Here is a 57,671-nt window from a genome sequence, read left to right on the forward strand (position 1 = left end):
ACGGCACCCGAACTCGACGGCGCGCTGGCCATGGTCGACGGCATCGAAATGCGCCTGCCCTACCAGTCGGATCCGACCTGCCGCAAGCGGATCAATGCCGGCGAGATGGAATACATCGACATCCACCTGTCGCACGTCGCCCAGTTCGTCTGGGGCGGTTTCCTCGGCAAGCTCGACGTCGCCGTCGTCGAAGTCGCCGGCATCTGCGAAGACGGCCGGCTGATCCCGTCGTCGTCGGTCGGCAACAACAAGACCTGGCTGGATCAGGCCGACAAGTTGATCCTCGAGGTCAACAACTGGCAGAACCCGGCGCTCGAAGGGATGCACGACATCTACTACGGCACCGCGCTGCCGCCGCACCGCAAGCCGATTCCGATCGTCAGGGCCGACGACCGCATCGGCGAGCCGTATTACCGGATCGACCCGAACAAGGTGATCGCCGTCGTCGAAACCAACAAGGCCGACCGCAACTCGCCGTTCACGCCGCCGGACGCCAATTCCAAGCTGATCGCCGGCCACATCCTCGATTTCCTGCAGCACGAGGTGAAGATGGGCCGCCTGCCGGCCAACCTGCTGCCGCTGCAATCCGGCGTCGGCAACGTCGCCAACGCCGTGATGGCCGGACTGCAGGACGGTCCGTTCGAGAACCTGACCGCCTACACCGAAGTACTGCAGGACGGCATGCTCGACCTGATCAAGTCCGGCAAGCTGAGTTGCGCCTCGGCCACCTCGTTCTCGCTGTCGCCGGCCGCACTGGCCGAACTGAACGCCGACCTGCCGCGCTTCAAGGATTCGATCATCCTGCGCCCGCAGGAAATCTCGAACCACCCGGAAGTCATCCGCCGCCTCGGCGTCATCGCCATGAACGGGCTGATCGAGGCCGACATCTACGGCAACGTCAATTCGACGCACATCATGGGCACCTCGATCATGAACGGCATCGGCGGCTCCGGCGATTTCGCCCGCAACGCCTTCATCTCGATCTTCATGACGCCGTCGAGCGCCAAGGGCGGCAGCATCTCGTGCATCGTGCCGATGGTTTCGCACGTTGACCACACCGAGCACGATGTCCAGGTCATCGTCACCGAACAGGGGCTGGCCGACCTGCGCGGCCTGGCGCCGAAGCAGCGTGCCAAGGTGATCATCGACAAGTGCGCCCACCCGAATTTCCGGCCGGCACTGCGCGAGTACTACGAGCGCGCGCTGCGCTACTCGCCGGGCCGGCACACGCCGCATCTGCTCGACGAAGCCTACACCTTCCTGCCCAACTGGGTGGCCAACCAGACCGCCCGCGCCGCCTGGCGCGACGACGCGACGGTACAGGCCGACGCCTGGGCGAAGTAAGCTTCTGCCGGTCGCCTGCGGGGCGAGCACCGGAAAGCCGGCGGGCCACAAGCCCGTCGGCTTTTTTACGCCGAATCGGCCCAGCCGAGTTGCAAGGCGATGGCGCGCAGGGCCTCGGCGGCACCGAGTGGCAGATGGAGATCGACGTGCGGGCTGAGTTGCGTCTGCGCCGGATTGATCTCGATCACCGGCACGCCGGAACGCAAGGCCATGACCACCGGCTCGACGATGTAAGGGAAAACCGCCGTGGTGCCGATTACGAACAGCAGATCGAAGCCCTGTTCGAGTTCGTCCTGTAACGCTTCGACGGCATCGATCGGCAAGGCCTCGCCGAACAACACGATAGGCGGCCGGACAACCGACCCGCAAGCGCGGCAACGAGGCGGCTGACCGAGCGCGTCGAGTTCCTCGCCAGGAAAGGCTGCCCCGCAATCCGGGCACAGCAAGGGGGTCAGCGTGCCGTGGATTTCGATCAACCGGCGGCTGCCGGCCTGACGATGCAGGCCGTCGACGTTCTGCGTCAGGACGATGGTCTCGATACCCCGCCGTTCGGCTTCCACGATCACCCGATGCGCCGCGTTCGGCCGGGCATCGCGGCAGTTGTGCTCGATCTGCGCCAGGTATTTCCAGGTGATGTCTGGCCGTTCGGCGAAACACTGGCCGGACAGGGCATCCTCGATAGACAAACCGTCCTCGGTCAGCTCGCCGTTGTACAGGCCGCTGACACCACGGTAGGTCGGCAGGCCGGAATCGGCCGAAATCCCGGCGCCGGTGATGAACAACACGCGGCGGGCGGCGCGCAGCAAGGCGGCGGCGCGGGAGAGCGCCTCAACATGCGCTGTCGTCATGATTCGTCCTCCAGCCAGATCAGGCTCGCCATGCGGCCGGTCGTGCCGTCACGGCGATAGGAAAAATAGCGTTCCGCGTCGTCGACCGTACAACTGCCGCCCCCGTAGATCGCCTCGACGCCGGCCGATCGCAGGCGCTGCCGGGCGAGCCCGTAAAGATCGGCCAGCCATTTGCCGGGGCGACCGGCAACGAACTGCGCGGCGGCTGCCGGATCGTGTTCGACGAACGCCGAACGCACCTCGTCGCCGACTTCGAAATTGGCCGGCCCGATGGCCGGGCCGAGCCAGGCCAGCGTGTCGCCCGGCGCGATCCGCATCGCGGCCAGGGTATTTTCCAGCACGCCGGCCAGTAGACCGCGCCAGCCGGCATGCGCCGCACCGACTGCGCTGGCGCTCCGGTCGCAGAACAGCACCGGCAGGCAGTCGGCCGTCATCACCACACAGACCGCACCCGGCTGCCGGGCGAAGGCGGCGTCGGCCTCGGTGTTTTTTGCCGCCAGCGCGGCGTCGACCGCAAGCGTGCCATGCACTTGTTTCAGCCAGCACGGCTCGGCCGGCAAACGACGACTCAACGCAGCGCGGTTGGCGGCGACGCGGGCCGGTGCATCGCCGACGTGATCGCCGAGGTTGAAGCTGTCCCACGGCGCCGGGCTGCAGCCGCCGGTGCGCAAGGTCTGCAGCGCGCGGACCCGCGGCGGCGCAGGCCATGCCGGGACAAAGCCGTCAGCCATCGCGCAGTTGTGCCAGCAGATCGCGCATGTCGGCCGGCATCGGCACTTCCCAGTGCATCGGTCGCCCGCTGACCGGGTGGATCAGGCCGAGTCGCGTCGCATGCAGGGCCTGCCGGGAAAACGCCGGCAGCCGCGGGTCGTGGCGGCTATACACCGGGTCGCCGACCAGCGCGTGGCCGATCGATGCCATATGGACGCGGATCTGGTGCGTCCGCCCGGTCTCCAGTGCACATTCGAGCAAGGTGCAGTGCGCGAAGACTTCGAGCCGCCGGTACCAGGTCAATGCCGGCTTGCCGCCGCGACTTTCCGGAACCACCGCCATCTTCGTCCGATGCACTGGATGGCGGCCGATCGGCGCGTCAACACCGCTGTCCCGACGCACCACGCCGGCCGCCAGCGCCAGGTACTGGCGCTTGACGGTACGCGCCTGCAACTGACGGATCAGATCGGTCTGCGCTTCCAGCGTCTTGGCGACGACCAGCAGGCCGCTGGTGTCCTTGTCCAGCCGATGGACGATGCCGGCACGCGGCACCGCCTCGATCCCCGGCACATGATGCAGCAGCGCGTTCATCAGCGTGCCGCTCCAGTTGCCGCTGCCGGGATGGACGACCAGTCCGGCCGGCTTGTTGATGACCAGCAGCGCAGCGTCCTCATAGACGATGTCGAGCGGGATGTCCTCCGGTGCTTCCGAAGTGGCCCGCTCGTCCTGCGGAACCGCCACCAGCAGGCGCTCGCCGGCCGAAACCTTGCGCTTCGGTTCGCCGGCGATGTCGCCGTCGATCTCGACGCAGCCGTCCTTGATCCATTGCTGCAGGCGGTTGCGCGAATGCTGCGGCAGCAGTTCGGCCAGCGCCTGATCCAGCCGGCGGCCTGCGCAATTGTCGGGAACCGTCAGGCGCAACGGTTCGCTTGGGCTATAATCGCCCGATTCATCCAATACGTCGTCGTTCATGATGCGAAGTGTAGCCGCAATCCTGTCATTTCCTGCCTGTCGGCGCGTGCTGATCGCCGTCGTAACCACCCTTGCCCTGGCCGGCTGCAGCCTGCTGCCGGAAGAAAAGGACATGACTTCCGGCTGGTCGGCCGGTCGCCTGTACTCGGAAGCCAAGGATGCCCAGAGCGACGGCAACTGGGACAATGCCTCCAAGCTGCTGGAAAAACTTGAGTCGCGCTACCCCTACGGCCGCTACGCGCAACAGGCCCAGCTCGAACTTGGCTACGTTTACTGGAAGGCGGGCGAGGCCGGTTCCGCACTGGCCGCCTGCGACCGCTTCATCAAGCTGCACCCGAACCATCCTGCGGTCGACTACGTGTATTACCTGAAAGGCCTGATCAACTTCAACGAAGACCTCGGCCTGACCGCTTACGTCAGCACGCAGGACCCGACCGAGCGCGACCCCAAGGCTGCCCGCGAATCCTTCGACGCCTTCAAGGAACTGGTCACCCGCTATCCGAACAGCAAATACACGCCGGATGCAGTCAAGCGCATGAACTACCTGGTCAACGCGCTGGCCTCGCTGGAAATCCACGTTGCACGCTACTACTACAAGCGCGGCGCCTACATCGCCGCACTGAACCGTGCGCAGTTCGCCATCAAGACCTATCCGCAGGCGCCGACCATCGAGGAAGCGATGTACATCGTCGTCCAGTCCTACGACCAGCTGGGCATGAAGGACCTGCGCGACGATGCTGCCCGCGTGCTCAAGACCAATTACCCGGAAAGCCGTTATTTCTCGGAAGGCCTGGGCGGCAAGCGCGCCTGGTGGCAGCTCTGGTAAGCCCCGCCAACGATTTCCCGACCGGGCTCGCTGCATGCGGGCCTTGTTTTTTCAGCCGCCCTGCTTGATCGCCAGCACGGCCTGGTTGCGCAAGGTACGCAGCAGCGACAGTTCCTTTTCCGGAATATCGATGTCGTCGGCCTCGTCATGGTCGGCATAGATCAACGCTACCGGATTGCCCTTGATGTTGAGCGGGAACAGCACGAATGCCTTGGCCGGTACCGCCTGGCGATACCACGCCGGAATGCGCGCGGCGATCTTCGGATCGTCGATGTTGCTGATCAGCACGTCGACACCGCGCGAGGTGGCGGCGTGAAAGATGTCCGGCGTGAAGCCGAGCGGAAAATGAAAGGCGGCGGTCACTTCCTGCACCTGCGGCCCGAAACCGAAACGCCCCTGCATGGTATTGCTGCGGGCATCGCGGATGCACAGCACGACGCGCCGGAAGCCCATCGCGCGGTACATCGTTTCGAGAATGATGCGCAGGATGTCGTTCAAGCGGAAACCTTCGACCAGCGTGTTGCTGATCTCCTGGATGCCTGCGGTCAACACCGCCTGGGCATCGATTTTCACGCCACCATCGCCAAGCGGACGACCCAGCACATCGGGCAATAGCTCCTCGCGCAGCAGCGTACCGCTCAGCGAATCCTCGGTTGCCGTTCCGGGTTCGTCGCCGCCCTCGGCATAACGGATCATCTGCCGGCCAAAGACGGTCTGCTGCAGGTTCAGCTTGATGATCCTGGCGAAATCCGAGACTTCCTCGATCGAACGCCGGACGGTCTGCACCACGTCGTTCTCGGCCAGCGCCGACGCCGCTGCGAAACGCTGCACGACCTTGCGGATCGCCCTGTCGCGCTCCTCGGGTTGCATACCGACCGCCAGACAGAGCTCGTTGGCGAACGACGAAAAGACCCGCAGGCGCTCCTCCTGCGTGGCCGGCGCATGCACGGCGCCCTCGCCGAGCTTGCGCATCGAACCGACGATCAGCGGAGGAAAGCCCCATTGCCGGGCAATGGCGACCCCCAGGCTCTCGAAGGAAATCCCCAGCACGCGCTGGGCGGCATGATCCTCGCTGCAGGCCTTCTGCTCCATGAGCCGGCGAATCTCGTCCGACTCTTCGGGAAAGTAGTACTGCGCAAGCAGCCGCCCCAGGTTCTGGAACAGCGCGCAGATGAAGGCCTGTTCCAGATCGCGTAGTTGCGCCGCAGCGCACAGGTCCTTGGCCAGGATACCGGCCAGGTTGGCGTGCAGGAACGCCTCTTTCAGCTGTTCGGCATTGGCCTTGTTCTGCAGATGCTCGAAGAGCAGCACGGTGATCGCGATGTTGCGCACCGTCTCGAAGCCGAGCACGATCACCGCCCGCGACACGGTGCTGATGCTGCCGCCGCCGGCCGGCCGGAAATAGGCCGAATTGACCAGGCGCAGCAGCTTGTTGGTCAGCGCGAAATCCTTGAGGATCAGGTTCGACAGCTTGTGCACGCTTTCCGACTCGCTGTTGGCGATCTTGTTGATCGCCCCGACCGATTCCGACAAGGCCGGAAAATCGCTCTTGTGACGCATCCGGCGCAACAGGAAATCGATCGTCGACTGCCGGCTCAGCGGCGTGCCGTGCGTCTCCTCTTCCGGCGCCAGATAGGCATCCAGGGCATCGACGAACTGCTCGGCGCTCTGATAGCGCAAGGCCGGGTCGCGAGCCAGCGCCTTGTACAAAATGCCGCCCAGACGCTCGTCGACCGCAACATGCTGCGGCAGCTTGAGATCCTCGCCGACAATACGCCGGAACATGCCGGCCAGGTCGTCGCCGTCGATCGCCCGCCGCCCGGCGAGCATTTCGAACAGGATCAGCCCGGCCGCAAAGAGGTCGGTCCGCTCGCTGACCTCGCGTCGCAACACATACTCCGGTGCCATGTAGGCCGGCGTACCGGAGCATTCATCGAGACCGTCGCGCGGCGCATCGATGCGCGTGGCAATGCCGAAATCCATGACCCGTGGCGTACCGTTCTCGTCGAGCAGGATGTTGCTCGGCTTGAGATCGCGATGGATGATGCCGCGCGCGTGCGCCTGGGCGACGGCGTCGAGGACCGGACGCAGCAGGGTCGCCGCCTTGACTGCGGTCAACGCACCGCTTTGCCGCAAAAACTCGCCCAGACTCCGGCCAGGCACGTATTCGAAGACGAGGTAGACATCGCCCCCTTCCTCGCCGGCCTCGAAAATGGGCACCACGTTGGCGTGCCGCAGCTTGCCGACGGCGCGCGCCTCGGCAAGCAGTTGCTGGTTCTGCGCGGGATCGGGGCGTTCGAAATGCAGCGTCTTGATCGCGACCTCGCGCTGCAACTGCGGGTCGTAACCCAGGTAGACGGTGCTCTGCGCGCCCCGCCCCAGCTCGCCCCGGATATCGAAGCGACCGATCTGTCGAATCATTACTTTATGTCTTCTGTCCAGGCCAGACGGGGAATCCCGTCGGTCCCGCCCCACACGATGGCGTCCTGTCCGTAATCTTCCGCCAGCGCGAGCGCATCTTCAAGCGCCAGATCGGGAACGAAGCAGCTTTCTTCCGCCGGCCAGTCCGTCGCGTCGGGGATGTTTTCGGCCGCATAGGGTTCGTAGTTGCCTTCCAGCAGGTCGCATTCGAGTTGCGACTGGCGTTCGGCATTTTCGGCATCGCCCAGGCGACGGGCGCCGGGATTGTGCGCGGTGAGAATGGCGAAAGCTTCGCTGCCGGCGGTTTCCAGCCAGTCGATCAGGGTCTGTTCGGGTTGGCCGATGCGCAATTCGCAAAGGCCGCCGGGCAGGTAAACACGATACGTGGTTGCCGCGTAGGCGGCCTCGAGTTCATTCGTCTTCGCCATCGAAATCCGCCACTCCAATCAATTTGTCCGCTTCGCCGGCCGGCAGGGCCTCGACCTCGCGCAAGCGGCGCGACAGCTGGCGGGTCCGGGTTTCGGCCTTGCCGATGCTGTTGCTCGCTTCGTCCAGCTTCTTGCGGGTGTGCGCCAGCGCCTCGCCGAACTTGCCGAACTCGGTCTTGACGGCACCGAGCACGGCCCAGACCTCGGCCGAGCGCTGCTCGATGGCCAGCGTCCGAAACCCCATCTGCAGGCTGTTGAGCATCGCCGCCAGCGTGGTCGGGCCGGCCAGACTGATCCGGTGATCGCGCTGCAAGGCCTCGGCTAGGCCCGGCCGGCGCAGGGCTTCGGCGTACAGGCCCTCGACCGGCAGGTAGAGTATCGCGAAATCGGTGGTATGCGGCGGCGCGACATATTTCTCGCGAATGCTCCTGGCTTCCTGGCGGAGGCGCGTTTCGATCGCCTTGGCGGCTTCCTCGACGGCGCCCGGATCGCTTGCATCGAGCAGGCGCTGATAGTCCTCGACCGGAAATTTGGCATCGATCGGCAGCCAGACCGTGGCAGCGTCGTCACGACCGGGCAGCCGGATGGCGAAATCGACGCGCTCGGCGCTGCCCGGCCGGGTCGCCACGTTGGCGGCGAACTGCTCCCGGGTCAGCAATTGTTCGAGCAGGCTGGCCAGTTGCACCTCGCCCCAGGTGCCGCGCGTCTTGACGTTGGTCAGCACGCGCTTGAGGTCGCCGACACCGGCGGCCAGATGCTGCATCTCGCCCAGCCCACGATGCACCTGTTCCAGCCGTTCGCTGACCAGCCGGAAGGATTCGCCCAGACGCTGCTCCAGCGTTGCGTGCAGCTTTTCATCGACAGTCCGGCGCATCTCGTCGAGTTTCGCCGCGTTATCCGCCTGCATTGCGGTCAACCGGCCTTCGACGGCAATTTTCAGCCGTTCGAAACGCTCGTCGAGACCCAGCGAAAAGCGGTTCAATTCGCGCGCGAAGGCATCCAGCCGTTCGGCCTGCAGCGCCCCGAACTGGCCGACCTGGGTACTCATCGCCTGGCCCAGCAAGGTCGCCGACTGCGCCCTTTCCTCGCGATCGCGGAAAGCTTCCTCGGCGTCCTCGCGGCGACCGCGCGCCAGTTCCTCGCGCAATTCGCGTTCGAGCCGGACCAGCCCGCGCTCCAGATCGGCGGCCAGCGCGTGCAGCGCCGGCGCATCGTCGTTGCGCCGATTGCCGCGCCAGAGCAGCAACAGTTGCAGCACGACGACGAACGCCAGTGCCACGAGAATCAGCGGCGGCAGTTCGACCATCGCCCGTGTCCTACTTCAGCGAAAACTCGACGCGCGGGCCGCCGGCTTCCTTGCCCCCCTCCTTGTCGGCCGCCAGGAAGATGCGCTCGGCCGGTACCTTGCCCTGCTCGACCAGCCAGCCCTGCACCGCATCGGCGCGCTGCCGGGCGAGTTGCGCCAGGTCGGCATCGGTTGCCGGCAGATTGGTCAGCAGCAGCTTTTCCATTTCGTCGACCGGCAGATCCTTCTGCATGCCGACGAAGTTGCGCGGCTTGGGAAACTTCGCCACCCGGTAGGCACGCTTCAGGTAGGCCGGGTATTCGTCCTTGCCGATCGTCACCGCCTCGGCCGATTCCGGATCCTTGCCGGCTTTCTGCAGGTCGGCGAACTTTTCCTGCTGCATCAGGCGCTCGATGACCACCCGCTTGACGCCCTCGCGGTCGATTTCCGGATCGGCATGGCCGGTGATTTCCAGTTTCAACGCCGACCGCTCGCGCAGCGCCTTGGCCAGCGTGGACAGCTTGCCGGTTGCGGCATCGTCGAGCGTCGTGCGCCCCGGCGCGAAGGCGACCGTGGACAATTCCTGGCCGTCGCCGAACATCGATCCGAGCAAGGCGAACGGCGAAGTCACGGCCTTGACGAAGAGATTGACGATAACCTTGACGATCAGCCCGCCGATCGAAAACTGCGGATCGTCGAGCGAGCCGGAGATCGGCAGGTTGAGGTCGATTTCGCCGCGGTTGTTCTTGAGCAGCGAAATCGCCAGGTTGACCGGCAGCGAAGTGGCATCCGGACTATCGACCTTGTCGCCGAAGGTGAACTGGTCGATGAACAGCTTGTTGTCGGCCGACAGCTTGCGGTCTTCAAGCTTGTAGGCAACGTTCAACGACAACTTGCCCTTCTCGATCGCGTAGCCGGCGTACTTGCCCGAATACGGCGAGAAACCGGTCATGTCCACGTTCTTCACCTCGGCCTGCAGGTCGAGGTAGGACTTGGCGGCCAGCGGATTGAGCTGGCCGGCGATGCGCACCGGCGCGGCGCTGCCGTAGTTGCCGAGCAGTTCGAGATCGGCCACTGTGCCGTCGGTGGACGACAAACCGGTGACGCGTCCGCCGAGCTTGCCGATGTACACACTGTAATTCGGCTTGACAAAGAAATCGGAGAAATTGACCGTGCCATTGTTCAGCGTGACCTTGGCGATGCGGATCGGCGGCGGTGCGCTGGCCAGCGGGGCCGCCGCCTCGATCTGGACGGTTTTTCCCATTGCCGGCGCGTTGACCGCAACCGCCGCATCGGCGGCATTTTCCGCTGCCGGCTGGCGGACGATGTCGGCCACGTTGAGACGACCGGCTTCGCTGAGGATCAGCCGGGCAAAGAAATCGCTGAGCGCGATCTCGCGGACATCGACGGCCAGCGGGTCGAGGCGGAAATCGATACCGGAGAAATACAGCGATTTCCACTTCAGGAATTCCGCCTTGTTCTCGGGATCGAGCAGCAACAGGTTGCCCAGCGTCGCCGATCCCTTGTAGCCGGCTTTCAGCTTGTCCTTGTCGAAACGGGCAACGGCTTCGCCTTCGTTCGAAAACTGCGCACGCTGCAGGGTCGCGTTGAGGTAGCGGTTGGCGTAGCCCTGCAGGCCGTTCAGCGGGATCGCACGGGTATCGATCTTCAGCGCCGCGTCGAACGGATAGATCTGCAGCTTGCCGCCGATCGCCAGTTCCCCCTTGTCGTTGATGCGCGCCTTCAAATCGATGCGCCCCGGCTGGTTGGGCACGTTGCCGAGCTTCTCGCCGTCCAGTTGCAGGCCCTGCACCTGCTGCACCACGGCCGGCTGCACCGAACGGTCCTCGAAGCGGAAATCGAGATCCGCCACCTTCAGCCGCGCCACCTGGCCGACCCACGGGCGCTCGTCCCTCGCCTGCTTGTCGGTCGCGTGTACGGTCTTCAGCACCGGCGAGCTGATCCATTCGATCTGCCCTTGGGCGTTGCGCAACATCACGGCACGGGCACCGCGGTTGTCGACTTCGCCGATATCCACGCGATGCCCGGCAAGATCGATGCTGACCTCGCGAAAGGCCATGCGTTCGACGGTGAAGCGCTCGCCCAGATCGACCCCGTAGGACAGTTCGGGAATCGTCAGCGGCTCGGCCAGCTTGCTGTCGATCTTGCCGACGCGCAGCGTCAGCCCGTCCACCTTGCCGCGCACCGGTGCGGCATTGGACAGATCCTCCCAGTGCAGGACGCCGTTGTCGACAGTCAGCGACATCAGCGTCCAGCTAAGCGGCGGCGCATTTTCCGCCGGCTCGGCGGCCTTTTCCGCCGGTTTTTCCGCCGGTTTTTTACTGCCGGCAAGCTTGTCGGCCAAGGCCAGCATATTCATCCGGCCGTTGCGGTCGACCGCAAGATTGACGTCGATTCTGTCGATCGCCACTTGCTTGACGACGACTTCCCGCTTCAGCAGATCGGCGTGATCGAGATCGAGCGAGAGTTTTTTCCAGTCGACCAGGCGATTGCCGTTGCTTTCCACCAGTTTCAGATCGCTCAGTTGCAGGTCGCCGAGCACCATCAACGCATTCTCGCCGCCGGCCAGTTGCCGGAACACCAGTTTCAGGCGCGTATCCAGCGTCGCCGCCGGCAGGCGCAGCGGCAGGCTGTCCGGCAGATAGCGGTGCAGCGCACCGAGGTCGAAACGGTCGAGATCGAGATTGATCTCGCTTTCCCGGCCATCGGCAAACGGCGTGCTCTTGCCGTCGAGCAGGAAGGGCGCGCCGTCGATGTTCGCCGCAAAGCGCGGCTGGACTTCGACCTCGGCCTGGTAGGGCAGGCTGGAAATGAAGGGAATGGCCAGTTCGATGCCGTCGACCGCATGTACCTTGTCGTAGGGCCGGTCGTCGAAGCGCAGCGAACCGTTGAGGATGCGGATGTTGTTCAGCGAGAAACGCGGCAGGCCGCTATCCGGCTCGTCCTTCGGTTTCAGCCATTCATCGAGCAGATCGGAAATATCGTAACGCCCGTCCTCGAGGCGCGTGACCGCGATGCGCGGCCCGCTCAGGCGGATTTCATCGACCACCGCAGCCAGCTTGAACAACGAGGCCGACGACAGGTTGACGTAAAGCTCGTCGAAGCCCGCCTGCTCACCGCCCTTGCCGTCGCCGACCGAAACCTGGCCCAGCGTCAGCGACAGCGCCAGCGGGTTGAAAGCGATCTCGCCCACGGTGACCGGCCGGTGCAGGGCTTTTTCGGCCTGCTCGAGCGCCAGCGAACGGAGCAGCGGCGGCACGGCCAGAAAGCCAAGGGCGATCAGCAGCAGGAAGCTTCCGCCCAGCCATTTCCCCCATCGGCGGACACGCGGTTGACGGGACAGTTCCAGCAGCCGGGAAACACCGGCGGCGCTCAGTTTCGACGAGTCGGGCATGATAAAATGGGTGTCGTTTTTCCGATCAAATCTAGCACACCGCCAGTGCGCGGGACCGGGCGATACAAAATTTCATGAAGTGGATTATCGACGATATCCGACGCGCCCTGGCGCAATTGACGCGCTGGCAGTTCTGGCTGGTCGTCTCGCTGCTCGGCGTGTTCGCCGGACTGGGCTGGCTGATCAGCCGGTACGCCTTCCGGACCGACAACATCCTGTCCTATCTGCACCTGACGCAAGGTGCCTGCCGGACGATGACCAACGGACCGATCATCGCAATGTTCAGCTGCATGATCTTCTTCCTGCTCACCGCGCTGCTCACCCTCGGCGAAGTCCAGCGCCACATCGAGGCACGCCGCCGTGCCGCCTGGCGGGAAATGCGGCGCAGCCTGATCTGGGCCTGCGTGTGGGGCGTCAGTGCGCTGGCCATCGGGGTCGGCGCCCTGCTCTTCTTCAAGCACAACTGTTACTGAAAGCCGCCGGCCATGCGCAGCAAACGCCACTCCGTCGTCATCGTCGACGACAACGACATGATGCGCACCGTACTGCGCGCCATGTTGCGCAGCGAGCGCTATGACATCGTCGGCGAGGCACGCAACGGCGTTCAGGCGGTGGAAATGGCTGGCCGGCTGAAGCCTGACATTGTCTGCATGGACGTGTTGATGCCGGAAAAGAACGGCATCGAGGCGATGGCCGAGATCAAGGCGGAACGCCCGGAAACCGAGATCATCATGATCACCGGCAGCGCCGACCCGGACACCGTCCAGGAAGCGATCATGAACGGTGCGGCCGGCTTCATCATCAAGCCCTTCAACGCGGCCCGCGTCATCGACACGCTGGCCAAGGTCGCCGCCCGCCTGCGCCACCGCCGCTGACGGCGTTCAGAAACCGTTGCGCCATTCGCGCAGGGCGGCGAAAACCTCGACATTTCCGGCGTCGACCGCAAGACGCCCGGCCAGCGCCGCACGCACGACCGGCTGCGCGCAGCGCAGAAAGGGATTGGTCGCCTTTTCCTCGGCCAGCGTCGATGGCACGCTGGGCCGGCCGTCGGCGCGCAGGGCGCGGACCCTGGCGATGCGCTGCCGGATATCCGGGTTGTCCGGTTCCACGGTCGACGCGAAGCGCAGGTTGATTTCCGTGTATTCGTGGGCGCAATGGATCAGCGTGTCGTCGGGCAAGGCGGCGATACGCGCCAGCGAAGCCGCCATCTGCGCCGGCGTGCCTTCGAACAAGCGCCCGCAACCGGCACCGAACAGCGTGTCGCCGCAGAACAGCGCATTGGCGCAGCGATAGGCCAGATGACCGCGCGTATGGCCGGGCACGGCAAGCACGTCGAGGCTTTCGCCGAGTAGCGTCAAGGTCTCGCCGCCATGCAAGGGGCAGGTCGTGCCTGTGATAGACTCGGCGGCCGGTGCGTAGACGTCCGCCCGGTAGCGCCGGACCAGTTCGCCGACCCCGCCTTGGTGATCCGCATGGTGATGGGTGACCAGGATGGCGGCAAGGTCGAGTCCGAGCGATTCAAGCCGGTCGACGACCGGCGCGGCATCGCCCGGATCGACGACGAGCGCCGAACGCTCGCGCACCAGCAGCCAGATGTAATTGTCCTTGAACGCGGGAATGGGTGATATCTCGAACATGCCGGAACTATCGAACCCGCTCGGCCGGATGTCAATCTCCGGGCTCGCCGCCTGGATCGCCTCGCCGCAGGGGCGTTACATCATCGACTGGGAAGCGGCGTGCATCGACGAGGCAGTCGGCGACATTTTCGGCTTCAACGCCCTGCAGATCGGCCTGCCGCAACAGGACTTCCTGCGTGCCAACCGCATCCCGCTGCGCTGCCGGATCGGCGAAGGCGAACCGGTCAGCCTGCGCTGCGATCCGGCGGCCCTGCCGATCGCCACGCAAAGCGTCGATCTCGTCATCCTGCCGCACGTTCTCGAATTCGCCGACGATCCGCACCAGATCCTGCGCGAGGTCGAACGCGTGCTGATCCCGGAAGGCCAGTTGATCGTCGTCGGTTTCAATCCGCTGTCGCTGTGGGGGCTGCGGAAACAGGCACGGCGCGGCGGCGGCTTCCCGTGGAACGGCAGTTACCTGTCGCCCGGTCGCCTGAAGGATTGGCTGAAATTGCTCGGTTTCGAAGTCGACCGCGGCCAGTACGGTTGCTACGCGCCGCCGTGCGAACAGCAGAAATGGTTGCAGCGCTGGCGCTTTACCGAAAGCGCCGGACGCCGCTGGTGGAAATTCTCGGGCGCGGTGTATCTGATGCGCGCCGTCAAGCGGGTCAACGGCATGCGCCTGATCACCCCGGCCTGGCGCAGGAAACCCCTGCGCGCCAAGGCATTGCGCCCGGTCACGCAAAAGGAAGGTCACAGTGACTGAATCAGTCGACATCTATACCGACGGCGCCTGCCGCGGCAACCCTGGCCCGGGCGGCTGGGGCGTGCTGTTGCGCATGGGAGCGCACGAAAAGGAATTGTGGGGCGGCGAAGCGGCCACCACCAACAACCGCATGGAACTGCTGGCGGTGATCAACGCGCTGGATGCCATGAAGCGCCCGATCAGCGCGCGCGTACACAGCGATTCGCAGTACGTGCTGAAAGGCATCCGCGAATGGATTCACGGCTGGAAACGCAACGGCTGGAAAACCGCCGACAAGAAGCCGGTGAAGAACGCCGACCTGTGGCAGCGCCTGGACGAACTGGCCAGGCAGCACCGGATCGAGTGGATCTGGGTCAAGGGTCATGCCGGCGACCCCGGCAACGAGCGTGCCGACGCGCTGGCCAATCGCGGCATCGACGAATTGCAGGAGCGCGCATGAGACAGATCGTCCTCGATACCGAAACCACCGGCCTCGATCCGCGTCAGGGTCACCGCATCATCGAAGTCGCCTGCATCGAACTGGTCAACCGCCGGCTGACCGGCCACCACCTGCACAAGTACGTCAATCCGGAGCGCGAAATCGACGCCGGCGCCCAGGCGGTGCACGGCATCACCCTCGATTTCCTGGCCGACAAGCCGAAATTCGCCGACGTCGTTGATGAGTTCCTCGACTTCATCAACGGTGCGCAACTGATCATCCACAACGCGCCGTTCGACATCGGCTTCCTCAACGCCGAACTCGAACGCCTCGGCCGGGTACCGGTCACGACCGTCTGCAACGGCGTCATCGACACGCTGAAGGACGCCAAGGAACTGCACCCCGGCAAGCGCAACAGCCTCGATGCGCTGTGCGAACGCTACGAGATCGACAACTCCAGCCGCACGCTGCACGGCGCCCTGCTCGATACCGAATTGCTGGCGGAAGTCTATCTGGCCATGACGCGCGGCCAGAACGCGCTGATGATCGAACCGGACGAAGCGGCGCCGGTGCGCCTCGGTGCCGACGGCAAGGTACGCGAGCGCAAGCCCCTGCTGGTCCGTCGGGCAAGCGCCGAGGAACTGGCCGAGCACGAACGCATGCTGGCCGCGATCGACAAGGAATCCAAGGGCGCCTGCCTGTGGCTGCCCAAACCGGCCGTCGAAGCGGCCTGAGAAAGGACATCATGCGCGAAATCACCGCCGACGCCCGTGAGCAGGCCTGCGACCTGCTCACCTTCATCGACGCCAGTCCCAGCCCCTGGCATGCCGTGGCAAGCTGCAAGCAACGCCTGCTGGCCGCCGGTTTTCAACGGCTGGAAGAGGTCGACCGCTGGCAGCTTGAACCGGGCGGCCGCTATTTCGTCGTCCGCGGCGGCTCGTCGATTGTCGCATTCACACTCGGCGAAACGCCGCTGCTCGACACCGGCCTGACGCTGGTCGGTGCCCACACCGACTCGCCGGGACTGCGCGTCAAGCCGCGACCGGCGGAAGACAGCGCCGGCGTCGTCCGGCTCGGTGTCGAAGTCTATGGCGGACCGATCCTCGCCACCTTCAGCGACCGCGATCTCGGGCTGGCCGGCCGCGTCATGGTACGCACCGGCAGCGGCATCGAAAGCCGTCTGGTGCATCTCGACGAACCGCTGCTGCGCCTGCCCAACCTGGCGATCCACATGAACCGCGAGGTCAACGAAGCCGGCCTCAAGTTCAACAAGCAGACCGAGTTGCCGCTGCTGCTTGGCATCGGCGAGGCCGGACGCAGCGCCGACGAACGCTTCCGCCAGCCGGTCGCGGCGGCCGCCGGCGTTGCACCGGAAGCACTGATGACCTGGGAGCTGGTCGCCTGCGACACGCAAAAAGGGGCTTTCTGGGGCGTCGACCGCGAGTTCGTCGCCAACGGCCAGCTCGACAACCTGGCCTCCTGCCATGCCGCGCTGAGTGCCCTGCTGGCAACGCAACGACCGACGCAGACCTGCATCGTCGCCCTGTTCGATCACGAGGAAGTCGGCTCGGAAAGCGCCGTCGGTGCCGGCGGCAGCCTGGTCGGCGATCTGCTGCAACGGATCGCCTTGCAGGCCGGGCTTGATGTCGAAGACCAGCGTCGCCTGCTGGCCCGCAGCTTCTTCATCAGTGCCGACATGGCGCATGCCTGGCACCCCAACTTTCCCGCGGCCTACGAACCGTGCCACCGCGTGCAGGTCAATGCCGGGCCGGTGATCAAGAGCAACGCCAACCAGCGCTACAGCACCGGCGCCGATACGGCCGCATTGTTCATGGCCATCTGCGAGCAGGCCGGCGTCCCGTGCCAGCAATACGCGCACCGGACCGACCTTGGCTGCGGCAGCACGATCGGACCGATCGTCGCGGCGCGGCTGGGCATTCCGGCCGTCGACGTCGGCTCGCCGATGTGGGCGATGCACAGCGCCCGCGAAAGCGCCGGCGTACTCGATCACCATTACATGATCCGGGCGCTCAGTGCGGCCTTTTCCGCCTGATGACGCAGTTGCTCCCCTTCGTCGCCGGTAGCGCGCTGCTGCTCTGGCTGTCGCGCAAGCCGCTGCGCCAGCCCGGCAGCCACGGCTTCTACCGTTTCTTCGCCTGGGAATGCATTCTCGGGCTGGTCGTCATCAACCGGCCGGTCTGGGGCGATGACCCGTATTCGCCGCACCAGTTCGCCTCGTGGCTGCTGATGCTGAGCAGCATCGGGCTGGTGATCGCCGGCCTCGTCGCACTGCGCCGGCACGGCGGCGCCGACCGTCGCCGCGACGACGGTTCGCTGTACGAATGGGAAAAGACCGGCGACCTCGTCACCAGCGGCATCTATCGCTGGATCCGCCATCCGATGTACGCCTCGCTGCTGGCGCTGACCTGGGGAGCCTTCCTGCAATCGCCGGGGCTGCTCGGTGCCGCGCTGGCCATCGTCGGCAGCCTGTGCCTGCTGGCCACCGCCCGCTCCGACGAACGCGAGTGCCTGACGCATTTCGGCCCGGCCTACGCCGACTACATGCGGCGCAGCAAGCGCTTCCTGCCCTACCTGTTCTGAAGGTCCTGCCGCCAGGCGACGAAGGCTTCGGCCGGCATCGGCTTGCCGAACAGGTAACCCTGCATCACCGCGCAGCCGCGCTCGAGCAGGAAGCGATGCTGGGCATCGTTCTCGACCCCTTCGGCGACCACTTCCATGCCGAGATCGCGGGCCAGCGACAACGTGGCCGAAGCGATCGCCACGTCTTCCGCATCGTCGGGCAGATCGCGCACGAAACTGCGGTCGAGCTTCAGCCGATGGATCGGCAAGCGCTTGAGATAGCTGAGACTGGAGTAGCCGGTGCCGAAGTCGTCGAGCGCCAGCTGGATGCCCAGCTTGCGCAACTCGTTCATGCGCGCCAGCACCTCCGGCGTCGGCTGCATCAGCGCACTTTCGGTCAGTTCCAGCTCCAGCCAGGCCGGATCGGCCCCCGTCTCGCCCAGGATGCGGCGGACCATGGCGACAAACTCCGGATGCTGGAACTGCAGTGCCGAAATGTTCACCGCCATCGTCAGTTCAATGCCCAGGTGGTGCCATTCGACCCACTGCCGACAGGCCTCGGCCAGCACCCATTCGCCGAGCGGCAGGATCAGGCCGCTATCCTCGGCCACGCCGATGAACTGCGCCGGCGGCAACAAACCGAATTCGGGATGCTGCCAGCGAATCAAGGCTTCGCAACCGGACAGGCCGCCGCCCGCCGCCATCTGCGGCTGGAAGAAAAGAACCAGTTCGTTGCGGTCGACCGCACGACGCAGCGCATTTTCCAGCATCAGCCGCTCCAGCGCATGGACGTCCATCTCGGGCTTGAAGTAATGGTAGGTGTTGCGCCCCTGTCCCTTGGCACTGTACATCGCCACGTCGGCATGCTTGAGCAGCGTACTCAGATCCTCGCCATCGCCCGGGAAAAGCGAAATGCCGATACTCACCGAAATGCTCAGTTCGTGGCCGCCGACATCGATCGACGACTGCAGCGAGGCGATCAGCTTGCGCGCGACCAGCGCCGCATCCTCGGGATGACTCAGCCGCGGCAGCAACACGACGAACTCATCGCCCCCCAGCCGGGCCAGGAAATCGTTCTCGCGCAGGCAGGCCGACAGACGGCGGGCAACGGCCGACAACAACTGGTCGCCGACCGGATGGCCAAGCGTGTCATTGATCGCCTTGAAATGATCCAGATCGAGGAACAGCACCGCCAGCGTGTCGCCATGCCGCTCCGCCGAGCGCAGCTCGTTCTGCGCCCGTTCGTTCCACAACGTCCGGTTCGGCAAGCCGGTCAGCACATCGTAATGGGCCAGATAGGCGATATGCGCTTCGGCAGCACGGGCGGCGGTGACGTCCTGCGCCGTGCCGCGCACCCGCAAGCCCTGCTTGTCGAGCCAGCCGCTTTCGATGCGGAAATGCAGCACGCGGGCCAGACCGCCCTCTTCGCCCAGACGGCAGTCGAGCGCCTCCTCGCCGGGTGCTTCGGCAACCCTGGCCAGCGCATGCGCCAGCGCCGCCCGATCCTCGGGATGAATGCAAGCCAGCAGTTCGGCCTGCCCGATCGTTTCGCGCGGCGGAAGCTGCAGCACGCTGCACAGCTCGCCTGAGCAGTACAGCAATTCGCTGCGCGGCAACTGCTCCCAACTGCCCATGCGGGCAATGCGCTGCGCCTGCAGCAATTCTTCCTGACGCACGGCCAGCTGGCGGCTCGCTTCCGCCAGCTGATGCGTGCGCTCGTCGACCAGCATCTCGACGCGCCGCGCCCGGCCGCTGGTCAACAGCAGGAAAGCACCAAGCACCCCGGTGGTCAGCAAGCCGAGCGCCAGCGTCAGCCAGACGCCCCAACTGCGCAAGGACTCCATGTAGGCGGGCGACGCTCCGGCCCGCAGGTACCATTGCCGGCCGGCAAACGACAACGGCGTCTGCCAGCGCAGGCGCCCTTCGGCCCAGTCCAGGGATTCGCAACCGGCAGGACCGAAGAGGCGCGGCCCTTCGCCGGGCGTCCCTTCGACCAGACAGACCTCGACCTGCTCGCGGCCGCTCCCCTCGAGCGCGGCGATCATCGCATCGTCCATCCGGAAAACTGCCGACACCATGCCCAGCTGCCGCTCCGGCTGACCGCCGAAGACCGCCTCATAGACCACGACCCCGCGCTGTTCGCCCCGTTCCTGAACCAGCCGGATCGATTCCGAGGCGATCGGCATCCGGCTGTCGCGCGTACGCTTTGCGGCGACTGCCGTCCGTTCCAGCACCAGCGGATCGAGACCGACCACACTGCGGTTGGAAACCAGCGGCTCGACGAAAAGGATGGGGAGATACTCGGCCTTGCGCTGCGCAATGTAGGTATGCCCCGCCGGATCGCGCCCGAGGATGGCGAAATCGGGTCGTTCGCGCCGAATCGCTGCTTCAAAGGCATCGCGTCCGGCATCCTCGATCAGCGGACTCCAGCCGAAATTCTGGGTGCCGGGATAGCGGGCCAGCAAAGGCATGACGAACTCCCGCCAGACATTCGCATCGAGCGCCGGATGGACGGCCGCCAGCCCCTCCAGGGCGAGCACCTGATCGAGTTGGGCATCCAGCCGGCGCTTGACCAGACTGGCCAGATGCTCGGCATCGCGGTTGAACTGTGTCTGCAGGCGCCGCTCCTCCCAGTCCCGGACCTGCACGAAGGTGAAGGCCAGCAGACCGAGCGCGACGCTCATCGGCACGGTCACCGCCAGCCGGCGCGAACGCCAGGCTGCGGCCGGGCGCGCCAGGAAGACCATCACCAGCGGCAGCATGATCAACACACCCAGCGTATCGCCGGCCCACCAGTTCATCCACGTGAACATCGCATCTGCCGAAGGCACGGCACCGAGGACGACCAGCATGCCGACGCCGATGCTCGGGCTGATCAGACAGCCGAGCGGAGCAACGATGCCGACAAAACGCAGAATGCTCTCCGGCGTATCGAGTGCCGAATCGGGCCCGTTCAGACGACCGGCCAGCCAGTAGCCAACCGTTGCCTGCAGGGATGCGCCGATGGCTGGAAGCCCCAGGGCCAGCCAGTCGGACGACGAAAGTCCGGTCTGCCAGGCGGCGACGAACTGGACGGCAAACGAACCGAGAAAGACACCGGGCAAGCAGCGCGGGCCATAGATGAGCATTGCCGCCAGGGCAATACCGGCCGGCGGGAACAACGGGGCGGCATAACCCGGCGGCACGGCGACCTTCAACGATAGCCAGCCGCTCACGGCGTAGGCCAGACAGAGCAGCAGGTTACGGCGCAAATTGGCTGACATCGGCTGGCGAAACGAGGGGTTGAAATCTGACGGTGGAATTATAGGGGCGGGATGACGCTTTGCTCCGCCCTGCGGAAGAAAATCGGCATTTTGTGATTTTCCGTTTTTTGTCGCGAAACAGGGTCGACCGCGACAAATTGCCGCGCCGGACGCCCTGCCCGGCACCGGCCAAATGTCGGATAATGCCGCCCATGCCGTTCTCCTACCACCCCGCCGGCGCAACCGATCACTGGCTCAACCTGCGTCGCCTGGTTGCCAGCCGCTGGCTGGTGCTGGCGACGACCGCCCTGTTCGTGATGATCGTTCCCGGCGTGCTCGACGTGCCGCTGCCGCAATGGCCGCTGCTCGGCATCATCGCTGCGGGTGCGCTGTTCAATCTTGTCGTCGGCTGGCGCCTGCCTCAATCCTTGACCGCGGACGACGCCGAATTCGCGCGCCAGTTGCTGTTCGACATCGCCCTGCTGTCGGCCTTGCTGTTCTTCAGCGGCGGTGCCACCAATCCGCTGGTCTCCTTGCTGCTGCCGCCGGTCGCCATCGCCGCGCTGGCCCTGCCCGGTCGCTTCGTCGTTCTGGTCGGCTGCGTCGCCATCCTTGCCTATTCGCTGCTGATGGTCGAATACCTGCCGCTGGCCATCGCCGACGCGACACGGGCGACCCGGCTGCACCTGATCGGCATGTGGCTGACCTTTACCGTATCGGCCGCCATGATCGGCTGGCTGATCCTGCGCATGACGCGGTTGATCCGCGAGCGCGATGCCGCCCTCGCCGCGGCGCGCGAACAGGCCCTGCGCGACGAGCGGATCACTGCGATGGGCACGCTCGCCGCCGGTGCCGCGCACGAACTGGGCACGCCGCTGGCGACAATGGCGCTGGTCGCCGGCGAAATGGCGCACGACGCCACGCTGTCGCCGGAAAGCCGGGCCGACGTTGCACTGCTGCGGCAACAGATCGGCATCTGCAAGGACATCGTCGGCAGCCTGGCCCGACGAGCCGATGCCGAACGCCTCGAAAATCCGCCGCAACAGCCCGTCGACCGCTGGCTCGACAGCCTTCGCCAACGCTGGCACGCCGTCCGGCCGCAGGCGGCGAGCCGGCTGGTGCTCGGCAGCGACAGGCCGGCACCGGAAATCGCCGCCGATCCCAGACTCGAACAGGCCCTGCTCAACCTGCTCAACAATGCCGCGAATGCCAGCGCCCAGCCGCTGGAAATCCGTCTCGCCTGGTCGTCGACCGGGATCGACATCGAAATTCGCGACCAGGGCCCGGGTTTTCCGGAACCCGTACTCGCCCTTTCCGGACGCAGCGAACTGCCGCCGCACGAAGCCGGCAGCGGTGTCGGCCTGATGCTGACCCGCTCGGCCATCGAGCAACTGGGCGGCCGGCTGATCCTGCTCAACCCCGACGACGGCGGTGCACTGGCCCGCATCGAACTGCCACGTACGCCACGATGAGGAACGACGACCTGATCCTGGTCATCGACGACGACCCGGTTTTCAACGCCGTACTGGTCCGCACGCTCACCCGCCGCGGCATGACCGCCTGCGGCGCGACCAGCGCCGACGAAGGGCTGGCGGCGATGCGGGCGCGGCGTCCCGGACGCATCGTGCTCGACCTCAATCTCGATGGAGCCTCGGGCCTGGCACTGATCCCCGAGCTGCTGGCCGTCGATGGCGCAGCCCGCATCGTGGTCCTCACCGGTTACGCCAGCATCGCCACCGCCGTCGAGGCGGTCAAGCGAGGAGCCGTCCAATACCTCGCCAAGCCGGTGGAAATCGAGGCCATCCTGGCCGCGTTCGACGATCAGACCGGCGACGAAAACGTGCTGAACGCGCCGGACGAACCGCTGTCGGTCGACCGCCTGGAATGGGAACACATCCAGCGGGTGCTGGCCGAAAACGACGGCAACATTTCGGCGACGGCGCGGGCGCTGAAGATGCACCGTCGGACGCTGCAACGAAAACTGGGCAAACGGCCGGTCGCGCGCTGACCTTTACCGGCGAAAACCTGCTTCAGGTCACCCCAGCGCCCTGAACGCAAAAATCGCCACCATGGTCGGTGGCAATGCGGCAAACAGCAATCCGAGCGGGCTGACCGCGCCGTCGTCGAAACTGGCTTTGAGAATCGATGCACCCGCCGGGTTCGGGGCGTTGGCAATCAGGGTCAGGCCACCACCGGTCACCGCACCGGCCACCACCGCATACTGGAACTCCGGCGACACGCCATCGACCAGCGAGGCGAGATAGGTCAGCGCGGCATTGTCGGTGATCGCCGTCAGCGCGGTGGCCAGGAAGTACAGCACGTCGGGCTCGACGCCGAGCAGCGTTTCCTGCAGCCACCAGCGCTGCAGGCCGCCGAGGACGACCAGGCCGGCCAGGAAGAAGGCAACCAGCAGACCTTCGCGAAGGATCAGCCGATCCTGATGCTGCTTGTAGGCTTCGGTGTAGCCGAGAAAGAACAGGAACAGCCCCATGAAAATGATCGGATGATGGGCGAACAGCACGACCCCAACCAGGAAAGCCAGGTGGATCGAAGCCACCGAAAGCGGCATCCTCGCACTGCCGGCAGCGGCTTCCACCCGTCCCTTGTCGACGATCTCGTGACGGAAGAACCAGCTCACGGCCACGGCATTGGCGACGACGGCAATCGCCGCCTTCCAGCCGAAATGCGAGAACATGAACAAGCTGTCCCATTGCCATTTGGCGGCCACCATCAGCACCGGCGGCGCAGCGAAATGGGTCAGCGTGCCGCCGATCGAAATATTGACGAACAGCACGCCCAGCGTCGCATATTTGAGGCGGTTGGAAATCTCGTACTGGTAATAGCGGTCGCGCAGCATCAGCGCGGCCAGCGTCATCGCCGCCGGTTCGGTGATGAACGAGCCGAGCAGCGGCACCAACGACAGGCAGAGGAAATAGACGGCCAGCGCACGTGGAATCGGAATCGCCATGGCGACCAGCCGGACCAGGTTGATCACCGTAAACAGGATGGGCCGGCTGGCGGCGATGACCATGATCACGAAAACGAAAGCCGGCTCCGTGAAATTGCGCGCTTCCATGTAGTCGACCGCAGCTTCCTTGCCGGTCAGGAAGAACAGCGCGGCGATCAGCACGAAGGCCCAGAAACCGAAGACCACCTCGACTTCGGCCAGCAGATGCCACAGCCCGGCGTGACGCGATTCGCGGTGGGCCAGTTCGGCGAAGAACTTGGTCGAGAAGGTATGGATCAACGCGATCGCGAAGATCACGGTGGCGACGATTTCCGGCGTACTGGCGTTGGCAATCATTGTTCCATCGGGTGATGCGCGTTAAGGATTGCGTAAGTATGCACTATTTACGCGCTGCCGCGCCCCAACCAGTAAAGCACGACGCGGAACAGGTATTCCGGATCGACCGGTTTGCCGATGAAATCGTCCATGCCGGCATCCATGCAGCGCTGCCGGTCCTCGGCGAAGGCGTTGGCGGTCATGGCGACGACCGGCAGGGTTTCGCAGCCGGGCAGGCGGCGCAGGCGGCGGGTGGCCTCGAGGCCGTCGAGCACCGGCATCTGCATGTCCATCAGCACCAGATCGAATTTCCCGTTTTTCAGGCGGTCGACCGCAAGTTCGCCGTTGTCGGCCACCGTGACATCGAGCCCCGCCCCTTCGAGCAACATCACGCCGATTTCCTGATTGACCGGTTCATCCTCGACCAGCAGCACCCGGCGGCCGGCAAAATGCGCCTGTAGCTGCGCCTCCGACTCGCCGTTGTGCAGACGTTCGCCCGACAGCCCTTCTCCACCGCCCTTGGTGAGACGCGCGGAGAACCAGAACGTGCTGCCTTCGCCCGGTCGGCTGTCGGCACCGACCTCGCCGCCCATCAGGCTGGCCAGTTGGCGGGTGATCGCCAGGCCCAGCCCGGTACCGCCATACATCCGCGTCAACGAACGCTCACCCTGCTCGAACGGACGGAACAGGCCGGCCAGGCGCTCGGCTGCGATACCGATGCCGGTATCGACCACTTCGAAGCGCAGCAACACGTCTTTCGGCGTCTCCTCGATCAGCTTCGTACGCAGGGTCACCACACCGTGCTCGGTGAACTTGATGGCGTTCGAGACGTAATTCAGCAGCGCCTGAGTCAGGCGCGTCGGATCGCCCAGCAGGTGCGGCGGCAGCACATCGGTATCGACCTGCAGTCGCAGTTTCTTGGCATTGGCCGTCGCCTTGACCATCGACACGACGTTGCCGGCGAGTTGATCGACGGCAACCGGAATCGCCTCCAGCACCAGCTTGCCGGCCTCGATCTTGGACAGGTCGAGGATGTCGTTGATCACCGTCAGCAGATGCTGGGCAGACAAGGCGATCTTGTCCACATGATCGCTCTGCACCGCAGTCAGCCCGGTGCGCCGGAGGATATGCAGCAGACCGATGACGCCGTTCATCGGCGTCCGGATTTCGTGACTCATGCTGGCCAGGAAGGCCGCCTTGGACTGTGTCGCGGCCTCAGCCTCGCGGCGGGCCAGGTCGAGATGCCGGTTGGCCTCGGTAAGCTCGGCCGTCCGCGCCGCCACCTTCTCTTCCAGGCGGTCCCGGTAGGCCGCCAGCTCCGCTTCGACCTGCTTGCGCTGCGTGATGTCGCGCGCCGAGGCAATCATCATCGACTCGCCCTCGCACTCGAAGGCCCGGATGCTGAGCTCGACGTCGAGCACCGTTCCATCGCTGCGCCGGTGACGGGTCTCGATGATCATCGAGCCCTGCTCGGCCTGCAGCCGGGCCATGCCTTCGAGAATTTCGGTCGCCGACTTGGCCACATCGAAATCGGTGACATGCAGCCGGCCGATCGCCGACTTGTCCAGCCCGAGCATGTCGAGAAAGGCGCGATTGGCATCGACCAGCAGACCGTTGCGGTCGATGACGTGAATGCCGTCGGTCGCCGTATGCACCAGGGCCTGCTGGCGGGCGATGGTCTTCCAGGCATCGCTGGCACGCCGCTGATAGACCCGCAGGCCGGCCAGCGTGATGGCCGCGCCGACCAGGTACAAGCCCGACAACAGGTAGAGCTGCATCCGCCAGTCGGCGAACACCGCATTCAGATCGCGCCCCACCGCCACCACCAGCGGCTGATCGAAATGCGCCTCTCGCGGCTCGACGGTACGTACCGAAACCAGTTGCGGCACGCCCGGCTTGATCACATCGTCGATGACGCTGTCGGCGATGCCACGTTCGCGATGTTGCTGGAAATAGCTGCCGGCACGATTCAGCTCTCGGCCGCCTGCGGCGCTTTCCGCCGGCACCGACAGGATCTGCACCCCGTTGCCATGCGCCAGCGCCGCCCACATGTCGGGCACATAAAGCGTGGATCCGAGCAGACTGCCGATGAAGGGCGTATCCATCGTTGCCATCACGACACCGACGAAGCGGCCGTCACGATCCAGCACCTTGCGCGACAGGGTGAAGGTGTATTCGCCGAACACCGTCTGAAAAGGCGGCGAAAGAATGCACAACGACGCGTCCATGGTGTCGCGGGCGGCCTGGAAATAATGCCGGTGCGAAAAGTTTTGGCCCAGCAGATCCTTGCGATTGGCCGCCTGCACCCGACCTTCGGCATCGAGCAGCATCAGGATCGAGGTACCGTGGCCAACGATGACCAGGCGGTCGATCTGTCGCGACAAGTCGCGCAGTTCATCGCCGGCAGGCAGCCCCTCGGCCAGTTCGCCCTCGACCTGCAGGATCATCGACCGGGTCCCCACCAAGCGACGGCCGATGATATCGGCGGCAACCTGGCTGAGATTGCCCAGGTGGGTTCTTTCGATCCGCTCTACCGCCCGATGCGTGACGACCAGGTGATAAACGATGCCGGATGCAACGATCGCCAGACAGGCAATCGCCATGATCCACTGGGCCCGGAAAGCCAGACGCATCGAAAACGCGGAATTCATTCACCCATATGCAATCAGTTATCGATACACGCATTCTGCATCAAAGAAAAACCCCGGACTTGACTCAAGTCAAGTCCGGGGCCGGAATCCCGCAGCTTTCGGGCGAATCAGTGGTGGTGATGCTCCATCGCCGGCATGCCCTTGAGCACCTTGGCATCGACCTGCTTGCTGCTGCCGTCGTCGAAACCGAGCGTCAGCGGCACGACGTCGCCTTCCTTCAGCGGCGCCTTCAGATCGATCATCATCACGTGCAGGCCGCCCGGCTTGAGCACGGCTTCGCCCTTGGCCGGCACGTCGATGGCCGCTACCGGGCGCATCTTCATCACGCCATTCTCATTCAGGTGGGTATGCAGTTCGGTCACTTTCGATGCCGGGTTGTCGGCCTTGACCAGTTTGACCGGCGTCGTGCCGCTGTTGCGCAACACCATGAAAGCGGCCGTCGCCGGCGCATTGGGAGGGGCCAGGCGGACGTAAGGCTGGTCGACGCTGACCTGGTCGGCGGCACCGGCAAAGGCTGCGGTCGACAGACAGAAACCGGAAATAATCAGGGCAAGACGTTTCATGCTTTCTCCTTCAGGGTTGATGTAGATACTGGCGAATCAGCGCCGCCACCTGGGCGGGCGGCGTGCCATGCGCCATGCGTGCCACCAGACGGCCATCGCGGCCGACAATGAACGTTTCCGCCGAATGGTCGACGACATAACCGCCGCCGGCGGTATCGACCTTCTGCTCGGCATAGAACACGCCGTAACGCCGGGCCACATCGGCCACTTCGTCGGCGCTGCCGGTCACCCCGACGATGGCCGGGTCGAAAAAGGCGACATATTCCTTCAGGCGTTCGACCGTATCGCGCCGGGGATCCACCGACACGAAGATCATCGCCACATCCTTGCGCTCGTCCGGCGTCAGCTGCTTCAGCCCTTCGCCAGTAGCGGCGAGCGAGGTCGGGCAGATGTCAGGGCAATAGGTATAGCCGAAATAGACCAGCACCAGCTTGCCATGCAGATCGCCCAAGCGGACCGGACCGTCGGCCGAGCGCAGCGCAAAATCTCCCCCCGGCGGCAAGGTTTGCACCAGCGACGGGGTTTTCTGCACATCGGGCTGCCAGAAGATGGCCAGCCCGAGCACCAGTGCGGCCAACACACCGGCAAGCAAACCCAGCATCCGTTCGTTCATCGTCACGCTCCCGTGGTAAACCGCAAGGGTACGCCCATCCGCCCCCGGGCCGTATCGAGCAGGACGGTGGCCTGCCACAGCATGCGGCCGGTCACGCAGACCGGCAATGTGACATCGGCCGAAAAACGCCCGTTGCCGAGGGCTTTCAGGAGCGGCCGGTTGAAGCCCATGCTCATGTCCATGCCGGAAAAATCCACTTCAACGGCGTCGACCGCAAGCCCCTCGACCTGCAGTTCGAACGAAAACGGATGAACCAGCGGGATCGGGCGCGACGAGACATCCGCAACGATCGCGCCGCCGCCCGGCAAGGCCACGCGACACGGTGCCTGCTGCAGATCGCAGGCAGCATCCGGCGCTACGCTCAGGTCGGTATGCGGCAACAACATCGGTGAAAGCTTGTAGCCGACGACGACAACCAGTGCGATGAGCAGCAGCCCGATCAGGTCGATGAGGGTTTTCTTGTTCAGTGTCACGAATACATTCCCGGCAAGGAAAGGCCGCATTGTCCTGCACCCGCCCGTTCCCGCCAATTGCCGGATTCTTTCACACACCGAAGGCAGCGGCCTGCGACAAATTGCCGCAGCACCGGACAAACTTCGCCGGATGCTAATATTCGGGCTCCCCCCTTCCGGAGTTCGCCGTGTTCCGCTATCTCAGCCTGCTGGTTTTCTGTGCTTTCCTCGGGGCGACCGCCAACGCGGCAGCGGACAGCAAAGCACTCTTCGCCGTCACGTTGAGCGACGCCAACGACAAGCCGGTAGCGCTGTCCCGCTACCGCGGCAAACCGCTGGTGATCAACTTCTGGGCACGCTGGTGTCCGCCTTGCCGGGCAGAAATCCCCGAACTCGCCGCGTTCCAGAAAAAACACCGCGGCCAGATCGAGGTGCTGGGCATCGGCCTCGAAGACGAAGCCGCGCCCGTTCGCGAATTCATGCGCAAGTACGCCATGGACTACGCCGTCTTTCTTGGCCGCGAACAGGCCATCCCGATGATGCAGCAACTCGGCAACAGCCGCGGCGGCCTGCCTTTCACCGTCTATGTGGACCGCGAGGGGCGCATCGTCGGCCAGAAGCTCGGCATGCTCAAGCCCGCCGATCTCGAAGCCGCAGCCGAACTGTTGCTTGCCCCAGGACGCTGAACGTCGTATCGGCCGTGGCCGGAATCAGGAATCAGTCTTCCAGACCAGCGAGTTCCTTGACCAGCAAACGCACGATGCGTTGCCGCGCTTCGGGCAATGCAGCGATGTCCCGCATCAACTGATAGTCGAACGACGGCTGCGGCTCGCGAGCGACCAGCCCGTGTTCGCCCGCCTGTCCGAAGCGCAACCACTCGGGCGCGACCTGCAGCCAGTTGGCCAGCGTCAGCAATTTGTCCTGTGCCGGGATGGCCTCGCCGAGCAACCACTTGCGGGCCGCATGCATGGAAATCGGCCCCCCTGCATAACGCCGATTGAATTCGCGCGCCAGATCGGTCGGCCGATAGCCGCTTTTGCCCGCGCGCACCAGACACTCCTGCAAGCGCTGGCTGAAAGCGTATTTTTCGTGATCCGAACTCATGCGGGCAAAGTTAGCAATCGCCAGGTTTCCAAACGGTCAATAAAACAACTTGACTAGCAGTTAACATCAAACTAAAGTCAGCACTCCGCCATGCAAAACGAATGGGCAGCAAACACTGCCCGGACCTCGCCGGATGGCCATGCCGACATCGTTTCCAAGGAACCCACGTTTCCTCGCCCCGCATTCGGGCTGGCGCCATGCGCTTGCCTCCTGCGGCAGAAAGATCGGGGCAAACTGCGCCAGCATCGTGCTTTTTGCCTGTTCCGGCCTGTATACCGCAGCATCCTCCGCACAACAGACAGCGGCGCCACTGCCCCATGTCCGACTGTCGGCCGTGCAAATCCGGCAGTTGATCGAAACGCGCCCGGTGTGGTGCCTGAAACGCCGGCCACAAAGTCAGGTTTGCGACAAGGTGGCGCGCCTGAACGTGGCTGCGGACGGTCGCGGTCAGATGCATCTGACCGCACTGGAAAACCTTCCGAGGCAAGACGGAAATACCTGGGCCATGCTCAAGAAACGGGTCGGTTTCACCATCTGGCTCGACGGCGATACCTTGTGCATGCCGCCCGTCGAAAAGCGATCGACCGCGCCCGAATGGTATGAAGCCAGCGACGACGCGGCACGCATCGGTCCCGGCGATCGCCGGCTCACGCCGGCATTGCGAGCGGAAATATTCCGCCAGGCAGGACAGATGAGATATCGACAAGCCGCACAAGACCTGCAAGCAACCTGCGTCGCCATCCTGAAAGTTGGCGGCGCCCTGCCGCATTATGTTGCCGAACGGATCACCGACGAAATACGAGGTACGGCAAAGTACGGGGAAAAATGGGCACGGTTTGTCGCCGTCGATCAGGAAGACGGACTACGCCTGCCCGGGAGTTAACACCGCCACTTCGTCCGAGCGAGAACGGCCCGAACGATCTCAGGCACGCCGTACGCCGACCACGCCCTCCACTTCATGGATCAGCGTCAGCGTGCGCTGCAACTGCTGCAGGTTGGCGATCTCGACAGTAAAGCTCATGTGCGCCTTACCCTGTTTCGACTGGGTGTTGACCCCGGTGACGTTGATTTTCTCGCGGGCATAGATTTCCGAGATGTCGCGCAGCAGGCCTTGACGGTCGTGCGCGTCGACAATGATGTCGGCGGCGAACACGCCGGTGGTCTGGCCGCCCCATTCGGTCTCGATCACGCGCTCGGGATGCAGGGCGGCGAGATTGGCGAAATTCGGGCAGTCGCCGCGATGGATCGAGATGCCCTTGCCGCGCGTGACGAAGCCCTGGATTTCATCGGGCGGCGCCGGCTTGCAGCAACGCGCCAGTTGCGTCAGCAGCTTGTCGACACCGACGATCAGGATGCCCTGGTTGCCATCCACCGGCTTGCTCGGCCGCGTCGCCACGGCGTCCGGCGGTGTCGTCTCGGCCAGCAGATCGCCGCCGCGGGCCACCGCCTGGAACTGGCGCTGGTTCATGTCGCCGCGTGCCGCCGCGATGTACATGTCGTCGGCCTTGGCAAAGCCCATCTTGCGCGCCAGTTCCTCGACGTTGGCGCCGGTCTGGCCGGCGCGCTGCAGTTCCTTGACGATCAGCGAGCGGCCTTCGGCCAGGGTTTCCTCCAGCGCCAGATTGGCGAACCAGGCGCGCACCTTGGTCCGGGCGCTCTTGGTCTGGATATAGCCGAGCGACGGATTCAGCCAGTCGCGCGACGGCCCACCGAGCTTGGCGGTGACGATCTCGACCTGCTGCCCGGTCTGCAACGAGGTGTTAAGCGGCACCAGCTGGCCGCCGACCTTGGCGCCGCGGCAGCGGTGGCCGAGATCGGTATGCACGCGGTAGGCGAAATCGACCGGGGTCGAGCCGGCCGGCAGGTCGACCACCCGGCCTTGCGGCGTCAGCACGTAGATCGTCTCGTCGAGCGCCGCCTGCTTGTAGTGACGAACCCAGTCGGAACTGTCGGCGACTTCGTCTTTCCAGGTCAGCAGCTGGCGCAGCCAGGCGATCTTCTCGTCGTAGTCGTCGGCACCCGGCGCCTTGGCGCCTTCCTTGTAGCGCCAGTGCGCGGCAACACCGAGCTCGGCGTGCTTGTGCATCTCCCAGGTACGGATCTGGATTTCCAGGCTGCGCCCGTCCGGGCAGCTGACCGCGGTGTGCAGCGAGCGGTAGTGGTTGCCCTTGGGCTTCGAGATGTAATCGTCGAACTCCTTGGAAATCGGCACCCACAGGTTGTGCACGATGCCCAGCGCGGTGTAGCAGTCCTTGATGTCGTCGACAATGATGCGCAACGCCCGCACGTCATAGACTTCCGAGAACTCGACGCCCTTCTTGCGCATCTTGTTCCAGATACTGTAGATGTGCTTCGGTCGACCGTAGATTTCGGCATTATCGATGCCCGAGGCCTCCAGTTCCTCGCGCACGCGGCGCACCGCGTCGGCGATGAAGGCCTCGCGCTCGCTGCGCTTCTCGTCCAGTTGCCTGGCGATCGACTTGTAGGTTTCCGGATGCATGAAGCGGAAGGACAGATCCTCCAGCTCCCATTTCAATTCCCAGACCCCCAGGCGATTGGCCAGCGGCGAGTAGAGTTCGAGCGTCTCGCGCGCCACCTGGACGCGCAGATCGTCGGGGCTGGCAGCATAGAAGCGCAAGGTCTGCGTGCGACTGGCCAGCCGCAACAGCACGACCCGGATGTCTTCGACCATGGCCAGCAGCATCTTGCGCAACACCTCGACCTGGGCGCGCATTTCTGCCGGATTGGCCTCGCCGCCTTCCAGATCGGCGGCAACGAAGCCCTTGGCAATCGGCCGCAGCCGGTTCAGGCGCGAGATGCCCTGCACCAGATGCGCGGCCGGCCGACCGAACTTTTCCTCGATCCGGGTAATGCCGTGCTCGTCCTGCGCGGGTATGGCGAACAGCACGGCGGCAATCCGGGATTCGACGTCGAGCTTGAGCCCGGCAATGATCACTGCCATCCCCAGCGCATGGGCCCAGATACGCTCGCCGCTGCCCAGCGTCTGATCGGCATAGACCTGCCAGGCGTATTCGACGGCGGCCCGCAGACGGGACACGTCATCGGCCGCCAAACCATCCGAAAGTTTGGAGAAGTACTGCTCGAAGTCGCTCTGCGCGGCGACGGAATGCACGACGGAGACCATGGGGCCGGATTATAGATCGGTCCGCGCAATGCCGAATGTTTTCCGGGCGCATCGCACAGTGTTATAAGATGGTTTCATACCTCGCCCCTTGGTGTGAACGCATGCGCCTCCGCCTGCTCGTCCTGCTCGGCACCGCACTGCTGACGGCTACATCCGTCATGGCCGGGAGCGATATCGCCGAGCGGCCGGGCATCCGCCTGGGCGTGCTCGCCTACCGGGGCGAAGCGCAGGCCCGCCAGGACTGGCAGGGGCATGCCGACTATCTGACGCAACGCCTGCAGCGACCGGTCGAACTGCGGCCACTCGGCTATCAGGCGATCGACGAGGCGGTCGCCCGCCACGAGATCGATCTGCTGATCACCAATACCGGCCACTACACCGAACTGGAAAGCACCGGAGAGGTAGCGCGTATCGCCACCCGGCTGATCGCCGGACCGAACGGTCCGCTAAGCCAGTTCGGCGGCACGGCGATCGCCCGGGTCGAGCGCAGCGACATCGCCCATTACCGCGACCTTAAGGGGAAGCGCGTGATGATCCCGGACACCTCCAGCCTCGGCGGCTGGCAGGTGCACCTGCGCGAAGCCCTGGCTCAGGGCGTCGATCTCGAACACGATTGCGGCGAACTGCTCAGCACCGAAAACCACGAGAAGGTCGTTGCCGGCGTACTGGAGGGTCGAGCCGACGTCGGCCTGGTCCGCTCCGACCTGATCGAGTCGATGATCGCCCGGGGGCAATTGACGGCCGGCCAGCTGAAGATCGTCGATGAGCGCAAGGATGCCGGCTACCCGTTCCAGCACAGTACCCGCCTCTACCCTGAATGGCCCTTCGCCAGCATCGCCGGTTTTCCCGAAGGCTTGCGCAAGGAAGTGTTGATCGCCCTGCTCGAACTGCGTCCCGACGATCCGGCGGCCCGTAGTGCCGGCATCTACGGCTGGACCTTGTCGCAGAACTACCAGAGCGTGCTCGACCTGTTCCGCGAAGCCCGGCTCGGCCCCTACGCCCGCCAGGCGATCACCTGGGCCGATATCGTTGCCCGTTACGGTCACTGGATCACGGCGTTGTGGGTCGGCGCACTGCTCGTCCTGCTGACGATCATCCACTGGATTGCCAGGACCAACCGCCGCCTGCGCCAGAACGAAGCCTCGTTGCGACTGGCTGCGGGCGTCTTCGAGAATGCCGGGGAAGCCATCCTGATCACCGATGCCAGCGGACGCATCGTAGACGTCAACAACAGCGCCTGCCGGCTGACCGGCTATCCGCACGACGAACTGATCGGCCAGACGCCACGCCTGTTGCGCTCCGGGCACCACGACGCCACCTTTTACCAGTTGCTCTGGCAAGCCTTGCAACGCGACGGCATCTGGCGCGGCGAAATCTGGAATCGGCGCAAGGATGGCACGGTCTACGCGCAACAGACGAGCATTTCCTCGATCCGCGACCAGAACGCCAGGATCAGCCATTTCATCAGCATTTCCTCCGACATCACCGGCATCAAGCAAAGTCACGAAGCACTCGAACGGATGGCCTACTACGATGCCCTGACCGGCCTGCCCAATCGCCTGCTGCTGGCCGACCGCCTCGCTCAGGCAATCGGCCAGGCACGGCGGCGCGGCGATCTGCTCGCCGTCTGCTACCTCGATCTCGATAACTTCAAACCGGTTAACGACCGTTGGGGACACAAGGCCGGCGACCGGCTGCTGGTGGAAATCGCCGGCCGGCTGACCGCCAGCGTCCGGCAGAGCGATACGGTCAGCCGCCTCGGCGGAGACGAATTCGTCATCCTGCTGGGGGAACTCGGCGGCTACAGCGAATGCGAACAGGCGCTGATGCGGATCAGCGAAGCGGTCTCGCTGCCGGTCAAGCTCAGCGAGGGCGAGGCCGTCGTCTCGGCGAGCATCGGCGTGACGGTCTACCCGACCGACGGCAGCGATCCGGACACCCTGCTGCGCCAGGCCGACCAGGCGATGTACGCGGCCAAACAGGCCGGCCGCCACCGCTACCTGCTGTTCGGCCAGCAAACGGACGGCGTGCATCACGAGCAACTGAGCGAACTGCAGGGCGCGCTGGCCCGCCAGGAATTCCTGCTGTACTACCAGCCGCGCGTCGACCTGCGCACCGGGCGCATCCTCGGCATGGAAGCCCTGGTCCGCTGGCAGCATCCGCTCCACGGCCTGCTGCTGCCCGAGCGCTTCCTGTTCCGCATCGAACAGGCCGGGTTGCATGTCGAACTCGGCGAATACGTCATCGATCGTGCGGTGAGCGACCTCGCCGCCTGGGTTGCCGAAGGGCGCACCTGGAATGTCGCCATCAACATCGATGCGCTGCACCTGCAGTGCACCGGTTTCGCCAGCCGTTTCGCCGACCGCCTGAAGCGCCATCCGGCGCTGACTGCCAGCATGTTCGAGCTGGAGATTCCGGAGAGCGCGGCACTGCGCGACCTGCCGCACGTTGCCGAACGCATCGGCGAATGCCGGCGACTCGGGCTGCAGATCGCGATCGATCATTTCGGCACCGGCTACTCCTCGCTGGCCAGCCTGAAGCAACTCCCGGTGCAGGCCCTGAAGATCGATCGCAGTTTCATCGGCCGCATCCTCGAAGACCCGGACGATCTGGCCATCGTCGACGGCGCCATCGGCCTGGCCGCAGCCTTCCGGCAGCGCACCGTCGCCGTCGGCATCGAAACCGAGGCGCACGGCGTGATGCTGCTGCGCCTGGGTTGCGATTGGGGCCAGGGCCAGGCCATCGCGCCGCCGATGCCGGCGAGCGAAGCCGGCGCCTGGAGCAACCGCTGGCAGTTGCCGGACAGTTGGCGGCAAACCGAGCGCTGGCCGATCGAGGATCTCGGCCTGCTGATGATCGAAATCGACCATCTGCGCTGGATCGAACAACTCGAACGCCGACTGCTCGGCGAACCGGGCGACAGCCTGCCGCTGCCGCCGCTCGACCCGACCGAATGCCGTTTCGGACACTGGCTGCAATCGGAAGGCATCGAGCGCTACCGGCAACTGCCGGCCTTCCCCGACCTGTTGCTGCAACACGAACGCATCCACGCGCTCGGTAACGAACTCGCCCACCGCCATGCCGTGGTCCCGGACGAGGCCCGGCGGCGCCTGAACGAGCTGCATGCCGAACGCGACCGCCTGCTCGAGCGGCTGGCCGGCGTTCGCCGGCAGGCGCTGGCCCCCCGCCCCTGACAGGGTTTTCCCGGAGCAGCGCGGGCCTGCCGGCTTGGGGCATAATCCGCCGACCATGCCCAGCCTGCTCCGCAACCCCTATCTCCTGCTGACGCTGACCGCCCTGTTCTGGTCCGGCAACATGGTGCTCGGCCGCGGCATCCGCGCCGACGTACCGCCACTGGCCCTGGCCTTCTGGCGCTGGGCGATTGCCTTCCTGCTGGTGCTGCCGCTGGCGCTGCCGCATCTGAAAAGCCAGTGGCCGCTGCTGTGCCGCGGCTGGAAGCCGGTGCTGCTGCTCGGCCTGCTCGGCGTCGGCTGTTACAACACCTTTGCCTATCTCGGCCTGCAGACGACAACCGCGACCAACGCCGTACTGCTCAATTCCTTCATTCCAATCGCCACCATCGCCATTTCCTGGGCTTTCCTCGGCAAGCGCCTGAAACCGCTGGCCGCCTTTGGCGTATTCATCTCGCTGGCCGGCGCGCTGACCATCGTCGCGCACGGCGATCCGCACATCCTGCTGCACCTCAAGCTCAACGCCGGCGACCTGTGGATGCTCGCCGCCGTCGCCGCCTGGGCCGTGTATACCGTCGGCCTGGCCTGGCGGCCGGCCGGCGTCCACCCGATGTTGCTGCTGGCGGCATTCACCGCCGTCGGATTGCTGGCGCTGACCCCCGCTTATCTTTGGGAAATCGCGCAGGGCCGGCAGATCATGCTGCATGCCGGTTCGCTGGCGTCGATCGCCTACGTCGGCGTCTTTCCCAGTTTCGTCGGCTACATCTTCTACAACCGCGGCGTCGCCGACGTCGGGGCCAGCCGGGCCAGCCTGTTCATCCACTTGATGCCGGTATTCGGCACGCTGCTGTCGGTCATCTTTCTCGGCGAAATTCCGCTCTGGTACCACTATGCCGGCATCGCGCTGATCTTCGCCGGCATCTGGCTGACCATGAAGAAAGCCTGATGGGACTGCTCGACTGGCTGCGCCGCCCCCGTCCGCGGCCGATTTCCGACGATTTGTGGCGGTCGACCGTGGCCGGTCTGCCCTTTCTCGCCGCGCTTGCGGTCGACGAGCAAAAAAAGCTGAAAACCCTGGCCGAGGGCTTTCTCGCCGAAAAGGAATTTTCCGCCGCCGGCGGGCTTGAACTGAGCGACGCCATCTGCGTCTCGATCGCCGCCCAGGGCTGCCTGCCGATCCTTGAACTCGGCCTCTCCGCCTACCGCGACTGGGTCGGCATCGTCGTCTACCCCGACGAATTCGTGGTCAGCCGCCGGATCGAGGACGAAGACGGCATCGTGCACGAATTCGACGACGTGCTTTCCGGCGAGGCCTGGGAAGGCGGCCCGTTGCTCGTCTCGTGGCGCGACGTGCAGATGGCCGGCGACGGCTACAACGTGGTCATCCACGAATTCGCGCACAAGCTGGACATGCTCAACGGCGCGGTCGACGGCGTTCCCGCGCTGCATTCCGGTCTTGCGGTCGACACCTGGGAAAGCACCCTTTTCGCGGCCTGGGAAGATTTCTGCGCCCGCGTCGAGCGTGGCGAAGACACCCGTATCGACCCTTACGCCGCCGAAGCGCCGGAGGAATTCTTTGCCGTCGTCAGCGAAGCCTTCTTCGAAATGCCGGCCGTCGTGGCCAAGGAATACCCGAAACTTTACCGACTGTTCCGCGATTACTACCGGCAGGATCCGTTGCAACGCCTGGGCTCGGCACCCTGGGGATAACCCTGGATACCCCAGAAAAAAATTCCACCATTCGACAAATAAAATAAAATCGGCAAATACTCCCTGTCGTCACATCGGCAGGTCCAGGCACTCGAATGATCCACCGGCCCGGCGGTAAAACCGACGGACCAAACGGACGAGGAGGAAGCGATGGATGCGCAAGCACGTTGGTCGGGCCGGACTGTCTGCCTGCTGGCAGCCGGCCTGCTGATCGCACTGACGGGATGGCGGCAGGCGCTGGCCGCCACCGAATACAGTTTCGCCGTCGTGCCGCAATTCGAGCAACGCAAGCTGTTTGCCGTCTGGCGACCGATCGTCGATGAACTCTCCCGGCGCAGCGGGTTCCCGCTGAAGCTCGTCGCCCCGCTGTCGGTCGCCGAATTCGAAACCCAGCTATCGGGCGGCAGCTACGACATCGTCTACGCCAATCCGTACCACATCCTGCGCGAAAGCTCCCGCCAGGGCTACATTCCGTTGATTCGCGACGCCACGCCGCTGCGCGGCATCATCGTCGTCGCCCGCGACAGCCCGTTCCGGACGCCGGCCGACCTGGCCGGCCAGCGCCTGGGCATTCCATCGCCCAACGCGCTGGGCGCCAGCCTGCTGGTCCGCGCCGATCTCGAACGCCTGTTCAAGGTCAAGGTCGAGCCGGTCAACGTCAAGACGCACAGCTCGGTCTATCTGCACGTCGCCAACGGCTTGCTGCCGGCCGGCGGCGGCGTCGAAAAGACGCTCGCCGAACAAACGCCGGCCGTACAGGCGCTGCTGCGCGTCTTTTATACGACCCGCGAAATGCCATCGCATCCGATCGCCGCCCATCCGCGGCTGCCGCCGGAAGTCCGGACTGCGCTGCGCAAGGCCCTGCTGGAGATGGCCGCAACGCCGGAAGGACTGGCGCTGCTGGAGAAGGTGCCGATGAGCAAACCGGTTGCCGCATCGATCAAGGACTACGCACCGATGCTGGCGTGGGACCTGGAAAAATACTGGACGCCCTGAGGCGCACATGAAACTCCGTCTGAAACTCCTGCTGCCGGTCCTGTTGCTCAGCGCACTGATCGCCGCCGCACTGCAGTTCCTGTGGTTCCCGGAATCGCTGCGCCAGGCCGAGGCCGCCCACCTGACACGGATCGAGCGGCACATCGACAGCGTCGTCGACGCCATCACCCCGCTGCTGCTTGCCGCGCAGATCGACAGCATCCACGAAACCTTGCGGATGCTCGAAGAGAAGAATGCGGAATGGCAGGCAATCCGGCTGACCGACCGCAACGGCCGGCAGATTTTTCCGCTGCGCGGCCAGCCGCCCCCCGAACTGGCGGAAGACAGCCAGATGGTGCAACTGAACCGGCCGATCCGCTTCGCCGACGACACGCTGGGCACGCTGTCCGTCGATCTCGACCTGAGAGCCTTCGTCGCCGGCAATCTCGCCCATCACCGGACGCTGATGCGCTGGCTGGGCGGCGCCCTCTTGCTGCTGACGCTGACCCTGATAATCGTCGTCGAACTGGCCGTCCTGCGTCCCGTGCAACGCCTGGCCCTGGCTGCCAACCGGATGGCCGAAGGCGATTTCGACGTCAATCTGCGGGCGCCGGCCAGCGACGAGATCGGCGAACTGGTCGTCGACTTCTCGCGCATGCGGCACGAAATACTGCACACCCACCAGGCCCTGCGCCAGGAAATCGAGGACCGCGAACGCATCGCCGCCGAATTGCGGCAACACGAGGAGCAGCTCGAACGGATGGTGCAACTGCGCACCGTCCAGCTGGAGAGCGCCCGGGACATGGCGGAATCGGCCAACCGCGCGAAAAGCGCCTTCCTGGCCAACATGAGCCACGAAATCCGCACCCCGATGAACGCCATCATCGGTCTCGCCCATCTGCTGCGGCGGGATGCCGGCAACAAGCAGGATCGCGACCATCTCGACAAGATCATGAACGCCGCCCAGCATCTGCTGAGCATCATCAACGACATCCTCGACTTTTCGAAGATCGAGGCCAACCGCCTGGCCATCGAAACGGCCGATTTCGAGTTCGACCAGATCTTCCGCGAAATCACTACGATGATCGGCACCCAGGCCGATGCCAAGGATCTCGAAATCGTCACCCGGCTGGACCCGGAGATTCCGCGCCTGGTGCATGGCGACGCGATGCGCATCGCGCAGATCCTGACCAACTTCGCCAGCAATGCGATCAAGTTCACCGAGCGCGGCAACATCGTGCTCCGCGCCCGGCGGATCGCCGATGCGTCGGCAGCCCTGTGGGTCCGCTTCGAAGTTGCCGATACCGGCATCGGCATCGCGCAGGAACAGCAGGCGCGGCTGTTCCAGGCCTTCGAGCAGGCCGACGGATCGACCACCCGGCGCTATGGCGGTACCGGGCTCGGGCTGGCGATCAGCAAGCGCCTGTGCGAACTGATGGGCGGCCGGATCGGTGTCGCCAGCACGCCCGGCCACGGCAGCACCTTCTGGTGCGAACTGCCACTGGCCGCCGCTCACCGGCCGGATGCCAGCCGCCTGGGCCAGCCGCTGCCCGACGGGTTGCACATCCTGGTGGTCGACGACGACGCCGACGCCCGCGAAGCCATCTGCCACATGCTGGGCGGCGTGCATGCGCGCAGCGAAGCGTGCGACTCCGGCGAAGCGGCGGTCGAACGGGTCAAGACGGCCGGCGACGCCGGCGACCCCTTCGACCTGATACTGACCGACTGGGCGATGCCGGGCATGGACGGCATCGAGACCAGCCGCCGCATCGTCGCCCAGAACCATCCGCCACCCAGAATCGTGCTGGTCACCGCCTATGGCCGCAACTGGCCGGCCGAGCGCATGCAGGATTCGGGCATCCTGGCCCAGATCAACAAGCCGCTGACGCCGAGCGACCTGCTGCATGCCCTGCAGGAAGCGATGCTCAACGGCAACCGGCCGATCTCGACGCGCCGCGGCACCGCCGAAACGAGCGACCTCGACCGGCTGCGCGGTCGACGCGTGCTGCTCGCCGAAGACAACCCGATCAACCAGGAAGTCGCGCTCGAACTGCTGGAGAGCGTCGGCATCGTCGTCGATCTCGCCGGCGACGGCCAGCAGGCGCTCGACCTGGTCGAACACAAGGATTACGACCTGGTCCTGATGGACATCCAGATGCCGCGGCTCGATGGTATCGAGGCCACCCAGCGGATTCGCGCCCTGCCCGGCAAAACCGCGCTGCCCATCCTGGCGATGACGGCCAATGCCTTTTCCGAAGACCGCGAAGCCTGCCTCGGTGCCGGCATGAACGACCATATCGGCAAACCGGTCGCCCCCGAAAAACTGTATCAGGCGCTACTGCAGTGGCTGCCAGCACAGGGGTCCGCAGCATCGCCGCCCGCATCGGCGAATGTGCCGGCACAGCCCCCGGAAATACGCGAAGCGCTGTACGCCATCGACGGGCTGGATGTCGCCGCCGGCCTGCACGTCGTTTCCGGCCGCTGGACCAGTTATCTGCGGATCCTCGAACTGTTCCGGCGCACACACTGCGACGATGCCGCGCTGCTGCGTCGCGCGCTGACGGCCGGCGACGGCAATGCCGTACGACAACTGGCCCACTCGCTCAAAGGCAGCGCCGGCAACATCGGCGCAACGCAGATCCAGGCGCTGGCTGCCGCCATCGAACGCCCGTTCCGCGAAAACAGCGGCGACAGCTCGGCCGCCGCGCCGGCGCTGGACCAGCTCGAACCGGCACTGAAGGAACTGATCGCCGCCATCGGCCAGGCGCTCACCAGCGACACCGGGCCGGCCCCGGCGGATGCCTCGTTGCTGACGGCCAGAGAGGCTTTGCGCGATCTTCTCGATAGCGGCAACACCGAAGCCCAACGCCGTTTCGAACAGAACCTGCCAGTCCTGCGGGGCCTGATGACGCAAGAACAGGTCAATCGGCTGCAAGCCCATGTCCGCAATTTCGAATTTGCCGAGGCATTGGCCATGGTCGAGGCGATCCAGCCGTCCGAATGAAAAAACCCGGCCAGTGGCCGGGTTTCCCTTGCAGCTCGTCTTAGCGGCGATCAGAACTTGTGCGTCACGCCGAACGACACCAGATCGCCGTTCGCATCGTTGCCCACCACATAGTCCCCGGCAAACGCCGTCGTCCCGTTGCGCTCGTTCGAGACATGCGTCCAGCCCGCGTACAGTTGCGTCCGCTTCGACAGATCGTAGTTGTACACCACCGAGTACGCCTGCGCATCCGCATCGCTCAAACCGCCGCTCTTGATCCGGTTCTGACCGTAGGCCAGCTTCACCGTGTTCTTCGCCAGGAACGGTACCGCGACACCCAGCGCCCACTTGGCGTCGCTCGACTGACCGCTCACCTTCTGGTTCTGATACATCGCGAACGCCTTCAGCACGCCGAAGTCGTAAGTACCGCCCAGACCGTATTCGCGGATGTCGTCGGCTGCCGGGGTGTTGCGCATCGACACCTTCGAGTACACCGCACCCAGCTTCAGCGCTTCATGGGTGTAGCTCACCGAGGCCAGATTCGCGTACGCGTCGTCGACATTGGTCGTCCCCGCCTCTTCCGTCACCCGTGCGTGGTTCACCGCGAACGAGACGCCGCCCCAGGTCGGCGAGATGTAGGCCAGCGCGTTGTCGCGACGGCCGCCCGTGCCGCAGTTCAGCACCGTCGTCGCCCGCATCCGGTCGGTCACGTTGAACGCACCGCCGGCGACCGGGCTGTACGTACAGGCAAAGTCGAAACCCGTCGTCTGCAGACGACCGGCCACCACCGTGCCGTACGGGCTGCTCAGCCCGATGTATTGCTGCCGCGCCTGCGTGCCGGTGAAGCGGGTTCTCGAGGCGGCATCGCCAATCCCGGAATTCTGGTCCGGCGCGATGTTGTATTCCAGCACGAACAACGCCTTCAGCCCGTTACCGAGGTCTTCCGTCCCCTTGAAACCCAGCCGCGACGGCAGGTTCATGCCGTTGTCGATGGTGTGCATGCCATCCTTGCCTTGTGCATTGAAATGCACGTAACCGACATCCACCACGCCATACACCTGGACATTGCTCTGCGCCATGGCGCCCGACGCGGCCAGTGCGGCCACCCCCAGTACGACGATCTTTTTATTCATTCCTCTTTCCTTTTGGTAAAAGCCAGATTCGACGAAACCCTTCTCCCGTTGTCTCCAGACGGGAAACCACGAAAGGCTCGCCGGCGAAAAACACGATGCCGCAGCGCTTCTGAAATGACGCAGCATCGCGGTCGTCCCTGCGGTCAACCGTCCAAAAACGATAAAAACCGCCGGAACCCTCCGCCGACCGGCATGGCGTCAACGCCAGACCGACCGGCAAATCCTTCGGATCAGTGCTTCAGGAAATCGAGCACCATCCGGTTGAACTTGTCGGCGTGTTCCCACTGCGCCCAGTGGCCGCACTTGTTGAAGATGTGCAGCTCGGCGTTGGGCATGCCCCAGATCAGGCGCAGGCCGACGTCCATCGGCACGAAACGGTCGTCGCGTCCCCAGATGACCAGGGCCGGCGCGGTGATTTCCGACAGGCGCGGGCCGTAATCGGTGAACTGCTTCGGATTGGCGGCCAGGCTCTTGACGAAGTTCTCCAGGTGATCGCGGCGCTGCAGCATGTTGTCCAGGCGCGCCTGGAACAGCTCCTCGGTCAGGCTGCTGCTGTCGTAGACGAAGACCGCCATCATCTTCTTCAGGTTGTCGATGCTCGGTTCGCGGTACAGCGCCTGCAGCAGCTTGATGCCTTCGGTCGGCATCGGCACGAATTGGCTGGGACCGCCGGTGCCGCCGCCCATCATCACCAGCTTGCCGATGCGCGTCGGATTGGCCAGCGCGAAGGCCGTGACGCTGTGGCCGCCCATCGAATTGCCGATCAGGTGGGCGCGCGCGATGCCCAGGGCGTCCAGGAGCCCCTTCAGGGCGCGGGCATTCAGCTCGGAACGCGAGCCGGTGCACACGATCGGATCGCTCTTGCTCCAGCCCGGACAGTCCATCAGGATCACCCGGTAACCGGCTTCGACCAGCGGCGCCACGTTGCGGTTGAAGTTGGCCCAGCCGCTGGCGCCCGGCCCGGAACCGTGCAGCATGACCACCGTCTCGGCACCGTCGCCGAAGTCGTTGTAATGCAGTTGCAGGTCGAGATCGCCTTCGCGGATGCGGATCAGGCGGCTGCTTTCGGCTTCATTGAGGATGCTCATGACGGGGTCCTTTCGGGGAAACGGTTTTTTATCGGATTGCACGGTCGACCGTGCCAAACGTGCGAAAAAGCAGATAGCCGGCGAACGAAGCCAGGCTCGCCACCAGCATGCCCAGCGCCATCGGCCGGGCAGTGCCGTCGTGCAGCGCGCTGACCGTGGCGCTCGCCAGCATGCCGAAGCCGAACTGGGCGGCGCCGAACAGCGCCGCGGCGGCCCCGGCATTGGCCGGATAGCGCGCCATCAAGAGGCCGACGCAATTGGCCCCGAGCAGCCCAGTCGTCGCCACGACGACGAAGATCGCCCCCAGGGTCAGCGGCAAGGCGCCGGACAAGCTCGCGACCAGCGGCAGCGGCAAGGCCGCCAGCAAAGCCAGCACGCTGCCCGCCCCGGCCAGCCCGGCCGCGCCGTGCCGGCGCAGCAGACGGCTGTTCAGCCAGTTGGCGGCGAAGATGCCGGCCGCGTTGGCGGCGAACAGCAGGCTGTAGGCGGTCGGCGTCAGGCCCTGCAGTTCGATCAGGTAGTACGGACTGCCGGTGATGTAGGCGAACATCGCCGCGAAGGACATGCCGCCGGCCAGCAGCAGCCCGAGCGCCGCCGGGTCGGCGAGCAGCCGCAGATAGGCGGCGAAGGCGGCCTGCCAGGACAGTCGCCCACGCAGCTCGGCCGGCAGGCTTTCCGGCAGCAGGCGCCAGACGACGAACAGGCTGAGCAGCCCCCACAGCAGCAAGGCCGCAAAGGTCGAGCGCCAGCCGAAATGGGCCAGCAACTGACTGCCCAGCAGCGGCGCCAGCAAGGGTGCGACGGCCGTCAGCATGGCCATCAGCGACAGCTTGCGGATCGCCTCCGCCGAGTGGAACAGGTCGCGCACCACCGCCCGCGCCAGCACCGAAGCGGCGCCACCGCCCAGGGCCTGCAGGAAACGCGCGACGATCAGTTGTTCGACCTCGACAGCCAGCAGACAGCCCAGACTGGCGACGACGAACAGGGCGATGCCGGCAAGCAGCAAGGGCCGTCGTCCGTAGCGATCCGACAGCGGCCCGTAGCACAGCATGCCGAACGCGAAGCCGGCCAGGAAGACGGTGATCGACCACTGCACCCGCTCGACCGGCACCGCCAGGCCGGCGGCGATGGCCGGCAGCGCGGGCAGATAGAGGTCGATGGCCAGCGGCCCGAAGGCGACCAGCATGCCGAGCAGCACGATCACCCGTCCCGGATGCGGCGGCAGGCTTGCCGTCATCCGTCACGCCACGGACGCGGGCCGAAACCGAGCGGTGCCGGCGCGCAGTCGACCAGTTTGCTGAACAGCGCGGCGAAATCCTCGCGCTCGCCGTCGCCGAGTGCCTTGCCGGCCATTTCGGCACGGAACGCCGCGTCGAGATCGGCCCAGTCCTCGGCCGACAGATGCTTGCGGACCAGCGGCAAGGCGACGTCCTCCTCCAGCAGCATGTGCTGGCGGTAGAAGTCGGCGTAGTGCTCGAAAGCCTCGGCGAACGCCGCAAAACGGCCGGCGTCGGCCAGGTAATCGGCCAGCGCGGCCTGCAGGACGGCGATGCGCTGCGGCGCCGCCGCGTGCTGCACGGCCAGTTCCGCCAGGGCTTCCCGGCCTTCGTCGCTACGTTGGGCCAGCCGCTCGAACAGCAGGTCTTCCTTGGGGTGATGGCGCTGCTCGGCGTAGGCGTCGAGGTAATGCACCATCGCCCGGAACAACTGGCGGTCGGCTTCCAGCCGTCCGGCAGCCACTTCCTTGAGCATGAAACGGATGGCATGCAGGATCGCCGCCAGCGACTGATGCTCGTCGCCGATGATGTGCAGGGCTTCCATGACGATTCTCTTTCCTCAGGTTGACAGCATGGCCTGGTGCTTGCTGGCCAGGCCGAGGTAGCTTTCGATGACGCGCGGATCGTTGCGCAGGGCTTCCGCCTCGCCTTGCATGCTGATCGCGCCGTTCTCCAGCACGTAGGCGTAATCGGCCACCTGCAGGGCGGCCCGGGCGTTCTGCTCGACCAGCAGGATGGAGACGCCGCGCTGGCGCAGCTCGGCGATGATGCGGAAGATCTCGCGCACGATCAGCGGCGCCAGCCCGAGGCTGGGCTCATCGAGCATCAGCAGCTTGGGCTTGGCCATCAGCGCCCGGCCGACCGCCAGCATCTGCCGCTCGCCGCCGGACATCGTGCCGGCCTGCTGGTGACGCCGCTCCTTCAGGCGCGGAAACAGCGCATAGACCTCCTCCATCGTCTGCCGCTCGTCGCGATGTCCCATGCGATGCCGCTGGAAGGCGCCGAGCAGCAGGTTGTCCTCGATCGTCATGCTGCCGAACAGTTCGCGCTTCTCCGGCACCAAGTTCATGCCGCGCACGACCATGCGCTCGACTTCCGGCACCTGCTCGATGCTGCCGTCGAAGGCCACTTCACCCGACGAGGGCAGCAGGCCCATGATCGCAGACAGCGTCGTCGTCTTGCCGGCGCCGTTCGGGCCGATCACGGTGACGATGCTGCCCGCCTCGACGCTCAGGCTCAGCTTGCTGACCGCCTCGACCTTGCCGTAGGCGACCGAGAGGTCCTTCACTTCCAGAACCTTGCTCATCTCAGACCCCTCCCAGATAGGCTTCGAGCACCGCCGGGTCCTGCTGGACCTCTTCCGGCAGGCCCTCGGCGATCTTCTCGCCGAATTCCATGACCACCACGCGGTCGACCAGATTCATCACGAAATCCATGTCGTGCTCGACGATCAGCACCGCCATGCCCTCACCGCGCAGACGCTTCAACAACTCGGCCAGGGCCTGTTTTTCCTTCAGGCGCAGGCCGGCCGCCGGCTCGTCGAGCAGCAACAGGCAGGGGTCGGAACACAGGGCGCGGGCGATTTCCAGGATGCGCTGCTGGCCGAGCGCCAGACTGCCGGCCTCGACGTGCATGAACTCGCCCAGGCCGACGCGCTCGACCTGAATCGCCGCCTCGCGCAGCAGCCGCGCTTCCTCGCCGCGATCCAGCCGCCAGGCGGCCGACAGCACGCCGCTCTGGCCGCGCATGTGGGCGCCGATGGCGACGTTCTCCAGCACGCTCATATTGGGCAGCAGGCGCACGTGCTGGAAGGTCCGGCTCATGCCCAGCGCGGCGATCTCGCGCGAATCGTGGCCGGCCACCGGCTTGCCGCGGAACAGCACCTCGCCGGAAGTCGGCGTGTCGACGCCGGAAAGCTGGTTGAACATGGTGCTCTTGCCGGCGCCGTTCGGACCGATCAAGGCCAGGATCTCGCCGGCCCGCACCGACAGGCTCATGTTGTTGTTGGCCACCAGGCCGCCGAACTTGCGCGTTACCTCGCGCGCTTCGAGGATCGTCTCGCCGTGCGGCGGCTGCGCCTTCTTCGGCAGGGCCTCGGCCGTCGCGTCCACCGTCTTGTCGCCGCCGCGCACCGGCACCAGCCGGGCCAGCAGAGGCCACAGGCCGGCGCGCGCCCGGTGCAGCACCAGGATCATCATCAGGCCGAAGACGATGCTCTCGAAATGCCCGGCCGAGCCGAACAGTTTCGGCAGGATGTCCTGCAGCCACTGCTTGAGCACGGTAATCACACCGGCCCCGACCAGGGCGCCCCAGACCTGCCCGGCGCCGCCGACGACGGCCATGAACAGGTACTCGATGCCGATGTGCAGGCCGAAAGGCGTCGGATTGACGAAGCGCTGCAGATGGGCGTACAGCCAGCCGGCCGCGCAGGCGTGCAGCGCGGCGATGACGAAGACGATCATGCGCGCCCGCGAAGTGTTCACGCCCATCGACTCGGCCATCACGATGCCGCCCTTGAGCGCCCGGATGGCCCGCCCCTCGCGGGAATCGAGCAGGTTGCGGGTGGTGAACAGCGCGGCCAGCACGAACAGCCAGACGAGATAGTAGTAATGCCGGTTGTCGCTCAACTCGAAGCCGAAGACGCTGATCGCCGGAATGTCCGACAGGCCGGCATGGCCGCCGAGGAATTCCATGTTGCCGAACAGCAGGAACAGGCTGATGCCCCAGGCCATGGTGCCGAGCGGCAGGTAATGACCCGACAGCTTCAAGGTCACCGAACCGAGCACGACGGCCACCGTCGCCGTCAGCAGTAGGCCGAGCAGCAGCGCCGCCCAGGGCGAGCCGGCGGTCCACGCCAGCCAGCCGGGTAATTCCGGCGTCGTCGTCAGCCAGGCCGTGGCATAGGCGCCCAGGCCGACGAACGCCGCCTGGCCGAAGGAGGTCAGCCCGCCGATGCCGGTTAGCAGCACCAGGCCGATGGCGACCAGGGCGGCCAACCCGACGTAGTTGAGCAGCGTCACGTAGAACTCGGGCAGGAACAGCGGCGCCAGCAGCAGCACGGCGAGGAACACGCCAAGCACCAGGCGCGGATCGAGCCCACGGTCACGGCGCGCCGGGCCGGGCAGATGGCCGGTGTCCTCCTCCTCCAGGTGGTGCGTCTGCCAGGACAGCCAGACCAGCACCGGGATGATCAGCATGAACACCAGCACGTCCTTGTAGGCGCTGGCCCAGAAGGACGAGAAGGATTCCAGCAGGCCGACCACCACGGCGCCGGCCGCGGCCAGCGGATAGCTGGCCAAGCCGCCGATGATCGCCGCGACGAAGCCCTTCAGGCCGATCAGGAAGCCCGAGTCGTAGTAGATCGTCGTCAGCGGCGCCACCAGCATGCCGGACAGCGTGCCGATCAGGGCCGCGAAGAAGAAGGTCCGGCGGCCGGCCAGGGCCGGCGAAATGCCCATCAGGCGCGCGCCGTTGCGATTGATCGCCGTGGCCAGCAGCGCCTTGCCCGACAGGGTGCGGCGGAAATAGGCATAGAGCCCGACGATCAACCCCGCCGCCACCGCCAGCACGACGAGCGTGTGACCGCCGATCAGCAGTGCGCCGATCTCGAACTGCGCCTCGCTGAACGGCAGCGTGCGCGAACCTTCCGGCCCGAAGATCAGCAGGCCGAGCCCGACCATCAGCAGATGCAGCGCGACGGCGACGATCAGCAGCACCAGCACCGAAGCCTCGGCGATGGGCTGGAAGACGACGCGATAGATCATCGGCCCCAGCGGCACGACGATGGCCAACGCCAGCGCCAGCCTGAGCACGGCCGGCAGCTCGCCCAGCGGCAGGGTCCACACCAGCGCCCCGACGAGCACCGGGTAAGCCAGGTTCCATAGTGCCGAACGCAACAAGGCGCGACGCCCGCCCGAGCGCCCGAACAGGTCGGTGGCGAAAGCCAGCGCCCCGGCCCCGAGCAGCAGCCAGACGGTGCCCGGCCGCGTGCCCGTTTCGAGGGCCGCGACGGTCAACGCGCCCCAGGCGAGAAATTCGCCCTGGGGAATGAAGATGATGCGGGTCACGGCGAAGACCAACACCAGCGCCAACGCCAGCAAGGCGTAAATGGCACCGTTGGTGATCCCGTCCTGGGCCAGCAACGCAAAGATTGAGGCATCCATCGAAGGACTCCGATACAGCAGCAAGCGGCCACGCGAATGGCCGCTCACGGTCAACCTGAAAAAAAGCGAAAAAACCGGGGCGGCGAACGCCGCCAGTCCATCAAACCGGCAAACCCCTTTCGCGAGCCATGGTGATGGCGGTGTCTTCGATCATGTCTTCCTGTCCGCCGACCATGCCGCGGCGGCCGAGCTCGACGAGAATCTCGCGGGCCGGCACGCCGTACTTGACGGCGGCGCGCTTGGCGAACAGCAGGAAGGAGCCATAGACGCCGGCATAGCCCAGCGTCAGCGCGTCGCGGTCGATGCGGATCGGGAAATCCATCATCGGCACGACCAGGTCTTCGGCGACGTCGGTGATCTTGGCGACGTCGACGCCGGTCTGGATGCCCATCAGGCTGCACACCGCGACCAGCACTTCCATCGGCGTGTTGCCGGCACCGGCGCCCAGGCCGGCGGCGGCCGCGTCGATGCGGTTGGCGCCGACTTCGATGGCGGCGATGGAGTTGGCGACGCCCATGGCCAGGTTGTGGTGGCCATGGAAGCCCAGTTCGGTTTCCGGCTTCAGTGCGGCGCGTACGGCGCCCAGGCGGGCCTTGACGCCTTCCGGCAGCAGGTGGCCGGCCGAGTCGGTGACGTAGATGCAGTTGGCGCCGTAGCCTTCCATCAGCTTGGCTTGCTGCACCAGACCTTCCGGGCTGTTCATGTGGCTCATCATCAGGAAGCCGACGGTGTCCATCTCGAGTTTGCGGGCCAGCGTGATGTGCTGCTCGGAGACGTCGGCTTCGGTACAGTGGGTGGCGACGCGGATGGTGTTGACGCCCAGGTCGCGCGCCATCTTCAGGTGGTCGACGGTGCCGATGCCGGGCAGCAGCAGTGCCGAGACCTTGGCCTGTTTCATCTTGGGGATGACGGTGCCGAGATATTCCTCGTCGGTGTGGGCCGGGAAACCGTAGTTCACCGAGGAGCCGCCCAGGCCGTCGCCGTGCGTGACTTCGATCAGCGGCACGCCGGCGGCATCGAGGCCGCTGGCGATGGCGACCATCTGGTCCAGCGTCATCTGGTGGCGCTTCGGGTGCATGCCGTCGCGCAGGGTCATGTCGTGGAGGGTGATTTGTTTGCCTTGCAGGGTCATGTCTTCTCTCCTTGTCTCAGGCGGCCACGGGCTGCAGCGTCAGCTCGCCCTTGAGGATGGCTGCGGCGAACATCTCGGCGGTGCGGGCACCGGCGGCGGTCATGATGTCGAGGTTGCCGGCGTAGGTCGGCAGGAAGTCGCCGAGCCCCTGCACTTCGAGGAAGACGGAGACGCGGTTGCCGTCGAAGACCGGGCCGTTGACCAGGCGATAGCCGGGCACGTACTTCTGGACTTCCTTGATCATGGCGTGGATGGATTCGGTGATTTTTGCCTGATCCGGGGTGTCGACCGTCAGACAGTGCACGGTGTCGCGCATGATCAGCGGCGGTTCGGCCGGGTTGATGATGATGATGGCCTTGCCCTTGGCGGCGCCGCCGACCTTTTCCACTGCACCGGCGGTGGTGCGGGTGAATTCGTCGATGTTCTTGCGGGTGCCGGGACCGGCGGACTTGCTGGACACCGTGGCGACGATTTCGCCGTAGGCGACCTTCTGGACGCGGGAGACGGCGGCGACCATCGGGATGGTGGCCTGGCCGCCGCAGGTGACCATGTTGACGTTCATTTCGCGCTGGCCGACGTGCTGGGCGAGGTTCACCGGCGGCACGCAGTAGGGACCGATGGCGGCGGGCGTCAGGTCGATCATCAGCACGCCCAGTTCATTCAACTTGCGGCTGTTCTCGGCGTGCACGTAGGCGCTGGTCGCGTCGAAGGCGATCTGGATGTTGTCTGCCTTGACGTGCGGCAGCAGGCCATCGACGCCACCGGCGGTGACTTTGAGGCCCAGCTCGGCGGCCCGCTTGAGGCCTTCCGATTCCGGGTCGATGCCGACCATCCAGGCCGGCTCCAAAAAGGGGCTGCGCTTCAACTTGTACAAAAGGTCCGTGCCAATGTTGCCGGGACCGATCAGCGCGCATTTGATCTTGTTGGTCATTTCGTTCTCTGTCATGAGTTGGTGTTATTCAGGCGAACAGGGCGCACACCGTGCCCAGTCCATCGATGGCGACGTCGAAACGTTGTCCGGCACTGACGGTGACCATCGGCCCGAGGGCGCCGGTCAGCACGATGTCGCCGGCCAGCAGCGGGCGGCCGCAACGGACCATCACGTCGGCCAGCCAGACCGCCGCGTTGAGCGGACTGCCCAGGCAGGCGCGGCCGTTGCCGGCGGACACCACGGCGTCGCCGGATTTCATTTCCATCGCGCAGTTGGCGACGTCGAAATCGCTCAGCCGACGCGGCCGGCTGCCGAGCACGAACAGGCCGCTGGAGGCGTTGTCGGCGACGGTGTCGACGAATTTGATGTTCCAGGACGCGATCCGGCTATCGACGATCTCGACCGCCGGCAGCGCATACTCGGTCGCCCGCAGCAGGTCGGCGTAGGTGTGGCGCTCCTGCGTCAGGTCGCGGCCGATGACCAGCGCGATCTCGGCTTCGACCTTGGGCTGGATCAGGCGCCCGAGGGCGACCGGCTCGCCGTCGCCGACCGCCATGTCGGCGAACAGCATGCCGAAGTCCGGCTGGTCGACGCCCAACTGCTTCTGCACGGCCAGCGAGGTCAGGCCGATCTTGCGGCCGACCAGCCGCCGCCCTTCGGACAGCCACTGATAGGTGTTGGCTTCCTGGATCGCGTAGGCAGTATCGACATCCGTCGCCGCCAGGCGGTCGCGCAACGGGGCGACGACCTGCCCCGTGTCGTGGGCGCCGCGCAATTGCGCGGCGGCCGCTTCGATCGTCAGTTGATCCGCCATCACTTGACCAGCGTCCAGCGGTTGTTCTCGACCTTGATCAGCACGATGGCGGCCGGATCGTAGCCGGCGTGATCGGCTGCGCCCATGGTGTAGACGCCGTTGCTGCCGACCAGCTTGCTGGTCTGTTCGATACCGTCGCGCAGCGCGGCACGGAATTCCGGGGTGCCCGGCTTGTGCTTCTTGGCCAGCGCCGCCTCGATGCCGTGACGGGCCAGCAGCCAGGCGTCCCACGAAGCACCGGCGAAGGTGGAGCGGGAATCCGGACCGTTCTTGGCTTCCAGTTCCTTGACGAAAGCGACGCCGGCCTTCTTGGTCGGATGGCTGTCCGGCAGTTGCTCGGCCACCAGCACCGGGCCGACCGGGATCAGCGCGCCCTCGACGAACTTGCCGCCGACCCGCAGGAATTCCTTGCTGGTCACGCCGTGCGACTGGTAGATGCGGCCCTTGTAGCCACGCTCGCGCAGCGTGATCTGCGGCATCGCGGCCGGCGTGCCGGAAGCGCCGACGAACACGACGTCGGGCTTGGCGGCCATGACCTTCAGCACCTGCGCCTGCACCGACGGATCGGCGCGGCCGTAGCGCTCGGTCGCGACGATCTTCAGCTTGCCTTCGCCGGCCTTGGTCAGCGCCTTCAGCAGCAGTTCGCCCCAGGAGTCGGAAAAGCCGATGAAGCCGACCGTCTTGGCGCCGTTCTCCAGCATGTCGGCAACCACGCGGTTGACCATCAGGTCGGCCGAGGGCTCGGAACGGAAGATGAACTGGCGCTTGTCGCCGGAGACGTCGAGCGGCGCCACGGAGACCATCGGCGTCTTCTCGCCGTTGGCCACGTCGGCGATGGCCATCGCGGTGCTGATCAGGTTGGGGCCGAGGATGACGTCCACCTTGTCCTCGGAGATCAGCTTGCGGGCGTTCTTCACGGCGTTGGTCGGATCGGTGCCGTCGTCGAGCACGATGTAATTGACCTTTTCCTTGCCGACGGTGGCCGGGAACAGCGCCACGGCCTTCTTGGTCTCGGCACCCAGCGCGGCGGCCGGGCCGGTCAGCGAGGCGATCACACCGACGTTGATGTCGGCCAGCGCCGGCATGGCGATCAGGGTGGCACCGGTCAGGGCAAGCAATTTCTTCATTCTTTGTCTCCTTGTTTTGTGGATATGGGAAAAACCGGGTCTTACTGGGGAATGCTGCGGAAACCGCCGTTCAGGTAGATCAGCGCCTCGCCGTCCTTGCGCTCGCGTACGGCCAGCACTTCGCACAGGAAAGCGTTATGGGTGCTTTCGTCGAAGACCTTGATCACGCGGCAATCGAAACTGCTCAGGGCGGCATCGAGCACCGGCGCGCCGGTCGCCGCCTCGGACCAGACACCGTAACCGAAGCGGGCATCGCCATGCACCTCCTTGATCATGCCGGCGAAGGCTTTGGCGACCTCCTCCTGCTCGCTGGCCAGGACATTGACGCACAGGGCGCCGCTGTCGAGGACGATCTGGTTGGCGACGACGTTCTTGTTGACGAACACCACCAGGCGCGGCGGATCGGCGGTCACCGAGCAGACCGCCGTGGCGGTCAGCCCGGCGCGCTGCTCGCCGGCGCGCGCGGTGATGATGGATACGCTGGCGGCGAAATGCCGCATACCGTTGCGGTGCTCGTCGGCGCCGACCGCCGGCAGCCCGGCCAGACGCTCATTGGGCCGCCAGTCGAGGCGCTGGTTGATCCTGTCGTTCATCGCGCGCTCCCGGCTCAGACCTGCCCCGGCTTGGCGCCGAAGGGGTTGGGTTGCGGTAGCGGATTGCCCAGCAGATGGCCGCCGAGCAGATCGCCGATGTTGTCCTGGTTCTGCGTGATGTGGTTGGCGCCGACCAGGATGTCGCGCATCTGGCGCTGCATCGGGCAGTTCATCCAGATGCCGCGGGTCGAGGTCTTCTTGAAGATCATGTGCGCGGCCTCGAAGCACTCGCCGCCGGTGAACTGGTTGGTCGCGAAGTGGCGGACGCGGATGTCGAGCGGCACCAGCTCGCCGCGCGAAGCGTAGGCCCAGGCTTCGTCGGTATTGCTCAGTACGCGCGAGGCGGCGCCGACGATCTTGGCGTAGGCTTCGCCCAGCCGGCCCTTGATGAAGGGATCGTTGACCGCCGCACCGACCGCCTGGTTGATGTTCTGGCGCGGCACCATGTGCTCGACGTAGAGATCGACCATGCCGCGCGCCATGCCGATGATCACCGACGAGACGGCAGCGTAGAAGACGTAGAAGAAAGGCATCTTGTAGAGGTTCTCGACGCCGCCGTGCGATTCCTCGCCGTAGGCACCGATGGCGTGGCTGCGGTAGGCCGGCACGAACACTTCCTTGACGATCAGCTTCTTCGAACCGGTACCGGCCAGGCCGACGACGAACCAGTCGTCGACGATCTCGAAATCGCTGCGCTGGATCCAGAAGGAACGGAACACCAGTTCGCCGCCCTCCTCGACCCGGCCGCCGACGAAGGCGCCGCCGGCCGCATGGTCGCAGCCGGACGAGGTCAGCCATTCGCCGTTCAGCACGTAACCGCCCTCGACCGCCTTGACGGTACCGAAAGGCGCGTAGGACGAGGACACCAGCTTGCCGTTGTCCGCCCCCCACAGTTCGTCGCCGACCTGCGTCGGCAAGAGACCCACTTCGAAGGGATGGACGCCGAGCACCATGACGTTCCAGGCGCTGGACGGGCAGCCGCGGGCCAGCTCCATCAGCACGCGGTTGAGCACGTTCGGCGACATTTCGTAGCCACCCCAGCGCTTCGGCTGCAGGATGCGGAAGAAACCGGCCTCGTGGAAAGCCTGGATGGTCTCCTTCGACACCATGCGGTTGCGCTCGCATGCCTCGGCGCGTTCGCGCAGCAGCGGGATCAGCGCCTGGGCGCGGCGAACGATTTCTTCTTCGGTCGGGATGTCGACCGCAATGTTTTCCATCTTGCTCATTTGCAACTCCTCAATCTGTCGTGTTTAGCGGCCGTCGGCGCTGAGTACGCCGTAACCGGCAATCCATTCGTTGATCGGACGGTAGTAATCGCGCCGTGCCGTGTAGCCGTCACCGGCCGCCCGCAGGGCGGCGAAGGCGGCGACCCAGGTGCGGATTTCGTGCGTCGAGCGCCCGGCCGCCTTGGAGATTTCCTCGATGTCGAACTGGTCGACCTCTTCCAGACGGGCGTCGATCAACTGCTGCATGAAGGCTGCGTCCCAGGCCGGATTGAGCGGCGTCAGGCCGCATTCCGGCGTACCGAACACCTGGCCGGTGGCAATCGTCCGCGCCTGGCGGGCCGCACGGAATTCCGGCGTCGGATTGCGGCCGGCGATCAGGAAGTTGGCGATCTCGTCCGGCGCGCCCTTCAACAGCGGCACGGGCGGTTCGTGCGACAGGCCGCCGGTACCGAGGATCAGCACGCGCTTGCCGAGGCCGGCGATGAAGCTGCCGACGGCTTCGCCGAGCTTGCGCACCCGGCGGTAGGGGCCGAAGGGCGGCGCCACCGAATTGATGATGATGGGAATCACCGGGTAGCGGGTCAGGCTGCCGGTCATTTCCTCCAGCGTCTGCGTGCAGCCGTGGTCGACCTGCAGACGATGGGAAATGGCGATATCGACGTCGCTGGCCAGGATGTGCCTGGCCATGTCCAGCGCCAGATCCTTGTCCACCGACAGCGGCCCGGCCAGGCTGGTGTAGTCGCCGACGCCCTCGGCCGCCGTGGCGATCACGAAGGGCGGCATCAGGTCGTAGAACAGGCCGTTGTAGTGGTCCGGCGCGAACAACACAATCAGTTCCGGATCGAAGGCTTCGACCTCGGCACGCGAACGGGCGATCACCGCGTCCACCTCGGCCACCACATCGGCACCGGGATCGTTCAGGCCGCGTAGCGGCGTGTGCGACAGGCACTTCAGTTTGATGCTCATAGAAACTCCTCAAGCTGTCTTTGAACGGGCAAGCCCGCTGCTGCAAAAAGGACGAAGCCGAGAAGGAGTTGTCCCCTCCGGATTGGGTCTCCACGCCTCGTTTTTCTTGTGTGAGGCGATTCTAGGGAGGGGGCGGCACAGGTCGAAATTTATTTGCCAGTTGTGCACAATATGCACAATACTGTTTACATTGAACTTTCAAGGAGTCGCCATGCGACCGTCCCGCGGCGCCAGTTACACCCATGTGCAAGGTCTGAGCCGCGGCCTGGCTTTGTTGCACGCGCTCAACCGCGCGCCCAAGGGTTGGGCGCGGATCGCCGAACTGAGCGCCGAAACCGGCCTGCACCGGACCACCGTCCGCCGCCTGCTGGAAACACTGCAGGATGAAGGCTACGTGCGGCGTTCGGCGTCCGACGACAGCTATCGACTGAACCACAAGATCCGCCAGTTGAGCGATGGCTTTACCGACGACGAATGGATCTCGGAAATCGCCAATCCGGTGCTCGGCGAACTGCTGAAGAAACTGGTCTGGCCGTCCGATCTGTGCACGCTGGACGGCGACTGCATGCTGGTGCGCGAAACGACCCACCGTTTCAGCCCGCTGTCCTTCCACCGGGCGATGATCCGCCAGCGCATGCCGATCCTGTTCACCAGCGCCGGCCGCGCCTGGCTGGCCTTTTGTCCGGACGAGGAAAGGCAGCAGGTGCTCAACCTGATCCGCCAGGGCAACGATGAGCAGGCGGCATTCGCCCGCAACGAGAAGCTGATCGACAGCCTGATCGACAAGGTGCGCGCCCAGGGCTACGCCAGCAACGACGGCGAATGGCGCAGCCAGGAAAGAATTTCCGCACTGGCCGTACCGATCTTCAACCAGGACAAGGCGATCGCCGCGGTCAACGTGGTTTTCCTGCGCAAAGCCCTGGGCGTCGGCGAGGCCGCCCGGCAATTCGTCCCCGAACTGCAGGCGGCGGCCGAGAGGATACGGCAGACGCTGGCCGTCTGGGGAACGGCGCCGGCCGCCTGAGCGCCCATGAAAAAAGGCGCGCCGGCCAGGGGGAAGCCGGACGCGCCGAAAGGTCTGGAACGCGGGTACTAGTCTTTCTTGTCGGCTGCCGTCGGGGGATGGAAGATTTGCGGCGGCGCGCCTTCTTCGTTGATTGCACCGATCGACTGGTTCACCTCCGGCAGCTTGTGGGCGATGCCCTTGTGGCAGTCGATGCAGGTCTGCCCCTTGTCGAAGGCCGCCTGGTGGGTGGCCGAGGCGCGGCGGCCCTGGATGCCGTAGTCGAAGTATTCGAAGTTGTGGCAGTTGCGGCATTCGCGCGAATCGGTGCGCTTCATCCGTTCCCATTCGTGCTCGGCCAGCGTTAGGCGCTTGGCGTTGAATTTCTCGGGCGTGTCGATCGAGCCGAGGATCTTGTGCAGCACCTCGTTCGACGCCTGGATCTTGCGGATCATCTTCGGCACCCATTCCTTGGGCACGTGGCAGTCCGGGCAGGTGGCACGCACACCGGAACGGTTCGAGTAGTGGATGGTGTTCTGGTACTCCATGTACACGTTGTCCTTCATCTCGTGGCAGGAGATGCAGAAGGCTTCGCGGTTGGTCAGTTCGAGCACGGTGTTGAAACCGCCCCAGAAGATCACGCCGGCGGCGAACAGGCCGAGCGCGGAGACGATGC

49 protein-coding genes and 1 pseudogene (2 of these 50 only partly in view) are annotated in these 57,671 nt (G+C 65.3%); 19 read left to right on the forward strand and 31 right to left on the reverse strand.

Features of this window, described 5'->3' with window-relative positions; all coding sequences use genetic code 11:
• Nucleotides 1–1,344, forward strand: the 3' portion of a protein-coding gene (locus tag L0962_RS06480; RefSeq protein WP_234085540.1) for an acetyl-CoA hydrolase/transferase family protein. The gene continues 219 nt to the left of window position 1, outside the view; the window shows 1,344 of its 1,563 coding nt (coding positions 220–1,563); its start codon lies off the left edge, out of view; it ends in the stop codon at nt 1,342–1,344.
• A 65-nt stretch (nt 1,345–1,409) separates the two neighbouring features.
• Here L0962_RS06480 and L0962_RS06485 read toward each other — a convergent pair whose 3' ends face one another.
• The 3 genes from L0962_RS06485 to rluD are packed head-to-tail and all read right to left on the reverse strand — an operon-like array spanning nt 1,410 to nt 3,875.
• On the reverse strand, nt 1,410–2,192 hold the full coding sequence (locus L0962_RS06485) for an NAD-dependent deacylase (RefSeq protein ID WP_234085541.1): 783 nt from the start codon (nt 2,190–2,192) through the stop codon (nt 1,410–1,412).
• On the reverse strand, nt 2,189–2,923 hold the full coding sequence (gene pgeF / locus L0962_RS06490; protein WP_234085542.1) for a peptidoglycan editing factor PgeF: 735 nt from the start codon (nt 2,921–2,923) through the stop codon (nt 2,189–2,191). The genes L0962_RS06485 and pgeF overlap by 4 nt, the downstream gene beginning before the upstream one ends.
• Nucleotides 2,916–3,875, reverse strand: a complete 960-nt coding sequence (gene rluD / locus L0962_RS06495) for a 23S rRNA pseudouridine(1911/1915/1917) synthase RluD (protein WP_234085543.1) — start codon at nt 3,873–3,875, stop codon at nt 2,916–2,918. The genes pgeF and rluD overlap by 8 nt, the downstream gene beginning before the upstream one ends.
• On the opposite strand from rluD, the gene L0962_RS06500 reads away from it, so the two are divergent.
• On the forward strand, nt 3,874–4,701 hold the full coding sequence (locus L0962_RS06500; protein ID WP_234085544.1) for an outer membrane protein assembly factor BamD: 828 nt from the start codon (nt 3,874–3,876) through the stop codon (nt 4,699–4,701). The two genes, rluD and L0962_RS06500, sit on opposite strands and share 2 nt — an antisense overlap.
• Nucleotides 4,702–4,752: 51 nt before the next feature.
• Here L0962_RS06500 and L0962_RS06505 read toward each other — a convergent pair whose 3' ends face one another.
• Genes L0962_RS06505 through L0962_RS06520 form a run of 4 tightly spaced genes read right to left on the reverse strand, consistent with a single transcriptional unit; the run spans nt 4,753 to nt 12,250 of the window.
• Nucleotides 4,753–7,122 (reverse strand): serine/threonine protein kinase, encoded by a 2,370-nt coding sequence (locus L0962_RS06505; protein WP_234085545.1) that lies wholly within the window; start codon nt 7,120–7,122, stop codon nt 4,753–4,755.
• Entirely contained in the window at nt 7,122–7,550 is a 429-nt protein-coding gene (locus L0962_RS06510; protein WP_234085546.1) for a DUF3293 domain-containing protein, read from the reverse strand. The genes L0962_RS06505 and L0962_RS06510 overlap by 1 nt, the downstream gene beginning before the upstream one ends.
• On the reverse strand, nt 7,534–8,856 hold the full coding sequence (locus tag L0962_RS06515) for a DNA recombination protein RmuC (RefSeq protein ID WP_234085547.1): 1,323 nt from the start codon (nt 8,854–8,856) through the stop codon (nt 7,534–7,536). The genes L0962_RS06510 and L0962_RS06515 overlap by 17 nt, the downstream gene beginning before the upstream one ends.
• A 10-nt stretch (nt 8,857–8,866) precedes the next feature.
• Nucleotides 8,867–12,250: a DUF748 domain-containing protein gene (locus L0962_RS06520; protein ID WP_234085548.1), complete on the reverse strand. Its 3,384-nt coding sequence runs from the start codon at nt 12,248–12,250 to the stop codon at nt 8,867–8,869.
• A 74-nt stretch (nt 12,251–12,324) separates the two neighbouring features.
• Here L0962_RS06520 and L0962_RS06525 point away from each other — a divergent pair, with 74 nt between their 5' ends.
• Nucleotides 12,325–12,723, forward strand: a complete 399-nt coding sequence (locus L0962_RS06525; protein ID WP_234085549.1) for a hypothetical protein — start codon at nt 12,325–12,327, stop codon at nt 12,721–12,723.
• A 12-nt stretch (nt 12,724–12,735) separates the two neighbouring features.
• Complete coding sequence (locus tag L0962_RS06530; RefSeq protein ID WP_234085550.1) at nt 12,736–13,125, forward strand: response regulator; 390 nt, start codon at nt 12,736–12,738, stop codon at nt 13,123–13,125.
• Between the two features lie 6 nt (nt 13,126–13,131).
• Here the strand turns inward: L0962_RS06530 and gloB are convergent, their stop codons facing one another.
• Nucleotides 13,132–13,887, reverse strand: coding sequence for a hydroxyacylglutathione hydrolase (gene gloB / locus L0962_RS06535; RefSeq protein ID WP_234085551.1), 756 nt, complete (start codon nt 13,885–13,887; stop codon nt 13,132–13,134).
• On the opposite strand from gloB, the gene L0962_RS06540 reads away from it, so the two are divergent.
• The 5 genes from L0962_RS06540 to L0962_RS06560 are packed head-to-tail and all read left to right on the forward strand — an operon-like array spanning nt 13,886 to nt 17,651.
• The gene (locus L0962_RS06540; RefSeq protein ID WP_367398019.1) at nt 13,886–14,632 is read left to right on the forward strand and encodes a class I SAM-dependent methyltransferase; all 747 of its coding nucleotides are present in this window, start codon (nt 13,886–13,888) and stop codon (nt 14,630–14,632) included. The genes gloB and L0962_RS06540 overlap by 2 nt on opposite strands.
• Entirely contained in the window at nt 14,625–15,071 is a 447-nt protein-coding gene (gene rnhA / locus L0962_RS06545) for a ribonuclease HI (protein WP_234085552.1), read from the forward strand. The genes L0962_RS06540 and rnhA overlap by 8 nt, the downstream gene beginning before the upstream one ends.
• A complete protein-coding gene (gene dnaQ, locus L0962_RS06550; RefSeq protein ID WP_234085553.1) occupies nt 15,068–15,784 on the forward strand; it encodes a DNA polymerase III subunit epsilon in 717 nt (238 codons plus the stop codon). The genes rnhA and dnaQ overlap by 4 nt, the downstream gene beginning before the upstream one ends.
• An 11-nt stretch (nt 15,785–15,795) precedes the next feature.
• On the forward strand, nt 15,796–17,103 hold the full coding sequence (locus L0962_RS06555) for a M18 family aminopeptidase (RefSeq protein ID WP_234085554.1): 1,308 nt from the start codon (nt 15,796–15,798) through the stop codon (nt 17,101–17,103).
• On the forward strand, nt 17,103–17,651 hold the full coding sequence (locus tag L0962_RS06560) for an isoprenylcysteine carboxylmethyltransferase family protein (protein ID WP_234085555.1): 549 nt from the start codon (nt 17,103–17,105) through the stop codon (nt 17,649–17,651). The genes L0962_RS06555 and L0962_RS06560 overlap by 1 nt, the downstream gene beginning before the upstream one ends.
• Here the strand turns inward: L0962_RS06560 and L0962_RS06565 are convergent.
• Nucleotides 17,639–20,893: an EAL domain-containing protein gene (locus L0962_RS06565; protein ID WP_234085556.1), complete on the reverse strand. Its 3,255-nt coding sequence runs from the start codon at nt 20,891–20,893 to the stop codon at nt 17,639–17,641. The two genes, L0962_RS06560 and L0962_RS06565, sit on opposite strands and share 13 nt — an antisense overlap.
• Nucleotides 20,894–21,084: 191 nt before the next feature.
• Between L0962_RS06565 and L0962_RS06570 the strand changes: the two genes are divergently transcribed.
• Both L0962_RS06570 and L0962_RS06575 read left to right on the forward strand, forming a co-directional pair.
• Nucleotides 21,085–22,344, forward strand: a complete 1,260-nt coding sequence (locus L0962_RS06570) for an ATP-binding protein (protein ID WP_234085557.1) — start codon at nt 21,085–21,087, stop codon at nt 22,342–22,344.
• Nucleotides 22,341–22,880, forward strand: coding sequence for a response regulator transcription factor (locus L0962_RS06575; protein ID WP_234085558.1), 540 nt, complete (start codon nt 22,341–22,343; stop codon nt 22,878–22,880). The genes L0962_RS06570 and L0962_RS06575 overlap by 4 nt, the downstream gene beginning before the upstream one ends.
• A 27-nt stretch (nt 22,881–22,907) precedes the next feature.
• Here L0962_RS06575 and L0962_RS06580 read toward each other — a convergent pair whose 3' ends face one another.
• From L0962_RS06580 to L0962_RS06600, 5 genes are all read right to left on the reverse strand, one after another.
• A complete protein-coding gene (locus tag L0962_RS06580; protein ID WP_234085559.1) occupies nt 22,908–24,176 on the reverse strand; it encodes a putative Na+/H+ antiporter in 1,269 nt (422 codons plus the stop codon).
• A 47-nt stretch (nt 24,177–24,223) separates the two neighbouring features.
• On the reverse strand, nt 24,224–26,806 hold the full coding sequence (locus tag L0962_RS06585; protein ID WP_234085560.1) for a response regulator: 2,583 nt from the start codon (nt 26,804–26,806) through the stop codon (nt 24,224–24,226).
• A 107-nt stretch (nt 26,807–26,913) separates the two neighbouring features.
• On the reverse strand, nt 26,914–27,369 hold the full coding sequence (locus L0962_RS06590) for a copper chaperone PCu(A)C (RefSeq protein WP_234085561.1): 456 nt from the start codon (nt 27,367–27,369) through the stop codon (nt 26,914–26,916).
• 10 nt (nt 27,370–27,379) lie between these two features.
• Nucleotides 27,380–27,982, reverse strand: a complete 603-nt coding sequence (locus tag L0962_RS06595) for an SCO family protein (protein ID WP_234085562.1) — start codon at nt 27,980–27,982, stop codon at nt 27,380–27,382.
• A gap of 2 nt (nt 27,983–27,984) precedes the next feature.
• The gene (locus tag L0962_RS06600; protein ID WP_234085563.1) at nt 27,985–28,455 is read right to left on the reverse strand and encodes a hypothetical protein; all 471 of its coding nucleotides are present in this window, start codon (nt 28,453–28,455) and stop codon (nt 27,985–27,987) included.
• Nucleotides 28,456–28,622: 167 nt separating this feature from the next.
• Between L0962_RS06600 and L0962_RS06605 the strand changes: the two genes are divergently transcribed.
• A complete protein-coding gene (locus L0962_RS06605; RefSeq protein ID WP_234085564.1) occupies nt 28,623–29,120 on the forward strand; it encodes a TlpA disulfide reductase family protein in 498 nt (165 codons plus the stop codon).
• 31 nt (nt 29,121–29,151) lie between these two features.
• Here L0962_RS06605 and L0962_RS06610 read toward each other — a convergent pair whose 3' ends face one another.
• Entirely contained in the window at nt 29,152–29,484 is a 333-nt protein-coding gene (locus L0962_RS06610; RefSeq protein WP_234085565.1) for a hypothetical protein, read from the reverse strand.
• Nucleotides 29,485–29,872: 388 nt separating this feature from the next.
• Here L0962_RS06610 and L0962_RS06615 point away from each other — a divergent pair, with 388 nt between their 5' ends.
• A complete protein-coding gene (locus L0962_RS06615) occupies nt 29,873–30,421 on the forward strand; it encodes a hypothetical protein (protein WP_234085566.1) in 549 nt (182 codons plus the stop codon).
• A gap of 39 nt (nt 30,422–30,460) precedes the next feature.
• Here the strand turns inward: L0962_RS06615 and L0962_RS06620 are convergent, their stop codons facing one another.
• Nucleotides 30,461–32,683: a bifunctional (p)ppGpp synthetase/guanosine-3',5'-bis(diphosphate) 3'-pyrophosphohydrolase gene (locus tag L0962_RS06620; protein WP_234085567.1), complete on the reverse strand. Its 2,223-nt coding sequence runs from the start codon at nt 32,681–32,683 to the stop codon at nt 30,461–30,463.
• Nucleotides 32,684–32,784: 101 nt separating this feature from the next.
• Between L0962_RS06620 and L0962_RS06625 the strand changes: the two genes are divergently transcribed.
• The 5 genes from L0962_RS06625 (at nt 32,785) to L0962_RS06645 (ending at nt 41,563) form a co-directional block, all read left to right on the forward strand.
• Nucleotides 32,785–35,877, forward strand: a complete 3,093-nt coding sequence (locus L0962_RS06625) for an EAL domain-containing protein (RefSeq protein ID WP_234085568.1) — start codon at nt 32,785–32,787, stop codon at nt 35,875–35,877.
• 55 nt (nt 35,878–35,932) lie between these two features.
• Nucleotides 35,933–36,820 (forward strand): DMT family transporter, encoded by an 888-nt coding sequence (locus L0962_RS06630; RefSeq protein ID WP_234085569.1) that lies wholly within the window; start codon nt 35,933–35,935, stop codon nt 36,818–36,820.
• Complete coding sequence (locus tag L0962_RS06635) at nt 36,820–37,584, forward strand: zinc-dependent peptidase (protein WP_234085570.1); 765 nt, start codon at nt 36,820–36,822, stop codon at nt 37,582–37,584. The genes L0962_RS06630 and L0962_RS06635 overlap by 1 nt, the downstream gene beginning before the upstream one ends.
• A gap of 150 nt (nt 37,585–37,734) precedes the next feature.
• A complete protein-coding gene (locus tag L0962_RS06640; protein WP_234085571.1) occupies nt 37,735–38,580 on the forward strand; it encodes a phosphate/phosphite/phosphonate ABC transporter substrate-binding protein in 846 nt (281 codons plus the stop codon).
• 7 nt (nt 38,581–38,587) lie between these two features.
• Nucleotides 38,588–41,563, forward strand: coding sequence for a response regulator (locus L0962_RS06645; protein WP_234085572.1), 2,976 nt, complete (start codon nt 38,588–38,590; stop codon nt 41,561–41,563).
• Nucleotides 41,564–41,613: 50 nt separating this feature from the next.
• On the opposite strand, the gene L0962_RS06650 is transcribed toward L0962_RS06645, so the two are convergent.
• The 14 genes and pseudogenes from L0962_RS06650 to L0962_RS06715 all read right to left on the reverse strand — a co-directional run bounded on the left by L0962_RS06650 (nt 41,614) and on the right by L0962_RS06715 (nt 55,992).
• Nucleotides 41,614–42,675, reverse strand: coding sequence for a porin (locus tag L0962_RS06650; protein WP_234085573.1), 1,062 nt, complete (start codon nt 42,673–42,675; stop codon nt 41,614–41,616).
• A 230-nt stretch (nt 42,676–42,905) separates the two neighbouring features.
• On the reverse strand, nt 42,906–43,763 hold the full coding sequence (locus L0962_RS06655) for an alpha/beta fold hydrolase (RefSeq protein ID WP_234085574.1): 858 nt from the start codon (nt 43,761–43,763) through the stop codon (nt 42,906–42,908).
• A 28-nt stretch (nt 43,764–43,791) separates the two neighbouring features.
• Nucleotides 43,792–45,000, reverse strand: a complete 1,209-nt coding sequence (locus tag L0962_RS06660; protein ID WP_234085575.1) for a multidrug effflux MFS transporter — start codon at nt 44,998–45,000, stop codon at nt 43,792–43,794.
• A complete protein-coding gene (locus L0962_RS06665) occupies nt 44,997–45,584 on the reverse strand; it encodes a hemerythrin domain-containing protein (protein WP_234085576.1) in 588 nt (195 codons plus the stop codon). Before L0962_RS06665 ends, L0962_RS06660 begins: the two co-directional genes overlap by 4 nt.
• Nucleotides 45,585–45,599: 15 nt before the next feature.
• Entirely contained in the window at nt 45,600–46,346 is a 747-nt protein-coding gene (locus L0962_RS06670; RefSeq protein WP_234085577.1) for an ABC transporter ATP-binding protein, read from the reverse strand.
• A gap of 1 nt (nt 46,347) precedes the next feature.
• Complete coding sequence (locus L0962_RS06675) at nt 46,348–48,165, reverse strand: ATP-binding cassette domain-containing protein (protein ID WP_234086217.1); 1,818 nt, start codon at nt 48,163–48,165, stop codon at nt 46,348–46,350.
• A 9-nt stretch (nt 48,166–48,174) separates the two neighbouring features.
• Nucleotides 48,175–49,203: pseudogene (locus tag L0962_RS06680) on the reverse strand (branched-chain amino acid ABC transporter permease); the annotation flags it as partial.
• A 100-nt stretch (nt 49,204–49,303) separates the two neighbouring features.
• Nucleotides 49,304–50,335, reverse strand: coding sequence for a 4-hydroxy-2-oxovalerate aldolase (gene dmpG / locus L0962_RS06685; protein WP_234085578.1), 1,032 nt, complete (start codon nt 50,333–50,335; stop codon nt 49,304–49,306).
• A gap of 16 nt (nt 50,336–50,351) precedes the next feature.
• Nucleotides 50,352–51,266: an acetaldehyde dehydrogenase (acetylating) gene (locus tag L0962_RS06690; RefSeq protein ID WP_234085579.1), complete on the reverse strand. Its 915-nt coding sequence runs from the start codon at nt 51,264–51,266 to the stop codon at nt 50,352–50,354.
• Between the two features lie 28 nt (nt 51,267–51,294).
• A complete protein-coding gene (gene mhpD, locus L0962_RS06695) occupies nt 51,295–52,080 on the reverse strand; it encodes a 2-keto-4-pentenoate hydratase (protein WP_234085580.1) in 786 nt (261 codons plus the stop codon).
• Nucleotides 52,080–53,207, reverse strand: a complete 1,128-nt coding sequence (locus tag L0962_RS06700; RefSeq protein WP_234085581.1) for an ABC transporter substrate-binding protein — start codon at nt 53,205–53,207, stop codon at nt 52,080–52,082. Before L0962_RS06700 ends, mhpD begins: the two co-directional genes overlap by 1 nt.
• A 41-nt stretch (nt 53,208–53,248) precedes the next feature.
• A complete protein-coding gene (locus L0962_RS06705; RefSeq protein WP_234085582.1) occupies nt 53,249–53,800 on the reverse strand; it encodes a flavin reductase family protein in 552 nt (183 codons plus the stop codon).
• Between the two features lie 14 nt (nt 53,801–53,814).
• Nucleotides 53,815–55,026, reverse strand: coding sequence for an acyl-CoA dehydrogenase family protein (locus L0962_RS06710; protein WP_234085583.1), 1,212 nt, complete (start codon nt 55,024–55,026; stop codon nt 53,815–53,817).
• A gap of 24 nt (nt 55,027–55,050) precedes the next feature.
• Nucleotides 55,051–55,992, reverse strand: a complete 942-nt coding sequence (locus L0962_RS06715) for a 3-carboxyethylcatechol 2,3-dioxygenase (RefSeq protein ID WP_234085584.1) — start codon at nt 55,990–55,992, stop codon at nt 55,051–55,053.
• A 211-nt stretch (nt 55,993–56,203) separates the two neighbouring features.
• Here L0962_RS06715 and L0962_RS06720 point away from each other — a divergent pair, with 211 nt between their 5' ends.
• The gene (locus L0962_RS06720; RefSeq protein WP_234085585.1) at nt 56,204–57,016 is read left to right on the forward strand and encodes a DNA-binding transcriptional regulator; all 813 of its coding nucleotides are present in this window, start codon (nt 56,204–56,206) and stop codon (nt 57,014–57,016) included.
• A gap of 68 nt (nt 57,017–57,084) precedes the next feature.
• On the opposite strand, the gene L0962_RS06725 is transcribed toward L0962_RS06720, so the two are convergent.
• Nucleotides 57,085–57,671 carry the 3' portion of a NapC/NirT family cytochrome c gene (locus L0962_RS06725; protein WP_234085586.1) on the reverse strand. The gene runs 73 nt beyond the window's last position, so 587 of the gene's 660 nt are visible here — the last part of the coding sequence; its start codon lies beyond the right edge, outside the window; it ends in the stop codon at nt 57,085–57,087.

The organism is Azonexus sp. R2A61 (assembly GCF_021401135.1).
Lineage (GTDB): Bacteria > Pseudomonadota > Gammaproteobacteria > Burkholderiales > Rhodocyclaceae > Azonexus.

Bases quoted from the DNA above. Each gene is read 5' to 3' on its own strand.
- L0962_RS06485 (WP_234085541.1), bottom strand. From the start codon at position 2,192: ATGACGACAGCGCATGTTGAGGCGCTCTCCCGCGCCGCCGCCTTGCTG.
- pgeF (WP_234085542.1), bottom strand. From the start codon at position 2,923: ATGGCTGACGGCTTTGTCCCGGCATGGCCTGCGCCGCCGCGGGTCCGC.
- L0962_RS06500 (WP_234085544.1), top strand. From the start codon at position 3,874: ATGATGCGAAGTGTAGCCGCAATCCTGTCATTTCCTGCCTGTCGGCGC.
- rluD (WP_234085543.1), bottom strand. From the start codon at position 3,875: ATGAACGACGACGTATTGGATGAATCGGGCGATTATAGCCCAAGCGAA.
- L0962_RS06505 (WP_234085545.1), bottom strand. From the start codon at position 7,122: ATGATTCGACAGATCGGTCGCTTCGATATCCGGGGCGAGCTGGGGCGG.
- L0962_RS06510 (WP_234085546.1), bottom strand. From the start codon at position 7,550: ATGGCGAAGACGAATGAACTCGAGGCCGCCTACGCGGCAACCACGTAT.
- L0962_RS06515 (WP_234085547.1), bottom strand. From the start codon at position 8,856: ATGGTCGAACTGCCGCCGCTGATTCTCGTGGCACTGGCGTTCGTCGTC.
- L0962_RS06520 (WP_234085548.1), bottom strand. From the start codon at position 12,250: ATGCCCGACTCGTCGAAACTGAGCGCCGCCGGTGTTTCCCGGCTGCTG.
- L0962_RS06525 (WP_234085549.1), top strand. From the start codon at position 12,325: ATGAAGTGGATTATCGACGATATCCGACGCGCCCTGGCGCAATTGACG.
- L0962_RS06530 (WP_234085550.1), top strand. From the start codon at position 12,736: ATGCGCAGCAAACGCCACTCCGTCGTCATCGTCGACGACAACGACATG.
- L0962_RS06540 (WP_367398019.1), top strand. From the start codon at position 13,886: ATGCCGGAACTATCGAACCCGCTCGGCCGGATGTCAATCTCCGGGCTC.
- gloB (WP_234085551.1), bottom strand. From the start codon at position 13,887: ATGTTCGAGATATCACCCATTCCCGCGTTCAAGGACAATTACATCTGG.
- dnaQ (WP_234085553.1), top strand. From the start codon at position 15,068: ATGAGACAGATCGTCCTCGATACCGAAACCACCGGCCTCGATCCGCGT.
- L0962_RS06555 (WP_234085554.1), top strand. From the start codon at position 15,796: ATGCGCGAAATCACCGCCGACGCCCGTGAGCAGGCCTGCGACCTGCTC.
- L0962_RS06560 (WP_234085555.1), top strand. From the start codon at position 17,103: ATGACGCAGTTGCTCCCCTTCGTCGCCGGTAGCGCGCTGCTGCTCTGG.
- L0962_RS06565 (WP_234085556.1), bottom strand. From the start codon at position 20,893: ATGTCAGCCAATTTGCGCCGTAACCTGCTGCTCTGTCTGGCCTACGCC.
- L0962_RS06570 (WP_234085557.1), top strand. From the start codon at position 21,085: ATGCCGTTCTCCTACCACCCCGCCGGCGCAACCGATCACTGGCTCAAC.
- L0962_RS06575 (WP_234085558.1), top strand. From the start codon at position 22,341: ATGAGGAACGACGACCTGATCCTGGTCATCGACGACGACCCGGTTTTC.
- L0962_RS06580 (WP_234085559.1), bottom strand. From the start codon at position 24,176: ATGATTGCCAACGCCAGTACGCCGGAAATCGTCGCCACCGTGATCTTC.
- L0962_RS06585 (WP_234085560.1), bottom strand. From the start codon at position 26,806: ATGAATTCCGCGTTTTCGATGCGTCTGGCTTTCCGGGCCCAGTGGATC.
- L0962_RS06590 (WP_234085561.1), bottom strand. From the start codon at position 27,369: ATGAAACGTCTTGCCCTGATTATTTCCGGTTTCTGTCTGTCGACCGCA.
- L0962_RS06595 (WP_234085562.1), bottom strand. From the start codon at position 27,982: ATGAACGAACGGATGCTGGGTTTGCTTGCCGGTGTGTTGGCCGCACTG.
- L0962_RS06620 (WP_234085567.1), bottom strand. From the start codon at position 32,683: ATGGTCTCCGTCGTGCATTCCGTCGCCGCGCAGAGCGACTTCGAGCAG.
- L0962_RS06625 (WP_234085568.1), top strand. From the start codon at position 32,785: ATGCGCCTCCGCCTGCTCGTCCTGCTCGGCACCGCACTGCTGACGGCT.
- L0962_RS06630 (WP_234085569.1), top strand. From the start codon at position 35,933: ATGCCCAGCCTGCTCCGCAACCCCTATCTCCTGCTGACGCTGACCGCC.
- L0962_RS06635 (WP_234085570.1), top strand. From the start codon at position 36,820: ATGGGACTGCTCGACTGGCTGCGCCGCCCCCGTCCGCGGCCGATTTCC.
- L0962_RS06640 (WP_234085571.1), top strand. From the start codon at position 37,735: ATGGATGCGCAAGCACGTTGGTCGGGCCGGACTGTCTGCCTGCTGGCA.
- L0962_RS06645 (WP_234085572.1), top strand. From the start codon at position 38,588: ATGAAACTCCGTCTGAAACTCCTGCTGCCGGTCCTGTTGCTCAGCGCA.
- L0962_RS06650 (WP_234085573.1), bottom strand. From the start codon at position 42,675: ATGAATAAAAAGATCGTCGTACTGGGGGTGGCCGCACTGGCCGCGTCG.
- L0962_RS06655 (WP_234085574.1), bottom strand. From the start codon at position 43,763: ATGAGCATCCTCAATGAAGCCGAAAGCAGCCGCCTGATCCGCATCCGC.
- L0962_RS06660 (WP_234085575.1), bottom strand. From the start codon at position 45,000: ATGACGGCAAGCCTGCCGCCGCATCCGGGACGGGTGATCGTGCTGCTC.
- L0962_RS06665 (WP_234085576.1), bottom strand. From the start codon at position 45,584: ATGGAAGCCCTGCACATCATCGGCGACGAGCATCAGTCGCTGGCGGCG.
- L0962_RS06670 (WP_234085577.1), bottom strand. From the start codon at position 46,346: ATGAGCAAGGTTCTGGAAGTGAAGGACCTCTCGGTCGCCTACGGCAAG.
- dmpG (WP_234085578.1), bottom strand. From the start codon at position 50,335: ATGACCCTGCAAGGCAAACAAATCACCCTCCACGACATGACCCTGCGC.
- L0962_RS06690 (WP_234085579.1), bottom strand. From the start codon at position 51,266: ATGACCAACAAGATCAAATGCGCGCTGATCGGTCCCGGCAACATTGGC.
- mhpD (WP_234085580.1), bottom strand. From the start codon at position 52,080: ATGGCGGATCAACTGACGATCGAAGCGGCCGCCGCGCAATTGCGCGGC.
- L0962_RS06700 (WP_234085581.1), bottom strand. From the start codon at position 53,207: ATGAAGAAATTGCTTGCCCTGACCGGTGCCACCCTGATCGCCATGCCG.
- L0962_RS06705 (WP_234085582.1), bottom strand. From the start codon at position 53,800: ATGAACGACAGGATCAACCAGCGCCTCGACTGGCGGCCCAATGAGCGT.
- L0962_RS06710 (WP_234085583.1), bottom strand. From the start codon at position 55,026: ATGAGCAAGATGGAAAACATTGCGGTCGACATCCCGACCGAAGAAGAA.
- L0962_RS06715 (WP_234085584.1), bottom strand. From the start codon at position 55,992: ATGAGCATCAAACTGAAGTGCCTGTCGCACACGCCGCTACGCGGCCTG.
- L0962_RS06720 (WP_234085585.1), top strand. From the start codon at position 56,204: ATGCGACCGTCCCGCGGCGCCAGTTACACCCATGTGCAAGGTCTGAGC.